Here is a 44457-nt window from a genome sequence, read left to right as displayed (position 1 = left end):
GCAAAATAGCCAACAATCCGAAAAAAATTTCAGAGGGTTGGCTATTCATCGTGCGCACCGTAAGGGTGCGCTATTTTTTTATATTTCGGGCTTACGATTCAACTATAGTAGGGATGGAACCTACAGGGCATTATTGGATTAACCTATCACAATGGCTGGATAAACAAAACATTGAGGTAGTTACTGTGAATCCCCACTTAGTAAAAAGGAATAAAGAGAATCGTGACAATACTCAATCGAAGAGTGATAAAAAAGATGCCCTCGTTATAGCGGATATGGTGAAGAACGGCTATTATTCCTTTGTACGTCCAACATCGGAATCATTTGAGAAACTTAGAGTTCTAATTTCTAACCGTGATGTAATTGTTAAACGTCTCGTGATGTCTATTAATCAAATAAATCGATGGGTGGATGTGGTTTTTCCAGAACTCAGGCAAGTGTTTAAAGATGTAACGTGCAAAGGGGCGATCGCAACCCTTCGTTTATTTCCTACACCGGATGAAATATCTTCACTAGAAATACTTGATGTCATGAGGGGTTGGAAGTCTTTAATGAAACGACAACCAGGACCCAAGAAGGCTCAATTACTAATCAATCTAGCAAAATCCTCTATTGGGACCGGACAAGCTCTTGATGCTTATAAATTCCATTTAGAACAATTATTAGAGGAATATGACCTCGCTGTAAAACAACTCGAAAGAGTTGAACAACAAGTTAAAGAAGTTCTCTACAAAATTCCATTTGTAAAAAAACTACTTATGATTAAAGGAATTAGTGAAATTTCATTAGCCGGGATACTAGGTGAATCAGGAGATCTAAGTGGTTTCGCTCACGGAAACTCTCTATTACGTCATGCGGGATTACACCTAGCTGAAGCAAGTTCAGGTAAATGGAAAGGGCAGATTGTCATTTCAAAGCGTGGAAGGTCGAGATTACGACGATTCCTTTACTTAGCAACTATGAGCCTTGTGATGAATAACCCAGAGTTTAAAGCTCTCCATTCCCATAATGTGAAGGTAAAGAAGTTAAAGAAAATGAAATCAATCATGAAACTGATGGGTAAACTAGCAAGGATTTTTGTAGGAATAGCACGACGAAACGAGTCTTACTGTCCCTATAAAATTCAAGCTTTAATCCCTTTAGCAGCATAGGAATAGAAAGTACCTTAGATAGTTTTATTTAATTTTGAATGTTGTCTTATTCGTAGGATTTCAAATATGTACGGAGTACCAGGTTTCTTAAACAAAAGGGCACTATGACCCATCAGGATAGCATAACTGGCCTCCACCCCTTGGATAGGCATGACGAAGGAATGAGAGGGCAATTGACCCGTTGAGACATGGGAGGGAAAGCCTCCAGGGGCGGCGTGGAGATGTACATTATATGGTAAAATATGGAGTGGTAGCTGACTCCTTTATTTAACTATGCCTTCACGAAGCCATAATTATCAGAACTCATTTCAATTACCCGTAAATCCAATTACAAGGTTATGAAATCCTGCGAATAAGTGAGCATTCAAGAGATATTCGTATCAAACTGAGGGAGTTGAAGAAGGAAATGATAAATTTGTTATTGAATTAATAATAATAAAAGTTTTTATGGGTGAAGGAGTCTTATCTAAATGCAGAAAGTACGGAACTTAATTGAAACAAAGAAACCAGGCGTTGATGAATCGGATATAAAGCTGGCAGAGGAAAGGTTAGGTTTGATTTTTCCCGAACAGTACAAAGAACTTTTTAAGTTAGTAAATAATGCGGAGATTGGTGAATGGATTCACTATCCTATTAAAACCCAAATAAACCCTAAAACGGATGCAGTTAAACATGGTTAGAAAAAATTATGGTAAAATTAGGGTATATAAATTGTTGATTTAGGGGGAGTAAAAGTGGTTTTAGGTTCCTTAATTTTTTCTACTATTCTTTGGATTATTGGTCTATTTATTCTGTATATTGTAATTTCAACAGCAGTTAAGGATGGGATTAATAAATCTGTAGTCGGTCAATTAATCGAAAAGAAATATGGGGTTAAAGTCAATAAAAAATCATTTCTTGATAGTGATTTGGATAATGAAAAATAGGGTGCTTTTTAAGCAATTGGGGGCTTGAGTGAAAGATGGGGTTCCGGCAATGATTGTTGCAGCTGTGCTTTTTTGTTATTGAAGTACCCTTTAGTTAAACAAGTGTAAATAATAAATTCACAAAAAACACCGTGCTAATTTCGGTGTTTTTTGTATGAGCTTTAACTTGTTTTTTCCCTAACTATTTTAAGTTTTGTACTTCAAAACAGAACCCGTTACCTTAATTAGTGGCATTTTTTATTTTGCAAACAGGAGAGTGAGTTATGTTTGGTAAATTAACAGATGTTTTTCAAAAAATGGTGGTAAATAAAAGTCTTGCGTTGGGTGCTCTAACCGGATCGGTAGGAGCTTTTTTTGTTCAATGTTGGCTGCCAAAGGATTTAAAGAAATGCATGTGTACATTGTCTTGGCATTAGTGATTGTTTTGGTACTTGATTATGCTGTAGGTGACAGATTAGTTCGAAAAAATGGAACATATGAAAGTAACATCGGGATTGATGCCGTTATTAGAGACGGCATTTATTTTTTTAGTCGTTGCGGTAGGTTGGATAATTGAGCAGTTACTCGGAACAGGAGCATTTGTGTTTGCAGTTCTAGCACTTTCATTTTTCTACCACAACTTGCTGTCATTTGTTGCAAACTTGTATGTACTTGGATGGGATAAACATTTCCCGATGTGGTAGTTTAGGATCCTTGAATCTGAGATCAATGCAAGATTGAAAAATATAACAAAGGAGAGGATAAGTAATGGCAATTAAAGATTTGCCGAAATATAAGGATATTCGTGGTACTATTCGCAGAAACGGTCGGTATCCACTAGTCGGCACTGCTGTAAAAGATACAATTGTAGTGCATCATTCGATGACCGCGATGGCCCCGAAAGGTTCTACACCTCAGGCATTTGTTGATAAATCAGGAGCCTTAAAACCATAAAAAAGCCCCTCTCCAGTGGGGAGGAAAGATTGGCAATTTAGTATCTCAATAACTACTTTTGCAGAGCCATTAAGTTTTTGTACAAGTATCCACACTTCGATATAAAACCAATCATATTTTATCTTAAAGAGTTGAAAAGAGAGGAGTAGAAGTTATTGGAGGAGAATTATAATAAAGAAAAACAAAAGCCGAATGGTGAAATTGACCCTTTTTCAAGTTTTCTGTTTGGAAACAGTAAACAGAGAGAAACTTACAAAGAAAGCGAAAATAATTCACAAGAACAAAAAGAATACTCATCTTTCCTTAGCAGATCTAATCGTATCGATGATTGGTTTTTTGGCTCTAGGGGCAAAGAACAGAACAGTGATCCAACCACTCAAAATCAGATAGAAAATCTTCTTAACAATGTGGATTTTGAATTGCTTATGGAAACCATCGATATGTTAGTCGATACATCTAATCAATTTAAACCATTAATTAAAGAAATCACCCCTTTTTTTAATCAATTTATTAAAAAATTCAAAACCAAATAAAATACTAGTGAAATAGCCCTTCCATCCTTAATTTCTTAACATTAATTGTAAGGAATCAGTCTAAAGGAGGGCTATAATATGTTTGGTTATGGTGGATACAGCGGATGTTGTGGTGGCTATGGTTACGGCGGCGGTTACGAAATTAGGCAACTCTTGTTAATCACACCTTTAGCTTAAGTACATTTCTCCCAATAGACCAAACCCCTTCTTCCAAATGATAGAACGTAATTTTCTTATATCTTTTGTGATTAGGATCTGCTTCATGCTTGGCTAACGGTGCGATACTTCAAGTAGCGCTTTTTTAATTAAGCTAAATGGGTGCAAGAGTTCAAGATTGGGTTGCCATATCTGATGCTTTTTTCTCTAATCTACATACCTATTTATTATAACCTAACAAGAATAGTAAGAGCATGGGGTCAAGAATGGTTAATATTGTAGATTTCGTGCCTATTTTATTTTTAATCAACACTTGTCCATTCACTCTTATTCTAAATGCATATGTTATTATTACCTCCGATGCTACAAGTTCAGACATATAGTCCACCTCCAATGGAACGTTTGCATGTATTGCAGACGTTCTATTTCTTTTTAAGAAAAATTTTTAGGAAAATCGTTGATTTTTTTCTACTATATGATGATTGTCCAAGCCACCCTTATCCTCCAAAAATATATATACATAGAAGAAGTATTCTCTCTTCGCATAAATCCAAAAGGTGGTGATAAATATGTATGGATATGGCGGTTATGGCTACGGCGGTGGTTATGGCGGTGGCAGCAGCTTTGTATTGATTGTTGTATTGTTCATTCTATTAATTATCGTACTTTCCGTAGTGTAATAAACCAAAAAGTATGATTTAGGTGAGTAAAGTCCTTATTAAACAATTACAGGAGGTGTTATTTATGCACGAGGAACGCCGTGAGGAACGCCGTGAGGAAAGAGTGAGAGTCGTAGTATTGTTCATTCTACTCATCATTGTAGGAGCAGCTTTTATGAGCGGCTATTAAATTAAGACATCTACCAAGTAGGAAAGGGCAGGTTAGCTTAGGCTGCTCTGTCCTTTTTAACAGAAGACTTCTGAAATGAAAGGAGGATGAATTACACATGGTTTTTTTCCCCGGTGGCTTTAGAAGAAGAAGATTTTTCCCAATTGAAGTCGAGATTGAAATTGAGAGAAGAAGACGTATTGAAATTGAAATCGAAATCGAAAGAAGAAGACGCATTGAAATCGAAAGAAGAAGACGTAGAGTCTTTTAAGCGATTGATTAAAACAGTGTTTCCATGAGCCTACGTAAAAGAAAAGTTGTCATCATAAGCAGCTGTTCTTATTGAACAAATTGAAAGTTATTAAACATAAGGCGTTTTTTACTTTAAGATTAGGCGGCTATAATTGGCGGCTTTTTTTATTAAACTACTATGAAAATTAACTTCATTATCAAATCGAAATCTCAATAAGATTACTAAATGTTATTCTAGAACGAGTACGAAGGAGTGCTTTAATTCAACAAGCTAAAAATGCTCAGAGTTCACTGAGCATTTTTTATGCCAATTACGAAGATGGTTCAAATGGATAAAAGTTAAATCGCCACTTCTTTTCTGAAATTTCCTTTAAGCCTTTACGGATCATTCGGAAAACCAGAATCCATGATGCAGCCATCAGAAAGAGTTGTCCAAATGGAAAAATACCTGGTATAGGTGTATCCCATAGTGCATGCATCAAAACGACAAGAATAAAGATTCGAAGAAATTTTGGCTTGATCAACAAGTTCAACTCGAATTTTTTGTCTCCTTGGATCATACAGAATGCGGCTCCTGACAAACCTGCCCAGGCAACATGTCCTCCGGGAGCTAACAGGCTTCGCCAAAGGATGGTAGCATAAAGCGTTTGAAAGTTTCCAGAAATAAGTCCCCTTAATGCATAACCAGCGGTTTCAAAAGCTGCAAAGCCGGCACCCACCGCAGCACCCAATAGAAGTCCATTCAGGATATACTTGTATTTAAGCTTTCGTACAAAAAAAATAACGGTAACGGCTTTGGCAAGTTCCTCCGAAATACCAATCGTGATGGGGTTGATGTTGTTTTTCAGAATATCAAAGAACACCAGTGCCACTAGCATGGAGAGGATTCCGCCGATAAAGACGACATAGACGATTCGATAGATCGCAATATTTTGGGGAGCGTTCATTTCCCAGAAGAAAATCAGGGTCGTGAGTGGAACGGTGAAGGCCCCGACGATAATCAGTCCTGGGATAAAGTTTACATTTTGGAATAAGCTTACACCTAGGTACAGTCCTAAAAAGGCAATGAGCGCAAAGAGAAAGACCCGCGCAAACAGCCAGGGTTTTGGCCAGGTTTCTTTGACTTCCTGTAATTTGGGTGTGGTCAGGGCGGTACCTACTATAAAAAGGCGCTCTGCCTCAAGTTCACTATGCTGTCTGAATACCCGCGAGAAGATATTTCGAAATTTAGGTTCAACAGACCGTTCCCCCCTCGGAATCGTGTCAACAAAAGAAGCAAACTCATAAAATAGGCTGTTTCTTTCCTCTGTTGTTATGTCAGGACTACTACCGTTATAGCCACAGTCTAAGCAGCTTTTAACCCTTTCCGGATTTAGATAACCACAATGCAGGCATTTCATTTACCTTCCACCTCATTTTGAACAAATCTCTTCTAAAAAGTACAAAATAGCATAGCCTTGGTTCCAGTTTATGTTCTCCAAATAGTGGAAGGAGAATACGGAATGGGGGAAAGCATTTGCCCGGTACTTACCCTCTCAAACACGAAGGAATTTTTGGGGTGTCGACATTTCGGGTCTTAAGGAGCTTGTAAATGGACCATTTTCCATTAACTTTTGAAATCTAACAATGCTTCTTTAGCTTTCTTTTTATGTTCCTTCGTAATATACTTATCCAACGTTTTGACCGCCGCAAAAATGGCTGTAGCATCATCGGTAAACCCTAACACAGGTATAGTATCAGGCATTACGTCAAATGGATTTATCAAGTAAGCTAATGCTGCCAAGGCCACACCTTTAACCCACAATGGAGTGTTTTGATCAATCGCGCAATAATACATCGCTACACTATCCTTAACCAAAGGCACTTTCCCAGCAATCCTTTTTGTTTTAGCCCAAAAACCCTTTTTGACGTATTTTTCATTTTTTTCTCTATTATATTGATGTTGGTCATCCTCTGGATTGAAAAAATTAGTTACCATCTTGAAATGCCTCCTTAATTTACTAGTTTGGCGGGATAAAAATATCATACCCTCTATTTACTATTTACCCACTTTTACTATATCCATTTCTAGTTTATTCATTTGATCATCAAGCCTGCAGGGGTGTACATGAAAGTATCTATTCGGATGATATTTGAAAAAGTTCACCAAAGCATTCGAAAATAGATTAAAATATATGAAAACTGTCATATTAGGAGGTACTAACTTTCATGAGAGTAGCAATTGCACAATTATCCACTAGTGTTGATAAAACCGCCAATTTAGGGAAGGCGATACAGTATATAGCGAAAGCAAAAAGTTTGGGCGCGGATTTTGTTATTATCCCGGAATTTTATATGGCGCTGGCTACCCCTAAGTCTGGCGTATTACCGGTTGATGCAGCGGAACCGTTGGATGGTCCGTTTGTTACTGCCCTGAAGGAGTCTGCCCGTGAAAACGAAATTTATGTCGTTTGCGGCCTGTATGAATCAAAATCAGATGATCAAAAACGTGCCTTTAACACAACTGTATTTATTGATCGTTCAGGACAGCTCATCCATTCTTATCGAAAAACGCATTTGTACGATGCCTTTAGTTATCATGAGTCTGAGACGATTATTCCGGGGGATAATCAATATAAGGTAGTCGAAACAGAGTTTGGAAAAATCGGTTTAATGGTTTGCTACGAATTGCGATTCCCCGAGATTGCGAGACAATTTGCCCTTCAAGGAGCAGATATCCTGTTTGTTCCTGCAGGTTGGGTAGCGGGACCAATGAAAGAGGACCATTGGCAAACGCTTATTCGTGCGCGAGCGATTGAAAATACGATGTTCGTCTTTGGTGCAAACCTCGTTGACGATATTTTCTCCGGCCGCAGTATCATAGTCGATCCAATGGGTGTCATACTAGCCAGTGCAGGCGAAGAGGAAACGTTAATTGTTTCCGATATTGACCTAGATCGAATCCGCCGGGTAAGAGAGAAACTTCCTAGTGTAAGGCACCGGAAGCCGGAGTTTTACCGCTTTTAGGGGGAAAGTGGGAACGGTTCAAGGGCACTGAAAATCTTTGGATTTTTAAATAGTGTCTGAATAGAGCATAAAAAGAGACGACTCTAAAATTCCAAAAGTGAATTTTAGAGTCGTCTATTTGTCCATAAGGGTATCTATCTGTTCAACAGACAATTTAGACACACAATCTATATTTAAGGGACTTTTTTAGTGCCCTCTGAGTTGGGTGGTCTTTTTTGGGGTTAAATTCACTAAAAAAAAACATGGGAACACGTCCCATGTTTTTTCCTATTCCGCCGGTATTTCGTTGAAGAACGCTACATTCTCAATCGGAAGACGGGTAGTTGGATGTCCTGGTTTTGTTGCTTTTCCTATTGCAATGAGCATTATTGGCATAAGGTTTTCAGTAATGCCGAAAGCCTCCACAAATTTTGCTTTATCGTATCCTCCCATTGGAACGGTGTCGTACCCTTTGGAACGGGCGATCAGCATAAGCTGCATGGAGATTAGTCCACCATCCGTATAGACGATTTGGCGCGCTGCTTCGGGCGGTAGGTTTGAGTACGTTCTGACCGTACGCTCAATGAATGAACTAGCCGTATCTGCCGGCATAAAGCCTGCTTCAACTGCCTCTCCATAAATTTTTTCCGCGTTCTTGTAGCTTTCAACATCGCCAAGGACTGCAATAACGGCAGAGGCTTCTACTACTTGTTGTTGGTTAAACGCGATGGGCAAAAGCTTATCCTTTAACTCCGGCTTATCAATGACTAAAAAACGCCATGGCTGCAGGTTAGAAGATGAAGGAGCCAGCGTTGCCAACTTCAGTATTTCAGTCATTTCTTCGCGTGAAATCCGTACTGTTGGATCATATGCACGAACAGAACGACGTTCCCGAATTACATCAATGAACGTTTGTTGTTCGACTTTTTCAATTGTTTGTAAGTTTGACATCATTATGCCCTCCTAGTCATTCTGATTCCCTGCTGCGTACAATTCAGGGAATCCTTATATAGCAAGGGTATTAACCCATTATGAACAAAAGCCTATTCTATCATTATTGTCCGCATTTTACAAAGTTAGTGACCATGGGGGCGTTTCTGCTGGCTTTTTTCGGCAAGGAAAAGTGAAGAAAAAGACGATGAGAGCCGTCCATGTGGGTTCATGACTTTCAGCTGCACAAATATGACTAAAGAAGTGACAATTGTCACTATAAAATGAGTTCTGGAAGAATTAAACTTAATTTTGCTGGGAAATTCTAGGTCGGAGGTCGTAGATCATATTACACCAACTGCCCGATGTTGTTAATAAAGTGGAAAACTTATAATAGACAGGTAGGATTATCCAGTAAAGAAAACTAAATCATGAAAAACACAGGGGAATGGAAAAAAAGAGTACCTATTATCGGAGGGGAAGAGAGTAATGAAATCGTGGATCAAATTTTCACTAAAGAATGCAGGGGTTATTTTTATTGCCATGTTAATGGTGATTGCCGGGGGGATTTATTCAGTCAAAACGATGAAGATGGAATCAATGCCTAATGTTGACATTCCGTATATTATCGTTCAGGTTCCCTATATTGGAGCTACTCCTGACCAAGGATTAGAGGATATCGGCAAGCCATTAGAAACAGCATTGTCGGGCATAAAGAAACTAGATAATTTGTATGTTGAAGCACACAGTAATGTGGTCGTGGGGATTCTTGAATTTAATATGAGTAAGAATATGGACGAAGCGGAAAAGGATGTGACAACGGCTGTCGCTTCGATGAAGCTGCCTGCAGGTGCAGAAAAGCCTGCCATTCTAAAGGACGGTCCTTCTGCCATGCCCGTATTTTCATTTGCTCTTTCGTCTGAAACAGCCAATCAATCGGACATAACCCAATTTATCAATGAGCGAATCAAGCCGGCATTAACAGGAATCGAAGGAGCCGGAAGCATTGATATTTCGGGTGAGACTGAAAAGGAAGTGGCAATCAAACTCAATCCGGAAAAAATGAAGCAGCATGGAATAACGTACGAAACAGTCAAGCAGTCGCTTTCAGCGCACAATTTTTCATTCCCGGCTGGGCAGGTAAATGTTGAAGATAAAACCTTCAATGTGCAAGCCGATTTCAAGCTGGGTTCCGTTGAGGATGTTAAAAAAGTTCAAATTTTGGCTCAGGGACCTGCCGGAATGCAGAAACTAAGCTTGTCAGATATCGCGACCGTTGATTATAGCAACAAAAAGGAAACGGTCTACACAAGATTGAATGAAAAGCCAGCGGTTCTGGTAGAAATGTTAGCCATTCCCGGCTCAAATACAGTGGAAGTAGTGGAGCAGGCAAAGGAAAAGCTGGATGCATTAGATCTTCCAGCCGGCTATAAATTAACGAAATTATTTGATACATCCAAAGAAGTGAAAACATCTGTTGATGGGATGCTGCGGGAAGTCCTGCTTGGTACATTGTTTGCCGTAATCGTCACGTTCTTATTCCTTCGTAATATAAGAGCAACGATTGTCGCCGTTCTGTCCATCCCGTTATCGATATTAGCCTCGATGATTACCTTAAAATATTTGGACTATAGCTTAAACATGATGACCCTTGCTGGAATAGCTGTCGCCGTCGGACGGGTGATTGATGATTCGATTGTCGTCATTGAAAATGTTTACCGGCGAACCTTATCAAGCCCGAAGCGTGATGAAAGATTGGTTCTGACAGCTGCCAAAGAAGTAGGAGGGGCGATTACCTCTTCCACCCTGACGACGATTGCCGTATTCGGGCCGCTTTCCTTTGTACCCGGGATTGTTGGCAAGTTCTTTGCACCGTTTGGAATCACGGTCATCGTTGCCCTTGCATTTTCCTTGATCGTTGCGTTAACAGTTGTACCCTTATTAGCCAAACTATTCTTACTAGGGATCAAACACCAAGAGGTGAAAGAAACATTTTTTGAAAAAGCTTATAGGCATGTATTGTCATGGGTGTTAACGAAACGTGCGGTCACGATTGTGTTAGCGATTATCTTGTTTGCCGGTTCATTGGCATTAGTTCCACTGATTCCACAGAACTTTTTACCACAGGAAAAAGCGGTCTCTTATCGTTTATCAGGCGATTTACCAGCTGGAACTTCATTAGAGAAAGCAAACAAGATTGCGGTTAAAGTAGAAGACATTTTGAAAAATGAACAGGATATTAAACATACGCAAACGATTGTGAATGGGGAGCATATTCGTTTTTCCATCGATTTAAAGGATGGCGTCACAAAAGAGCAAACAAATAATTTTGAAAAAAGTGTCAGAGCAAAAGTAGAAAAATTGGACGATGACATGCGGGTGGCCCTTTCTCCTGTTGGGATTGTCGGAACATCGGGATTAGCTTTAATGGTCGAGGGCGGGAATGCCAAAGATTTAGAGACTGCCGGAAAAATGATCACCGAAAAAATTAAAGATATTGATGGCTTAGAAAATGTGGAATCCAACCTGTCTGGAGTGAAGGAACAGCTCCAATTGAAAATCAATGATCAGCAAGCGGCAGAAAAAGGATTAAATCCAATCATGATTGCAGGCTTTGTGAGAGAGCTTATTGCCGGTGATCATGTCGCTGAGATGCAAGTAGAAGGAAAAACAACGAGTGTCAATTTATCATTGAATAGCAGTTCCGTCCATTCTATTGACGATATTATGAGTCAAAAAATGACCAATCCGCTGGGGCAGCAAGTAAGCCTTTCAGAAGTGGCAACCCTGACGAAAACGCCAAGCCCTTCCGCGCTGTATCGTTTAAATCAGCAGCCATATGTGCAGATTTCAGGCCGGATCACGACGGATAATTCTTCAGGTGTGCAGGCAGAGGTCGATAAGCGATTGAAAACCTTAGATTTACCAAAAGGGATAAGTTATCATTCAGAAGGTCAAGCGCAGGCAATGAACGAAGGCTTTACTAATATGATGCTGGCCATGGCCGTTGCGGTTGTGCTGGTGTTTATCGTGATGTTGATTGCATTTGGGAATATGTTAATGCCGGTGGCGATTTTATCCTCCTTACCATTCTTGTTTTCCGGGGGATTACTAGGATTATATCTGACAAATCAAGCACTTGGGATGCCTGCATTAGTTGGGTTCCTGATGTTAATCGGTATTGTCGTCACCAATGCTATTGTCTTGATGGAGCGCGTGAAGCAGAATGAGAAGAAGGGCATGGCGGTTGGCGCCGCGTTACTTGAAGCTGGAAAAACTAGACTCCGCCCAATTCTCATGACGGCTCTCGCCACAATCGGTGCCTTATTACCATTAGCCCTGTCAAGTGAGGGCGGACTAATTTCACGATCGCTGGCAATTGTTGTTATTTCAGGGCTGCTGACATCTACACTCTTAACCCTGGTGATAGTCCCGACAACTTATCATGTATTGCAATCGGTGAAAGAGCGATTAACTAAGAAGAAAACGGAAAAAATCACTGAAAAAGAATCAGCGTAAAGCTGTGGGAACGGTTCTTTTACTTCATTAAATAATTAAGGGTCAGTGCCGCTACTGTAAGCAGCGGCACTGACCCTGTTAATTAAATGGCGTAAATCCCTCGTTCTATTTTCCTTTTATTTTTATCACTTTTCCTATTATATTCTCTTTTTTAATAGGGCCAAAGTGTCGACTGTCTTTGCTATAGCGATGATTGTCGCCCATAATAAAATATTCATCGTCTCCCAGGGTAATCCCTTCTTCTAGTTTTGAATCGACAATCTCATCATCATTATATTTTTCATTTTTGGGCTCGCCGTCAGTAAGGAGCTGCCCATCTTTTAATTGAAGAAACTCACCAGGTAAACCAACTACTCTTTTTACATTCATCTTACCATCGAAATCGTAAAGAATGATGTCTCCCCGCTCCACCTTATGATTCTTATAATAGCCTTTATCGACACCAAGCCTATCTTTGTCTTGAATGGTGGGCACCATGGCGGAACCGCTTACATCCACCATTCCAATATTAACACATCTAGTAAGTAATAAGATTGTAAAACCTATAACAATAGCTCCAATTATCAATCGTTTCTTCATTCATCATCGCTCTTTCATTCTGTTTTTTTTTAGGCTGTTTTCGTAATCATTATTGTTTCTCACAAAAAGGAGGACTTTCGGTGAAAAATTACACATTGCTAGCAATTTCATACCATTTATCAACAGAAATTTAACAATTATCTGCGATGCTGAGATATTTATCTTCGATTCAAAGCATGGTCACTACTTTCAACGGTAATATAAGAAATTCTCCAAAAAACAGAAAATCCCTCTTTGGCCTTTCTTAATGTGCAAAATTTCTAATGATAAAAATAGGTATGTAACTAGTCCACATGAACAAAAGGTTACATAGACTAATGGTGACACAAGACAAATTCACATGGAGGTAATTTTAATGAATAATCGAAATATGGGGTTTGGTGGTTTTCCAGGAGCGATGATGCCGGGACAATACGGTGCAGGTTGTGGCTGTCCTCCTCAATACTGCCCACCACAAGTGTTTCCAACACAGTATGACCCGGGACTAGTTGACCCTGCGCAACAATATGTAAAAACAAACCTATTTAATAAAGTAGTCTCTCATGTCCATCCTTCTCATACGACAACAGTCAACAAGCTTCATGTTAATCATCAACATTATTTTCCCCACACAGAATCATGTGTAAATGAATGCTGTGAAACACATACAATGTGTGGATGTCCAGTCAACCCTTGTTGTCCATCAGGTCCATTTGGATACTAGCTCCTTTTTCTCCCCCTTATTAGGGGGCTTTTTTATTAACAATAACAAAACCTATTTCATATACTATAAAAGTTCCAAGATACAAGTTCTCCTTTGGTACCTTATGGGTGCCTTTTTTATTAGTTGGAGGATTGGGAACCCTTACTTAAATATTGATGATAAAAAAATGACAGGTATGAATCTAATGAAATAGATCACACCTGTCATTTTTTTAAAAAATTTATTTTAAAATAGCTCTAAATTACATATGATTTATATGGATTATTAAGATAAGTTTCTATAAACTCAGCCAATCCATCATTTTCGTGGTGTCCTGTAACAAAATCAGCTGCTGCTTTAACCTCTTCGCTAGCGTTCCCCATTGCCACGCCAGTACCGACATGACGAAGCATCTCGATATCATTGGGTCCGTCTCCAATGGCGACGACTTCGCTTGGTCTAATTCGAAATGTCTGAAGTAAGCTTTTTATACCAGACCATTTGGAAACATTAGGAGCAACCAATTCAAACCCGTCATTCCAATTGATGACTTCTGCTTCCTTTTTAAACAAAGCAGATAAATCAGGTCTTGGTGCACCTATTCGAACACTATATTTAAGAACATCTTGATAATTTGTCTGTCGTAAATCTCCAATATAACGCGGCGGAATTTGCCCAACTGTTGTCCAATACTCTATTTCTTCATTTGTTTCCTTACAATAAAGCCCATTTGCTGTATGAATCATAACATTACAAGGATTTTCAGCGGTCAGATGGTGGAATCGTTCTTCGTTCAGTTGGACGGTTTTCATTTGCAATGCTCTGCCTGTCTCTGCATCGTGTATAGAGGCACCATTCAAACAGATCATTGGAGTTCGTAATCCAATTTCTTTATGGTAGGGAGCGGTTACTTCATAGTGTCGGCCAGTAGCTAGAAAAACCTGGACTCCCTGATTAATGAGGCCATAAATGGCTTCCATATTTCGAGAGGAAATGTTGTTTGAAGTTTTTAGTAGTGTACCATCCATATCAATAAATACTGCACGTACATTCATTTATACTGCCCCCTCATTCGTTGGTAAACCAATCATATCATCTGAATATTAATGCCTCGTAAACTCAGTGTACAGATTAAATGAAGTTTATTGGGAAGCAAGGGACAGGACTATGCAAGATAAAAATGTATTCCAAAACGCTTTTTTTTTAAAACTAAAGGGCAGGTACTTGTATAAGGTTAATGGTAAAATTGAGAAGTATGGAAGACTTGATAAAGAATATAAACTAGTTGGTTACAATTAAATGTTATTAATATTAAGGAAGGAAGTGCAAAACTATGGATTTCGAAACAGTTATGCAGGAGCTTGAGGTCCTCGGTAAGGAACGAACTAAAAAAATCTACCTATCCAATGGTGCTCACGAGCCGCTTTTTGGGGTAGCTACAGGTGCTATGAAACCAATCGCAAAGAAAATAAAAATAAATCAACGTTTAGCTGATGAGCTTTATTCCACAGGTAACTACGATGCAATGTACTTTGCAGGAATTATTGCAGACCCAAAAGCTATGACTGAGTCGGATTTTGATCGTTGGATGGATGGGGCGTATTTTTATATGCTGTCCGATTATGTCGTGGCAGTAACTTTATCAGAGTCAGATATTGCCCAAGACGTTGCTGATAAATGGATTGCAAGCGGTGACGAGCTGAGAATGTCAGCGGGCTGGAGCTGCTCCTGCTGGCTTTTAGGGAATCGAAAAGACCATGAATTTTCAGAAAGCAAGATTTCTAATATGCTTGATATTGCGAAAAATACGATTCATGATTCGCCAGAACGAACGAAATCCGCTATGAATAATTTTCTATATACCGTGGCGATTTCATATGTGCCGCTACATGAAAAGGCAGTCGAGACCGCAAAGGAAGTAGGCACAGTTGAAGTCAAACGGGACAAGAAAAAAAGCAGTTTCCTAAACGCTGCTGAAAGTATTCAAAAAGAAATGGATAGAGGGAAGCTTGGTTTCAAACGCAAATATGTAAGATGTTAAAAATTAGCGTAGTATCGGGGTGTTGATCCAAGAAGGATTGACGCTCTTTTTGTTGAAGTGATGGCAGCTCATTTTTTGTTTCAGTAACGTTGCAGATGTGTCCAAAAGAAGGGATGATAAAAAAGGATATCGACTATTAAAAAAGTAAAGAAACGTTTGCAATGAACGCAAACGTTCCTTAGTGAGGTGAAGATATTTGGACCTTTTGGCTACGGTCTAGTAATAATATATGCACTCAGAATAAAAGGGAGTGGACAAGCAGTGATAAATTTTTAAAAATTTTTTGATTTTATTAGTAGAATCCGCTAAAAAAGAATCCATTGTTTTAACTGGCACTGCTTATGGGAAGAATAAGCATAATCTCTCTTGTAAACCTTCTAAGACTTCTTCTGGCACTTCCCTGACCTTGATATCCCCACCAAGGAAAAGCAGCCAATTTGTTATTTCGGTTAATTCATCTGAATTATTAACATTGATAAAAGTCTTTAGAATGGCTGTGGTTTGGTAAGGATTCGTATAGGAAATGGAAACTTTTAAAGGATGGTATTTTTTGAACTGGGCAATCGCTTTTGGACCAAGTTCAAGGACAAGGTTGATTGCTTCTTCCTGCTTACTTAGTTTTTCTAAAATCTTTTTCTTAGTTAATCTTTTTTTCGTCGGGTAGAGGATGACATCGGTGAGATCGTCGACAGGAACAATCTGCTTCTTTTCTTCCTTTAAGTCAAAGCCCTCAATCAGCCAAAAGCCTTTTTCACGGTAAAGGTGCAAGAGATAAATTGGATAATGCTTTTTCACCTTCTCTTCTTTGATGGTAATCAATAAATAGCGATCCAAAAGAAGGAGTTGGATGAGTCTTTCTAACATCGGATGGGGTAGATCTGACAGATCAAGCAGGTCGGGATTATTGGGGTTGGTCCCTTCAAAAAGCAAGATTTGATTTAAAAGAACGAGGGTCTCTTGCTGGTTTTCTGAGATGAGACCAAGTAATTTTTCAGCTAAAGACTGACGGCTCTTTAGATAGGGGAGTTGTTGATTTCTTGTGGCCATAAAGGCAATAAAAAGAGCTTTAATCTCAATATCGGTAAAGCGAACAGTGGGCAGGACGGAGTTGTTCATGACAAAATAACCCCCGTCCCTTCCAACTTCTGCGACAAGCGGCATTCCCATGGCCTCAATTTCTCTGATATCTCGAATAGCTGTCGAACGAGAGATGTTAAATTCTCGCATGATTTCAGAAATGGTAAAGTGGGCGCGGTTGTTGATATACCGCATGATGATATTAATCCGTTCTACTTTTTTCATTGGGCTCTCCTAAACAGTATCATTTTTTGACATGATTTAAGGTTATTATAAACCCATCAAGTGAAAAGATAAATCATTTGATTAATTTTAAAAAAAGGAAGGTTTTGAATATGGCAGATTATACTCTAGAAGAAAAAGACAGCTTTACCGTTTTAGGTTTTGGAACGGAGCTTACGAGCGATTACACAGACTTTGCTGGCTTAAACAAGGAAAAGTCAGACTTTTGGCAGGCCGTCAGCCAAGATGGAAGGCTTGACACTTTAAAGAAACTAGCCACAAATGACTACGTTTTTGCCGTGAACGAAGCGGTCAATAACAAGATGATGCATTATGCCGGCGTCATGACAAAAGAAACACTGCCAGAAGCAACTAGAGTCATCCAATTTCCAAAGGGGGAATACCTGGTTGTTAAAGGAGAAGCGAAGACGGCTGAAGAGTTGAGTAATACTCTAACTGGCATTGCCTTTGGTCAAGCCTTGCCAGAAGCAAAGAATGTTGCCTATGTTGGCGGGCCGAATGCAACGGTTGAGATGGGGCAGCGAGACGGCTTAGTTTTTGGTGAAATGTGGATTCCTGTTGTTAGAAAATAATTAGATAAAGGAGGGTTGGTTGGAAAATGTCCTATGTCGTTGATTTTAAAAATGTGTCTACAGTTGGTTTAGAGTCTTCGCCTGTAGCAGAAGCGCTTGCTGGTTTACGTGCGAATGAAGCCCGTTACTTTATGAACAAATACAAGCATGAATTTACGGTTGTACCAGCCAGTGAGTCCAAAGAGACCCTTGATTATGTGAACCGAATTTTGAAAGAAGAACGTGATATTGAGTTTGCGGCCAAACCGTTAGAAACGTCGTGTTTTCAAGTGGAAAATATCAAAATTGCCTACGTTTTTTATGAGGATGGTCTTTCGATCAACGTCATGTATACGGTTGATGACCCTAAGCCGAAGCGGGCCGTTGGCCTTAAGCTTTCTGAAGGCATGGAGGTACCAAAGGAGTTAGAAGGAAAGTTTAAATTTGCCAGGCAGAAGTCTAAACTAGCAGGAACCATTCGGGGCTCGTATTTTGTCATTAAAGGTGAATATTAAATTCATTTTTCTTGTTATACAAAGGCGCGTTTATCAAGCAACGCGTCTTTTTGTGTTGGGTCAGATTGTATTAAGCGCTTATCCTTGTTCTGGGAAAGCGCCCGATTGTGAAAGATCAAGAATTGCGATAGAGCTGCAGAAATAACTACTTCTTTAAGGACATATTTACTGCTTCAAGAGCATGTATATAAGTTGTATCAAACAGAGGTACATTGGAATCCTCCCGTTTTATCAATAATCCAATTTCTGTACACCCTAATATAATTCCTTCAGCTCCAGTTTCGATCAAACTTTGGATAATCTTTTTATAATAATCCCTTGAGGTTTGTTGAACTTTACCTAAACATAACTCTTCATAAATAATCTTGTTTACAATCTCTCTTTCATTAGCATTTGGTACGATAACCTTTATACCATTAGATTCTAAACGTGATTTGTAAAAGTCTTGCTCCATAGTATACCTTGTGCCAAGTAATCCTACTGAATTAATTCCTTGTTCTTTAATTTTATTTGCTGTTGCATCGGCAATATGTATAATAGGTATGTTGATTTTTTCCTGTATATCATCTATAACCCTGTGCATGGTATTGGTACAAATAACAATAAAATCTGCGCCCCCTTTTTCCAAAGATTGTGCAACGTCACCCAATGTTTCACCAGCCTTTTTCCAGTCACCCTCTGACTGAAAACGCTCAATTTCTTCAAAGTCAACGCTGTATAAAAGGCATCTTCCAGAATGTAACCCTCCTAATCTTCTTTTCACTTCTTCGTTAATAATCCGATAATACTCAACTGATGATTCCCAACTCATTCCACCAATAAGTCCAATAACCTTCATGTTAAAACCTCCAAACCATAGTTATTTTTGTTTTCTCCTTTTAGCATCTAATTCAAACCTTATTATATAAAACGTCCCTATGAAACAAAATATATCTTCTATTAAACTTCCATTACCAACCGGATAATCCCTTCTCTTATTCCAGAAAATGTGCTACCAGAAATATCTGGCTGCCCCTAACAGGATATTTTCTTAAAATGTAGAATCATATATATAAGTAATTTATTTGTCGTAATCTTCACGGAACTCTATCTATTTAAGGAGGAGAGGACTTTGAAACGAATTGATTTGCTTTTATACGCCCTAGATTCAACATTCGATAAAGAGAGTTGGTATGCACCGTTTAAAAATGCTATCGAAGGACTTACAGCCGGGCAGGCTAGCTGGAAGCCATCTGGAGAGGCAACTAAAACCATTTGGGAGAACGTTAATCATCTCATTTATTACAAAGAGAGACTTGCTGCCAACTTAGAAGGCCGTGAATGGACACATAATCTTGACGGGGATGAAACCTTCCATTTCACCGATCAATCTAATGACGATAAAGAATGGAAAATAGTCGTTGAACGTGCCGAAAACGCTCAACGCAATTTAAGACAAGTATTGAGTACCATTTCCGATGAAAAGCTTGGTGAAAATTCGCTTGAGAGGAAACTACTGGACATCATGCTTCATGATGCTTATCATACAGGGCAAATTATTCAATTAAGAAAAATGCAGGGGTCTTGGCCTTCAATTCGTTGAGCAAACGAAGAAATATTTTGTTTTGGTAAATTAAATTAATAAAAGGAGCTTCATAGCTATTCCATTGCGCATACCCTGAATAAGGATTAACATTCTAAAGTACAAGTTTTACAAAAAAGGATCCTAGAACACTGTCGAGGTGATTGTTAGTGAATGCGAATCTGTCGTTGAAACAACCGCAATCAAAATCAACCGTTTGGGCTGGGGGCGCTGTTTTTGTATGGTCCATGGCCTATATGCTGCCACACCTATATTGGGCTTTAGGCGGAAGAGTGGGGCTGTCCCTACTAAAACCCGGCGTGGCTGCATCTTCCCAGTTTGAACTAATTAACTGGATCTCGTTACCAATCTTTATTGTTGCGGGACTCGTAGGTCTTGGTTTCATTTATTTAGGAAAAAGTAAAATTCTGAGCTTATTGTTGCTTTCCATATCTGTGTTAGGGTGTTCGATAGCCACTGCTCATGGCATTTATGGCATTATCTATCGTGGCTTGCAAATCGCAGGTGCGATTGGCTTGGAGAATAGGACATTTGATATCCACGATGATATGTACGTGGTGTGGGATATGGTCATTTTCGAGCCGTGGTTTTTGATTGAAGGCATCTTACTTGCCATTGCAGGATGGTGTTTTTTGAAGGAAGCACGGAGCAGGAAAGTTTGGCTTACGGTGTGTATAATTGGCACGATTGTTGGGTTGGTCACAGGGATGCTGGGTGTGCGATTTGCATAGTTAAGGTGTTACAGCTATCGAGTGATGAGCTGCTGGGATTGTTATTACCGAGGGATCAATATGTTGGTTATCATGTTCTTAATTGTCTGAATCAGTTATTGAACGGGTCTAGTGGTAAATAAGTACAATCCAGCTTCAGCAGCCTTTGTTCTTCAACATTCGGGCGCGTTTATTTAGGAACGCGTCTTTTTTGTATTGGGCAAAATTATGGAGGAATGCACTTAAAGTAGCGGAGCTGGATTGTTTAACGGGGAGGAAATGTATACCTCTTAGCGGAATATATAGGGTAGAATATTTTTGGAAGTGACTTATCAGGTCCGTGTCACTGATATTAATGAAGGGCAAAAATGTAAATGGCAGGTTTATTGAAGAAGTATCTAGAATATATCTAAACTAAAATAATTATATTTTGAGATATACGTTTGAACCAAACCAGACATTTAGCTCAAGAAATAACGAGGGAAAATAGATGAAATTACAACTTAGAGCTGATTTAATGCTGCTAATGATTACATTTTTTTGGGGTGGATCGATTTTACTTACAAAAATCGGTCTCGACTATCTGCAAGAATATAATTTAATCTCATTACGTTTCACTCTTGCATTTCTTTTATCAGGGATTGTATTTTACAAGCAGATAATTAAGACTGATTTTAAAACAGTAAAATATGCTTTTATATTATCGTTTATTTTGTTTATTGTTTATGTGTTTGCGACTTTCGGTACGAAGTATACATCCATCTCAAATGCTGGTTTTTTATTTAGTCTCACAGTCATATTTATACCACTATTATCTTCTGTATTCTTAAAACAAACGCCTGAAAAAAAAGTTGTTTTCGGAATTGTATTATCAATAGCAGGAGTAGGTCTATTAACCTTACATAACCAATTTAAGATAGGTTTTGGTGACCTTTTTTGTATTTTATGTGCTTTATTCTATGCAGTTCATATCATGATTACAGGAGCAGTGGCTAGGCATGTAAATGCCATTTCCCTTGGAGTTTTACAACTTGGTTTTGTTGGACTGTTTAGTATTATTTTCTCTATTTTTATGGAAAAACCAAAACTTCCCGACAATTATGAGTCATGGTTTGCAATCTTGGCATTAAGTATATTTTGTACAGGAATTGCTTTCATTGTTCAAATCATTGCCCAGCAACATACCAGTCCAACCCATGCAGGTCTTATTTTTACATTAGAACCCGTTTTTTCCTCTATGTTCGCTTTCATTTTCACGGGTGAAACTCTCACATCTAGAGGCTATTTAGGGGCATTACTCTTATTAATAAGTGTTCTAATTGCTGAACTAGATTTTAAAAGTTTATTAAAACTAAATTATAAGAAGTATATGGAATAGATATTTTTACAAGGAGTTCAATAAAAGATACCTCTTTTAACTCATATTTGAAAAAAAGAGAGGAAAGATCCTCTCTACGTGATTTATCGTGAAATAGAAACTCTTCTTTATAGTTTTATTGCTGGTTACTTTTATTATGACAAACACTTTTTATTTTGTTGTCTGTCCAATTCTTTTCTTAAAGCGTCCTGCAAGAGGTACGACAATGATACCTGCTAATACGACCTGCATAATGTTTCCGGGGATGGAGCCGAATGGCTGTATCCAGTTACCGTAAAGGATTACTTCGGTAAAATAGTAGCCAAAGACTTTTATGATCAGTGCAGCTGCAACTGCCAGTGTGTTAACAAGGACTCTGTTGCCGGGTACCTTTTCGGAAATAAGTCCGGCTAAGAAGCCCATTGCACCTACGATGATAAATGTAAACGGTGCCCATAGTGCCCAGCCAGAGATAAGATCGAAGAAACCCATTCCGAAAGCACCTGCTATGGCTCCTGATTTTTTGCCGTAAACCAAGGCTGCGATAAAAAGAGGCACGTTACCCAGATGGATTAAACCTCCGTTACCCATTATTGGGAGCCTTATGTTGATGAACATAGTGGCTACAAGGGTTAATGCGATGAAAAGTGCATTGATGACTATGGCTCTTGTTTTAGTTGTTCCTATTGGTGAGTATACTGAATTCATATGATAACCTCTTCTTTTTTTTAAATAATATCATACAATCAGATACTTAATAAATACGTTCATTTACATTTTTATTCCCTGCTGTTGAAACAAAACCAGCCTTAGTTAAAAAAGAACCATATTACCAGTTTCCTTTGCGTGTATTTCTGCCTTTTTTAATAGGAATACCGAAGCTGTACACAAAAGGGCGAGAACACAAAAAAGTATGAAGGATTGTTCCCCCAATTGAGTCAATCCTTTGCCGTAAAGTACAAGATCCCGGAAAATTTCAAGTACATAGGTTAACGGGAAGAGGAAGGCAATGATTTTCCCCCATAAAGGAAATGCTAGGACGGGAATCCTTACACCTGAGAAAAACTGCATTGGTTCCTCGAAGATCGTGAACAATATTCCTGCATCCCGAGAAAATAAAAAGACTATATTCAGGAAGCCTCCCCAGACAATTGCCGATATACTTAGCAGTATGAAGGCTAGTGGTACATTCCACCAGTGGATGTCACCTGCATGGCCGGTTGTCAAAAGGACAAGAAGGGTGAATGCAGTGAACAGCCATACCGCTTCTAGCATATTACCTGCCGCTCTGGCGAACATGACAGTCAAGCGGGGAACGGGAGTCAAGAATATAAGCTCAAGGGTTCCTGCCTGCCGTTCATATGACATATTCCATGCCGATTGAACAAGACTCCAAAAGTAGATATAACACATATAGCCTGTTAGCAGATACATCGTAATTTGGTTAACATCCATGTATTTCGAGAGCTGACTTGAGCTGGACAAATTAAATGGTTTAAAAGAATAATAGGCTGTCACAAATAAAAGTGCCGGCCATATGAGCAATGAAAAATAAATAAGCTTATTGTGAAAGTTGTGCTGATGGCTTTTAACTACTTCTGCCTGTAAAATGGAAAGGATTCTCATGCGGATTTCTCCTTTGCTAAAGTAAGAATAGCATCTTCCAGGCGAGGACGCTTTAGCTCAAGCTTTTGGATGGACACGGATTCTTTCACACATACATCAATAATATGAGCAGTAGGATCAAAAGGAGCCTTAATTTGCATAACCGTAGAATCGGCATATTCAGTGAACTCTATGGTGCAGCCAATGAGGCACTGCTTCATTCTGTATTGGACAGGAGCGGACAGGACGCTTGTTTCAATCGTAACATGATAATCTTTTACCACCGAAGCCGTAATATTTTCCGGGGTATCATGTAGAATTAATGCGCCTTTTTCGATAATATACACCCTATCGCAAAGCTCCTCTACTTCTTCAAGATAGTGGCTTGTCAAAAGAATTCCTTTGCGATCGGACTTGGCTAGTTTCTTAACCATTCCTCTTAGTTGTTTGGCAACCGGGGCGTCAAGACCAAGTGTTGGCTCATCTAAAAATAAATACTTGGGATCATTAATTAGTCCGCGTGCAATTTGAAGCCTTTGCTTCATCCCTTTTGAATACAATTCAACAGGTGTATCGGAAGCATTCGTTAACCCCACTACATCAAGCAAATTCTTGATCCTTTTTTCTAGCACATTGCCTGATAATCCATAGAGCTTGCCGAAGTAGCGGAGGTTTTCAGCTCCTGTCAAACGCCAATACAGCATTCTTTCGCCTCCGGCAATCATGTTTACCATTGCTTTCACCTGGATGGCATCCTGAACCGCGTCTAGGCCGTCAACTGTAATCGTGCCCTCTGATGGATTTAACAAAGTACTAAGCATTTTAATCGTAGTCGTTTTGCCAGCGCCATTTAAGCCGAGCAAGCCAACAATTTCGCCCTCATTAATGGTTAAATTGAGGCCGTTTACTGCCCGCACTATATGCTTTTCTGACCGAAAAAAGCTTTTCTTCTTTTTTACTGTATAAACCTTTCCAATTCCTTTTGCTTCTATCACTATTTACACTCCCTATCCAAAATGCTTTTCTAATACGTATTTCTCCATTCTTTTAATAAGGAAGGTACCGATAGGAAAATAGATCAATCCAAGGATGATCATTTTCCATAGGAGCTGGAATGTCTCCACTAACGGTTTCCCTTCGATCCATACCATCCTTAATGCATCTACTCCATAGGTTAACGGCATGATATTCCCAATCCACCTAAATCCATCCGGCAAAAAACTGGCAGGGAAGGTGATGCTGCAAACCAATCCCATCATCACAAACAAAGTGTTTTGTGTGATATATGTATCTCTGAAATACAGCATAAAGGAACCGAGTACCAATGCCTGGGAGAAAGTAGACGCAACCAGGATGACAAGAACGATCATGACACCCGGCCAATTTATATGATGCAAATGAAGACCAAAGAAATACCCTGCACTTGTGATCACCGCAAATTCGACACAGACCCTCATCAACCCCTGTGCAACATACCCTAGAAAATACCCCTTTCGTGATGAGGGGGTAAGAAGGAGGGATTCAAGTGTACCTTCCCTCAGCTCGGTGATCAGAGCACGGCTTGCAATCATAAGGAGGGAGACGGAAAAGGAATAAAGGAGACCTCCCAATATGACATAAGAAAGATAATCATCTGTACCGGCATAGGCTGAAAAACTGCTGGATAAATCCTTCTTAAAAACAAAAAAGTAACTTAGATATGCAAAGATAATAATATAGAATCCGCTTAAGATATGACCTAAAAAGAATGACCATGGAAATGCCCGCTTCATGACCAGATAATTTCGCTGGAATGTAGCAGAAAATGGCAGCCACATTATGTTTCCTCCTTATAGCCAACATAAGGCTGATCAAAAAACTGGTTTAGATCGACCTTTAATTGGTCCAATATTTTTTCGTTTGTTTGATAAAAAACAAAATAGCCATGCCTCTCGCCCGAGATTAGCCCTGACTTCTCGAGGATTTTTAAATGCTTCGATATCGTGGCTTTTGCCAAACCGGTCGAATCGGTTAACTGCTGTGTGCAATAGGGATGATGATGCATCAATTTGAGAAGCTTCATCCTTGTTCTGTCCCCAAGTGCCGATAGTATCGAAAGCAAATCCTCAGGAACGGCGTTTTCCATCCTTTCATCCGGAAGGGGTACCTGCATATAAACAATAATATGAGGAGCTTCCAATCCCACGAGCAGATGGGGAGCAATGAAACTGGATGGATAAACTGTTAATGTATTGATTTCCTCATACGAAAAAATCCACGTCTCTGCTTTGTAAAACCTAACCGACTTCAAATCAAGCTTGAAACGGGGATGAATCTTGTTCATCGCATGACAGGGATTGACTTCAAATGCACTCTTTAAATCATGAACCGATTTAATTAGCCATGGTTCAACCCTGAACAATTCCCTAGCAAAATGATTTTGGTGATACTCATATAAAAGGTCGCACAGCATATCTCGGAAATAGATCGGTTTTTCATGGACTTCCAATTCAACCGAGGTAGAAGCGGCAGCCGAAATACGGGCACGCTTTCCAAGAAGAATGGAGAGAAAATCGTCTGTAGATAGTTGTTTTAAACGCTCGATTGATTCTTCTACATGCTTTTCCTGAAGTTGTAAATAATCATCTAAATCAAGAAAGTTTAACCATTCATTGCTGATCTGACCAAAGTAACTGACCGAATCCCAAATTTTAGGAGACATAGTTCCCTTCATTTTTTCTGCCCATTCTTGCCTCGTCAGGTGATGAGCGGGATTAGACAAAACATGCAAACTCGTGATTAGTTCACGAAAAGGAGAGTAAATGATCCGTACATGTTTTTTTAACCAGTGATTTAAATCTTTCATTGTCGACTTCCTTCTATTTGATTCGTTATATAGCGAATCAAATTGATAATTTTGCAAAATTATTCAATATTTTAAATAGCGGCCATCCATTTGTCAATTAATTATTAGAATTGTTGTATAAATTAGTCCCAAGGCCAATTGTTCTTGCCCTTTTAACTTTAGGAGGTCCTTATATACAATGAATGGATATATTAGGTAAACTAGTATTTTCCATTTACTTAGTTAATTTTTACTGGACTTCTATAAAAACCATGTTAATATATGGAATAGCAACCTAACTTTTAGCAATGGAGTGATTAAGCTGGTTCCTATTTCATCACTGAGCAAAGTTGAAAAGATTATTTATGCTTTTACACTTTTGTCTTTGTTTTTTTTTCTTGGCGTTCTATGGGCTGGAAAATCGGATTCATTATTAGGTACAATCAGTTTATCTATTTTGTCACTATGCGGTATCGTTCTTCTTTTAACATCCATCTACAACAACAAAACAAAAAATAGTTGAATTAGGGAATGAACGTGGTTGGTGGGAGGTTTATTTGTTTTCTGAAATCTCTCATTTTTTTAGTTGGTGTAGAAATAAAAACAAAAGAAACAGAGATTAGTGTAAGATTAGGCTGCCATATCACGTTGGCGGCTTTTTATTATCTAATTGACAGCGTTCTCAAGCTGCACATTCGGAGGAAAAGACGACTATAAGAAGAAAGGGTACTCAATAAAGCTTATTGGAACCCGTTTCTACTAAATAATCCTGTAAAAGGTATCCAATGGGCGCTATTGGAACCCGTTTCTACTATTTAATCTTCAAAAAGGTATCCAATGGGCGCTATTGGAACCCGTTCCTACTATTTAATCTTGCAAAAGGTATCCAATAGGCGCTATTGGAACCCGTTTCTACTAAATAATCTTGTAAAAGGCATCCAATGGGCGCTATTGGATAAGTCGCAATTGGCAGAAAATAGAACGTGAAAACACAAAAAACTTATAATTGGAAATTGATTTACAAATTTTGTCGTAAGCCCCTTCAACTTTGTTGTAATGGACACAAATAATGTCGTAAAGGGAAGAAACTGCGCATCAACCACTCCCTAATGTACAGATAATGTGGAATTTAGTAGAACAAGTAATAACTAAATAGAGTGGATTTAATTATATAAGAAAGATGATAGTTTGTGTTTTCAATAAGGCTTTTTAAAGCACATTGTTTATTTTGATCACAATGTTGTCTTCGTTTCAGGCAAGAGATACCTTCGGCAGCAGCGGGACAGTGAGACGCCGCAGTCGTTTTAGCCGCCGAGGATGCTCACCGCCCGCCCGGCGGAAAGCTGGTGCCCCGAACGAAAACCAACATTCACTTTTAATTACAGCCTTCCATAAAAAAACTCAGTGAATGATCTATTCACCGAGCTTTTCATCCGTAATGATTTCGAAAAAACGTTGGAATTGTTTTCAATTACATATTTTCATTTATAATCGCAAGGATCTGATGGTCTGCCCAGTTCCCATTTATCATGATATTTTTTCGAGCAATTCCCTCTTGATGAAAGCCCGATTTTTCCAGAACCCTGATAGACCCCAAGTTATCCGGCTTAACACCAGCTTCTATTCTATGCAGCTTTAGCACAGTAAAAGCATAATCAACGATTAACTCGATTGTCTCTGTCATATATCCTTTTCCATTATGCGCTTTGTCAAGAACATAGCCAACGATACAACTCTGTGCCGGACCACGCTCCACCTTAAACAATCCAATACTTCCAATTAACTCTTCACTTTCATTGAGAAAAATTCCAAATGAATAAGCCTGATCCTGTTTCATATTTTCCTGGTTCGTTTTAATCCGCTCCAGTTGTCCATCCAATGTATAATAGGCATCCTTGCGATCGATGGAATACTCCTCAAAAAACGAGCGATTACTGACTTCTAAATGTAAGCTTTTTTCTGCATCTCCACTTTCAAGTGGTTTAAGAAAAACCCTGCTGCCCTCTAGCTTCATTTGCACAATCTCCTTCTTCCATCTAACTTTTTTAAAAATAACCAATATTCCCTCTATCCTAATTTTACTCTATCATAATTCAGATAAGATTATTTCACGCTGCGATTAGGCAGCATGAAAGCGCTCCGCTCTTTGTTTGTCCGATACTTGCTCGAAGCGCAGCTCTGTTATAACTAAATGTTGATTCATTGTGTTTGAAAAATAAACGGTAAAATTCCGCTTAAATTGGGAAATACACATATTTTCCTGAAAATAAAGGAAGTTTTTCCGATTATATTATCCAAACCTTTGGATTTTGTCTTATTTAGAGCAGTTAATCGGAATTTCTCCGTTTATACCTGCTTCTTAAGCTTCCTCGGCCTTCTTATTTTGAAGCTGCTTATTGCTCCGTAAAACGGTGATAAAACCATCCAAGATATCATGACTTACCGAAAAACCTTTACGCTTATAGAATTCCAATGCATTTTCATTACCGTTTGAGACATAGATAAAATAATCTTCGATATCCTCAAATTTGTTTAACCACTCCATTGACATTTTGAAAAGTGTTGATCCAATACCGTATTGTCTGTACTCTTCTTTAATATAAAATTGAGATAAGCAACCTACGTTATTTCCCTTGACAGATGAGAGGTCAAAAAAAGTGGCAAAATCATTTGAATACGCTTCCTTTGGAGAGATATTTGTATACACATAGGCCACTATTTCATCATTTTTATCAGGGTCTTTTACTACCACAATATAATTATGTAATGCACTTTTAATTGAAGGTACCATTCGTGTTTCAAAATTCATGCTTTCAAACAACCCTGGTTTAATTTGAGCCTTTGACTTTTGAAAGTCCATGAGTTCATTGCACAAATCTCGACAGTATTCTATTTTTTCTTCTGGAATCACTTCGTATTGAAGGTTCATATTTCCACTCCCTTTATAGTGCTATTCTGAAATTCCTAGACCAGTTACCTAGCCCATAAGAATCATCTAATTATGTGCCTTTTCAAGAAATAGCTTGATACCAAAACCTATCAGTATTGTTCCTGTGATTCCTTCAATAATATTTTGTGTTTTAGGTTTTTTCATAAAAACACTAATTTGGTTAATTAAATAGACATAAATTAAAGACCATACGGCAGTCAATACAGTATAAGTGGTCCCCATTATAAGAAAAGGTAAAAATGTCTTACTTTCAGAGGCAATGAATTGAGGGAAAAAGGTTAAGAAAAGAACTGCAACTTTGGGATTAAGGAGATTTGTAAGGAACCCTTGTTTAAAACAAGATGTGCTTACAAACTTGCTTTTAGTGTTCATCTCAACGCTTGCTGCTTCTTCCTTTTTCTTCAAAGACCATAATGTCTTAACACCCATATAAATTAAGTAAACAGCACCCACATATTTGAAGACAGAAAATACTAACGCTGATTTCACAATGATGGCTGAAAGTCCTAATATGGCAGCAGATGTATGGATAAGAAGGGCACAGCAAATACCAAAAACTGTTTTAAGACCGCCGACTTTCCCAACGGTGACGGTATTTTTTGTAGCAATTGCAGTATCGGGACCGGGTAAAATGATAAAAAAAATACACATAAGGACAAACAGATAAAGGTTTTCCAATGTACTATCCCCTTTCCAATAATAAAATTGTAAGAATTCTTACACAGTATTATATATGAATCGTGTATATAACTGAACATAAACCTTTGATTAATTCAATTCCTTGTTGAACTGAGTATGTTGGAACCCTTCTTAGTGCCTTCAGTTTATGGTCATTGATAATTGGAATGGGATATATTATTTGGGGAGAATATGACGAATTTAATTCGAAAAAGAAAAATTTAGATGAATAAAATCTATTGAAGTAACGAGTGAGATTCTATAATAACGAAGGACCGCCTTTTCCTTTTTGAAGTAACTGGTTAGTGGAACAAATGGATAGACGAATAAAATTAACAATGTTACTAGATATCATTAAAAAAAAATAGAACAGAATTTATGTCGTACTTCGAATCAATTGTGTATTCGCTGCGGCGGTCTTTTTCTTGTTGCACTAACAGGCAGATTACTTTAAGAATGATTTATAATTGAATAAAGAACTTAACTCAGAAGTGCTGCTGTTTCTTAATTAAGGAGGTAAATATGAAGTTTTTTATAAAGTTAAATACTATTAGTGCCTTATACGCTGTAGCGTTGTTTATAGCAATCGAACTAATAGTAAATGTATCTCATATTAGTACGTTAACTGGCTGGGAATGGGATAATGTTTACTGTGCAATTGCTGTTATTAATGTTATTGGACTTCTACTTTCGACAATTTTATTCATTTGCTTAACAAAAAAATGGACTATAGGTAGAAAATACAGCTATTTGTCACTCCTTTTGTGGGCACCATATTTTATTGTTTTTTTCTCTTTTTTCCCTGTTGTTTTTCCTATTAATGCAGGAGTAACACTTTTTCCGAGATTTAGCCTTCTGATTTATGGGTCTGTCATTCTGTATCCTGTTTACATATTATTTATTAATCTATATGCTTCACCTCTACGTACAGATTATGAGGAATAAGGCGTTAATAATGAAGGTCACTTTTTGCACCTAATTCATCTCGCTTATTGAACTAACCTGCTTCTTACTTCAATAAGGAGTAAAGTCTTTTTTTTAAAGGCTGTGTTAAAGAATATTGTTGCTTTTGATTACAATGTTGATTGGAGTGGAAGGCGCGAGACTCCTGCGGGAGCAGCGGGACAGGTGAGACCCCGCAGGCGCATTAGCGCCGAGGAGGCTCACCGCCCGCCCCGCGGAAAGCGAAGCGCCTGGAACGGAAATCAACATTCCCTTTTAACACAGCCTTTTTAAAAGTAACGAAGAAAGTTAACCGGATAAAGATAAATAAATTGAAAAAAATAACTGATAATATTAATAAGATAACAGCTTACACTAATATTTTAAAAAATGGTATTCTTAATAGGTGATTAAAATCATTAATTTAGGAGAAGAGTGAAAGTAGTGAAAATAGGTTTTTTTGATTCTGGAATTGGTGGAATGACTGTACTTCAACAAGCATTGAGGTTTTTACCAAATGAAGATTACATATTTTATGCAGATACCTCACACGTTCCATATGGTGAAAAACCAAAAGAAGAGGTAAGGGAATATATTTTTAATGCCGTTGACTTTATGGCTAATCAAGGAATTAAAGCATTAGTCATTGCTTGTAATACTGCAACCAGTATTGCAGTGGATGACCTTCGTAAAAAGTTTGATTTCCCTATTTTGGGTATTGAACCAGCAGTAAAACCTGCTGTTCAAAGTTGTGAGGGAAAACGAAAAAAAGTATTAGTGTTGGCTACAAATTTGACTCTCAGAGAGGAAAAGTTCCAAAACCTTGTGAAAAGTATAGACCATCACGATATTGTAGAAAGTTTACCACTTCCTGGTCTTGTCGAATTCGCTGAGAATTTTGAATTTAGAGAAGAGAAAGTTGTACCCTATTTAAAAGAAAAACTCTCTTCGTTTAACTTAAAGGAGTACGGAACGATTGTTCTTGGATGCACCCATTTCCCCTATTTTGAAAATAGCATAAAGAAAATATTTCCTGAAGAAGTGGACATTATTTCAGGAAGTATTGGAACTTCAAAAAACTTAAAACGTATCCTTGAAGCGAAGAATCAAATTAACGAAGGAACAGGGGATATTGTATTTTTTAAATCTGGTTATAAAGTTGAAGATAAAGAAACATTATCTAATTATAAAAAGCTGTTGGTAATGTTAGATAGGAAAAGCCCTTTAACAACGGGTGCTTAAATTAAACGGAAAAGGCTGTTCTGACAGCCTTTTCCGTTTAATTTTTTTTGTTCTCTTCCTATTTTAATTATAGCATACAAAAAATGGATAATACAGACTGTTTTTTCCCATTTACTACTGGTAAAATCAATAGAACATTAATGGTGGGGAGAGATGTAGAATGAGTTCTTTGGCTCTCGGTTTTCAGGAAATAGAAAAAACACAGCTTTTGCTCGTTGGCGGAAAAGGGTTGAATTTAGGGGAATTATCAAAAATTCAAGGGATACAAGTACCAGAAGGCTTTTGTATTACAACAGTGGGATATCAAAAAGCCATTGAACAAAATGAAACGTTTCATGCTTTGTTGGATCAACTAACAATGCTAAAAGTGGAAGATCGAGATCAAATTGGTGAAATCAGCAGGAAGATTCGACAAATCCTTATAGAAGTAGAAATTCCTTCCGATGTTGCGTGCGCAATTGCTGACTATCTCTCCCAGTTTGGCGAGGAACATGCCTATGCAGTGCGTTCTAGTGCGACTGCTGAAGATTTACCACATGCCTCTTTTGCTGGTCAACAAGACTCCTATTTAAATATCATCGGCAAAGAAGCCATCTTGCAGCATATCAGCAAATGTTGGGCTTCCCTATTTACGGACCGTGCGATAATCTACCGTATGCAAAATGGATTTGACCACAGCCAAGTGTCTTTATCCGTTATCGTTCAAAGGATGGTTTTCCCCCAGGCTTCAGGGATCTTATTTACCGCTGATCCGATTACCTCTAACCGAAAGTTACTATCAATCGATGCCAGTTTTGGGCTTGGTGAAGCACTGGTCTCTGGCTTGGTATCTGCCGATTGTTATAAAGTACAGGAAGATAAAATCGTCGATAAGATGATAGCAACAAAAAAATTGGCTATCTATGGACGAAAAGAAGGCGGAACAGAGACCGTGCCGATCGATCCTGATCAGCAAAAGACTCAAACACTTACTGAACAACAAATTTTACAACTGGCGCGCATCGGAAGACAGATCGAAGCTCATTTTGGCTGCCCACAAGATATCGAATGGTGTTTGGTTGATGATACTTTTTATATTGTCCAGAGTCGGCCAATCACTACACTTTTCCCCATCCCTGAAGCGAATGATCAAGAAAATCACGTATACGTATCTGTTGGTCATCAACAAATGATGACCGACGCCATTAAACCATTGGGATTGTCTTTTTTCCTGTTAACGACTCCTGCGCCGATGCGTAAAGCTGGCGGCAGGTTGTTTGTAGATGTCACACATCAACTGGCTTCACCTGTCAGTAGAAACATTTTATTAAATGCAATGGGGCAACATGATCCGCTCATGAAAGATGCCCTTATGAACACACTTAAGCGAGGAGATTTTATAAAATCGTTACCAAATGATAATAAAGCACCGGGTCCCACCAGAGGCAATACAGATATGCTGGAACAAATCGAAAACAATCCATCAATCGTTTCTGATTTGATTAAGCGTAGTCAAACATCCATAGAAGAGTTAAAACAAAATATTCAAACGAAAACAGGATCAGATTTATTTGATTTTATTCTAGAAGATATGAAGGAATTAAAGAAGCTTTTATTTGACCCACAAAGTTCAGCTGTATTTATGGCTGCTATAAATGCTTCAACATGGATCAATGAAAAAATGAACGAGTGGTTAGGTGAAAAAAATGCAGCAGACACCATGACCCAATCTGTACCAAACAATATTACTTCGGAAATGGGTCTAGCACTATTGGATGTCGCAGATGTGATTCGTCCTTATCCAGAAGTTATTGATTATTTACAACATGTAAAAGATGATAACTTTTTGGATGAACTGGTTAATTTTGATGGTGGGCAGGAAGCTAGAATCGCTTTCAATGCTTTTCTCAACAAATACGGAATGCGATGTGCCGGAGAAATCGATATTACGAAAACTCGCTGGAGCGAAAAACCAACTACACTTGTCCCCTTGATTCTTAGTAACATCAAAAACTTTGAGCTGAATGCCAGCAAGCGGAAATTTGAGCAAGGGCTTTGTTTTGCTTTGAAAAAGGAACAAGAGTTATTAGACCGATTGAAACAATTACCGGATGGTGAACAAAAAGCCAAAGAAACAAAACGAATGATCGGCCTAATTCGGAATTTCATCGGTTATCGAGAATATCCAAAATACGGCATGATTCATCGCTACTTCGTTTATAAGCAGGCTTTACTGAAAGAAGCCGAACAACTCATACAAGCGGGCGTTATTCATGAAAAAGAAGATATATACTATCTCACTTTTGAAGAACTTCACGAAGTCGTGCGTACAAATAAACTGGATTACCAGCTCATCAGCAATCGAGCATACGAGTACAAATTATATGAAAAATTAACTCCCCCACGTGTGATCACGTCTGATGGTGAAACACTCTCCGGTGAGTACAAACGAGAAAATCTCCCAGCCAATGCTCTTGTGGGTCTGCCTGTTTCTTCCGGAGTTATAGAGGGACGCGCTCGTGTCATTTTAAACATGGAAGATGCTGATTTAGAAGATGGAGATATATTAGTCACGACCTTTACTGACCCTAGCTGGACACCGTTGTTTGTATCGATAAAAGGCCTAGTCACCGAAGTTGGTGGACTGATGACCCATGGAGCCGTTATCGCACGTGAATATGGCTTACCAGCAGTTGTCGGAGTGGAAAATGCTACCAAACTCATAAAAGATGGGCAACGGATTCGCGTGCATGGGACTGAAGGGTATATCGAAATCTTATAATTAGTGAATATAAGCTACCGAAGCTGGGGAAATGTTCCAAGTTAGGTAGCTTATAATGGCTATAAGCGACCGAAGCCGGGAAAATCGACCAATTTGGGTAATTATATGGGACAATGTTCCTGACTCCATATCCCGCCGCAGGAATTTTCTATTTTCGCTTGAATATTATAATAAAGAGCGTTTGGGGGTATATTATGAATGAGAATAAGTTAAAGCACCTTGAATTTATTCAGGGGGTCATTAATCGGATGGGGCAAAATTCCTTTTTATTGAAGGGGTGGACCGTTACACTTGTTGCTGGGCTTTTTGTTTTTGCGAATACCCAAGATATGGACTGGAGAATGATTTCGATTGCCTTCATACCTAGTATTTTCTTTTGGCTTTTGGATGGTTATTTTCTTTGGCAGGAAAAGTTGTTCAGAAACCTTTATGATCATATTCGAAAAATAGGCGAGGGAGAGCCAATCGATTTTTCAATGGATGTGAAACCATTTGTGTTCGAAACAAGCTCATGGATCCGTATTTGTCTTTCTAATACATTAAGCCTATTTTATTTCCCAATAATTGTTATTATCATAATCACCATGACGCTTGTTTGTAAATATTGATTCCTGTGGTTAAATATAACAAAAAAGGCTGATATAATGATATAAAAAATATTGCGAACGAACATTTATGGAGGGAGAAATGACCAGAATCAAACCACGATTATTTATTGGCTCTGCCAGAGAATCCGCTGACTATGTTGATGCTATTCATGAAGCACTTACTCATGTTGCTGAGGTTACTCCTTGGACCGCAGGTGCATTTCGCCCGCTCGAATATAATATGGAAAGCCTTGAACGACAATTAGATGAAAATGATTTTGCTGTATTTGTATTTTCACCGGATGATGTTGTAAATATACGAGGTACCATTACATTTACGACAAGGGACAATACTTTGTTTGAAATGGGGTTATTCTGGGGTAGGTTAAGAAGAGGAAGAGTCTTTTATATTATTCCTCATACAACACCGGAAAGTGAGGAAGCAAAAGGGTTTCGTTTACCTTCCGATCTGGACGGGCTTACTGTATTAAGGTACGAAATGCGTGCTGATCATAATCACGATGCTGCAGTTAATGTCGCTTGCAGGGTGATCAAACGAAAAATTCGCGAGTTGGGCGTCTTTCAAAATCCAGCGAAGCTCTTAGCGGAAGCTCAAGCAAACAGGGAAAAAGACTATGCCTTAATTCGTATCCTTCGAACCTTGTCAAAACGACTTTTAGCAGACCCAGCGAAAAAGTTTGAATATCTACAAGAAGCTGTTCGGAACGCTTATCTTGCTCCATCATCCTATTATGTTGAAGGAATAGGGGTCTGGCAAGCGGAGGGAATTGATGGGCTGAAACAAATAGCGGGAAATGATGGTATAGGGAAATTTTACCCGTTTAATGTGAATGAAAACAGGCGAAAAACAGATAGAATTATTGTCGTTGATTGTTTTTTACAGAGTAACGAGCTTGTTTTTCAAAAGAATAATACAGCCTTTGATAATACGTATGTATTATGTTACCCTATAGGTAATCAATTGGTTCTGACGGTTGAATTAACGGGAAGAAGGCTATTAAGCCAAGCAGAGATTGACGATATTTTTCTCGATAATTACAATCTTTTAAGCACGATTAACACTATCTTTGGAGGTGCATCTTCATGAGCAGAGCAGCGGTATCAAAAGTAGACCAAAAATCGTATAAACTTGGAGAAACTGTTACAGGTGTAAGAGCGGTTATCACCTCCATTCACGGAAAAGAAGAATCAGGAAAAGTTATCTATAAACGAAAAGCAGACTATCGAGATGACCCCTATCAGAAGCGGGCATAGGGGACAGGAAGCCCGTTCTCTTGTCCTTGACAGATAATAGGGGTTATTGTAAAATCAAAACATAATTTAATAGGACCTCACTTTTGCTAGTGAGGTAGAGGCGCGGTGTTTATTAGTCTTTAGTGGAGCTTGAGAAGCTATGATTCTAAGGAGAAGGAAATGTCGCCGAAGCTTGTAATATTCTCAGTATTACTTGCTGGGTCTGCAGTGAAGAACTGCAGGACTGTCTCAATAAACGTCCCGGTTTATTGAGTTGAGCTATCTCATTTGGGGAAAGAAGAGGACTGTAGGGTAATTGTATATAACGAGACCTGAGTTTACCTCAGGTCTCTTTTTGTTTTGCAAATTGCCTGAAAAAAATAAAAAATGCCATTTTTTTTTGAAAAAGAGGAGGAGAACGTAATGACGAGAAAAAAATTATCTTTTTTAATAGTAATCTCTTTAATTATGATGCTGCTATTGTCGGCATGTGGTACAAGCAGCAGTTCAGGGAAGAAGGATGGAGCGGGAGAAGCAACGTTTAAGGTTGGCCTTGAAGCTGGGTATGCACCATTTAACTGGACGCAATCAGATGATGCTAATGGCGGAGTTAAAATTGATGGCAATGCAGAATACGCTGGCGGATATGATGTAGAAATCGCCAAAAAAATTGCGGATGGCTTAGGGAAAAAGCTAGTGATTGTGAAAACAGAATGGGACGGCCTTGTTCCTGCGTTAGCTTCTGGAAAAATTGATGCCATCATTGCAGGGATGTCACCAACAGCTGAGCGCAAAGCGACGATTGACTTCACAGACAATTATTATAAATCGAATTTAGTAATGGTTGTGAAGAAAGGCGGAAAATTCGATGGGGCAACGTCCATTCAAGATTTTAAAGGAGCAAAGATATCAGCTCAATTGAATACCTTCCACTACTCGGTCATTGACCAGATTAAAGGGGTAAAAAAGCAGCCGGCGATGGATAACTTCCCGGCAATGAGGGTGGCCCTTGAGTCAGGTGTAATTGATGGATATGTTTCCGAACGCCCAGAAGGTATAAGCGCCCAGTCTGCAAACGAACACTATAAAATGATCGAATTTAATGACGGCTTTAAGACATCGGATGATGATACGTCGATCGCTGTCGGCGTTGCTAAAGACAGTAAATTAACGGATAAAATCAATAAAATCTTATCAGGCATTTCAGAAGATGAACAGACAAGCATTATGGATGCTGCTATTAAAAATCAACCGGCAGCCCAATAATTTTTCAGGGGGGAACCGGGTGCATTTGGATGCATTCGGTTTTATCCGTTCTATGCTTTTAAAAAAAGGAGAACAATTATGACGTTTGATTGGGTAATAAAAATTGTTTCAAACAATTGGCCAATGTTTCTTCGCGGTGCGGGTGTGACGTTGTTAATTGCGATTACAGGGACGATTTTGGGCTTTATTATCGGCCTGTTGATAGGGGTTATTCGAACCATTCCTACTCCTGAACGAGGAGTAAAAAGAATTTTCCTCAAAATAATTAATGCGATTCTTTCAATCTATATTGAGGTGTTCCGTGGAACACCGATGATTGTACAAGCGATGGTTATTTTTTATGGTTCAGCTTTAGCATTCGGTATGGATATGAACCGAATTTACGCGGCGATCTTAATCGTATCGATCAATACTGGAGCCTATATGTCGGAAATCATTCGCGGCGGGATTGTTTCGATTGATAAGGGACAATATGAAGCAGCACAGGCAATTGGAATGACTCATTTTCAAATCATGAAGAATGTAGTTTTGCCGCAGGCGATTCGCAATATTTTGCCGGCAACAGGTAATGAGTTTGTGATTAATATTAAGGACACATCCGTTCTTAACGTCATTTCAGTATCAGAATTATTTTTCCAGACAAAGTCAATCGCCGGAAATAACTTTAGGTATTTTGAGTCATTTTTCGTTGCTTGCGTGCTTTATTTTATTATGACCTTCACTGTGACTAGAATTCTTCGTTACATCGAAAGGAAATTAGACGGCCCGGACAATTATATAATGTATGCCAACCAAATGCAGGTAGAGACACCTGAAGATCTGCTGCGCAAAACAAAAAATCACCTGTAGAGGAAGGAGGAGAGAATTAGATGGAAAAGGTTGTTGAGATTCAGCACTTAAGTAAATCCTTTGGGAGCCATGAAGTATTAAAGGATATTAATTTCACAGTCAATAAAGGGGAAGTTGTTTGTATTATTGGCTCATCGGGCTCAGGGAAATCAACGCTTCTTCGCTGTGTTAATCTTTTGGAAAAACCAAGTGGCGGACAAATCATCTATCAAGGTGAGAACATTTTAGATAATAAGCATGATATTACCGCATACAGGACAAAATTAGGAATGGTTTTCCAGCAATTCAATTTATTTAATAATCATAATGTGTTAAACAACTGTACGGTTGGTCAAATGAAAGTGTTAAAACGTTCCCGTGAAGAGGCCGAGAAAGTGGCGCTAAAATATTTGCAAGTTGTCGGTATGGATCAATATGTGAATGCAAAGCCGAAACAATTATCCGGCGGTCAAAAACAACGTGTCGCCATTGCGAGAGCCCTTTCAATGGAGCCGGATGTGATGTTATTTGACGAACCAACATCAGCGCTCGATCCGGAAATGGTCGGAGAGGTTCTCAAGGTGATGAAGGAGCTCGCTGGCAGTGGTCTCACGATGTTAATCGTCACCCATGAAATGGGATTCGCAAAAGAAGTATCAGACCGTGTTGTCTTTATGGACAAAGGCGTGATTGCCGAAGAGGGAAGTCCTGAACAAATCTTCAATCAGCCAACACAAGATCGTACGAAAGAATTTTTAAAACGCACCTTAACCCAAACAGTTTAGTGGTAGCACCACCGCTTGTGGCGCTGCGGCTTGAAATCCTCTATAGATTAAATAACAAATTACCACCCTTTGGTTCACAGAGGGTGGTTTTTCATTTCTTCAATCTTACATAGTCCTCAAATTGTCGGAATGGTATTATCTGAAAACTAGGAAATCCCTCCTAAAGATAAATATCAATCGATAAATTCTCCTAATTTTCTTTATATTTCTTTAATTTCCCTTAACTTCCAATTTACAAAAGCGGAGTAAGATTGGTTTTGTAAACAAACCCAATCAAAAAGGAGATGTTAAAATGAAACACAAAAAGTTACTGGCAGCATCGCTTGTTACCTTGCTTCTTGGTTCCACGTCAACCTATGCGGCTTATACGAAATTGGTCGGTCCAAAAGAAGATGGAACAGCTGTAACCCCTCACGGCTGGACGGTTACGCCTCCGGGTTCACAAGTGACGCTTGGTAATTTTCCAATGGGTGGTGCCTTAAGTCCGGATCATCGCTATCTTATTGTTTCCAATGATGGTCAAGGTGACCAATCTATTCAAGTGGTTGATGTTAGCACCCAGCAAGTCGTTCAGACCATTCCCTACAAATCTCCCGAAGCCCTTTATTTAGGGGTTACTTTTAGTCCGGACGGTAAAACGGTCTATGCATCAGCAGGCGGCAATAACAAAATCCGCGTCTATGGATTTGAAAATGGAGCATTAACGGAGCGTTCTCCGATTATGCTGACAGATAAAAACAAAACAAACTTCTATCCGGCCGGATTATCTGTTTCAAAGGATGGAAAGTATCTATTAGTTGCCAATAATTTAAACCATTCCGTATCAAAAGTAGATCTCACCACCAATCAAATTTTAAAAACCACCTCTGTTGGTAAAAATCCTTACACAGCGGAATTAAGCCATGATGGGAAATCCCTTTATGTCAGCAACTGGGGTGAAAGCAGCATCAGTGTCGTGGACCCAGAAACGTTAACCATTAAAAGCACGATTCCTGTCGGACTGCATCCGAATGCGATTATTGAAAACACGGCGGACGGTAAACTCTATGTAGCGAATTCCGACAGTGATTCCATTTCCGTCATTGACCCTAATCAACAAAAAGAAATCAAAACAATTTCCCTAAGCCCGTATAAAAATGCTCCCACAGGAAGCCAGCCCAATGCGCTTGCCTTAAGTAAGGATGGAAAAACTCTTTACGTTTCGAACGGAGGAAATAACGATATAGCCGTTGTTGACCTAAAAGCAGGAGATGTGACAGGGTTAATTCCTACTGGCTGGTATCCAAGCGGTGTCTACCTAAATGATGAAAAGCTCATGGTACTGAATGCAAAAGGCCTTGGAGCTGGTTCGAACCGGGAAGGCCAGTATATCGGGAGCATGATCAAAGGAACGATGTCGTTTATCGATACTCCGAATGAAAAGCAGTTAAAAAAATATACGAAGCAAGTAGAAAAGAATAATGAGATTTATAAGCCAACTGGATTCAGTGCCAGTGACAAATTCCCAATCCCGCGCTTCGAAGGTCAGGAGTCACCGATCAAGCATGTCATTTATGTGATCAAGGAAAACCGGACGTATGACCAAGTATTTGGCGATGTGGAAAAAGGAAATGGCGATCCTAGCTTAACCATCTTTGGCAAAGAGATTACACCTAATATCCATCAACTTGCTGATCAATTCGTCTTACTGGACAACTTTTATGCGAATGCAGAAATCAGCGCCCAGGGTCATAACTGGTCTACAGCCGCACAGTCCAATGATTATGTAGAGAAAAACTGGCTGGCTAACTATTCTGGACGGAACCGCGGCTATGACTTTGAAGGGGATAACGAGGCTGCCTATCCAAAAGCAGGCTTCCTCTGGACGAATGCCGCTCGCTCAGGTGTATCATTCAGAAACTATGGAGAATTCGTCAATTATGACAAAAAAACAGGAAAATATGTTGCGAATGAACCAAGCATCGGCAATAATTTTGACCCGGATTTTCCTTCCTATGATCTTAAAATTTCCGATCTTACCCGATATGAGGCATGGGCAGAAGAATTTCAGCAATATGTGAAAAACGGGAATCTGCCACAGCTGCAAGTTGTTCGTCTGCCTAACGATCATACACTTGGAACGAAGGTGGGAGAACTAACGCCGCAAGCGATGGTAGCACAAAACGATTATGCACTTGGAAAGCTTGTCGATATGGTCAGCCATTCCCCTTATTGGAAAGAAACAGCTATTTTTGTTACAGAGGATGATGCCCAGAATGGGTGGGATTCGGTGGATGCACACCGCACAACGTCACTCGTTATCAGCCCTTACACGCAAATAGGGAAAGTGGACAGTACCCTTTACGATACAACTTCCATGCTGCGTACGATGGAAATGATCTTAGGCATGAAGCCGATGACCCAATTTGATGCCTCGGCTGTTCCAATGGTCAATTCGTTCACACATAAACCAGCCTTTACCCCTTTTAAGGTGATTGAACCAACCTATCCGCTTGATCGGAAAAATGGGGTTAACGCACCAATGGCAAAGGAATCTGCAGAACTTGACTTTTCAGGGGTTGATCATGCAGATCCTGAAAAATTAAACAAAATTCTCTGGAAAGCAACTAAAGGAGATAAACCATATCCTGGAGACAAGAAGTCTAATTAAATCATGATGAAAAGGGTGACACAAAGGAAAAATAGTGGCCCCACAAACACCTATCCATGTATATAAACAATAGTTTATACATGATGTTGCGAGTGCGGACCCAACCCTTTGGGTCACCCTTTTTTATAAAATATTGACATTGCGAATTGTCCAGTTCCACGCTTTTTTTTACTTATGGAATTATTGATTCATTTATTACTTGTAAAAGGTGGTTTATTTTTCATGAATCGATTTATTGAAGCAGCAATGAAACGATCGGTTTTAATCTTAACATGTGTCGCCTTGATTATCACTTGGGGGGCTATGTCTGCTTTTCAGATGCAGCGTGATTACCTGCCGCCCATTAACAACACGGCTCTTATGGTTACGATTCAAGCGGACCATTATCAAGCAGATCAGGTTAAACAAACGATTGCGGCAAAGGTTGAGGAAGCTGTCCAATCGGTTGATAAGCTTAGCTACATAGAAACCAACTCGTTTGATGGAGGTTTCATGGCAAGCCTTTACTTCCCGAACCATACGGATATGGAAAAAGTAGAAAACGACGTAAAGAAGGCTATTGATAAAATGAAATTGCCTGACCATGTGAATACACCTTTGGTTTCAAGGGTCAGCACGAACTCTTTTCCGGTGCTGCGCTTAAGTTTGACGAGCGAAAAAATCGATGAAAATCAATTGCGTACATCGATTGAAGCGAAAGTGACAAATGAAATCAAACGTGTTCCTGGAGTCATGGATGTACGTGTAACCGGTGCAGGAAAAGCCGGATACATGTTGACGCCGAAAGCCGACGCAATCGAAAAATATCGTTTAACAGTAAAAGATATCGAAAATGCCCTTTCTTCGATTGATCCGTTATGGCCGCAAGGGACGATAAAAGAAAAAGGCGGACCGGAAGGACAAATATCGATGCCGATCCGGGTTACAGGTTGGGAAATGAATCGCACCGATTTAGAAAATATTAAAATTCCAACACCTGACGGAGAAACAGTCGTTTTACATGAAATCGCTGCGGTTAAGAGCAGTTTAGTAGACTTACAAACGATTTCAAGAACGTCGGGACAACCAAGTGTTCTTCTTGATGTATTAAAAACACCTTCAGCAAACGTTACGGATGTCACAGAACGGATCAACGAACGAATCCAAGCCATACCTGAAGTCAAGTCAGGTGCCGTTCATCTCTCTGTTCTTTTGGACCAAGGAAAAGAAATAAACACTGCTTTAAAAGGGTTAATCAAAGAAGGATTATTAGGAATTGTCTTCTCCGTCATCTGTGTATTTGTATTTTTTAGAAATATCCGTTCAACACTGATTATTGCCCTGTCATTGCCGATCTGCCTCCTTGCCGCAACAGCTATCCTGAAAGCGATGGATGTCAGCTTGAATATCTTAACCATTTCTGGATTAATCGTCGCGATGGGGCGAGTGGTCGATGATTCGATTGTCGTAATTGATAATATGTACAGAAAACAAATAGAACGATCGGGCGGCCTGGTAACAGCTCGGCAATTGGCGAGCGGGGTCGTGGAAATGATTCCTGCGATTGTTTCGTCTACTGCGACTACTGTTGCCGTATTTCTGCCTATTTCCCTCATCGGCGGGATGATTAGTTCTGCTTTTTCTGGATTTGCCTGGTCCGTTGTCATTGCTCTTATCACATCACTGGCAGTTTCGATTTTGGTCGTACCTGCATTAGCCTATTTATGTTGGAAAAAACAGCCGATTACGAAGTCAGTTGACTTGGAGATGAGAGCGCGAAACGTACTTCAATGGGTATTTTTAAAGAAAAAAGTGATTGTGGTCCTTACTGTGGCTTTATTTGCTATTACAGTGACAGGCGCTGCTTTCCTGCCAGTGAACTTTTTTCCAAGAGAAAATGCCAATGGTGTGACCATTCAGGTGGAGCTTCCAGAGAATGCCCAGCTTGGTGACGTTGACGCTGAGGTAAAAAATATTGAAACCATCTTAAAAGACAGAGCTGAGGTCGAAACCTTCACTTCTACTCTTGGTTCAACGTTTACGCCGATGTTTGATGATGTATTTGATGAAGGCGGCGGCTGGATTCAAAAGCAAAATATCGCCAATATTTCTGTTGGAATCAAGAATCAAACAGACACAGACCTATTCGTGAAACAATTACGCAGCCAGCTTGGAGCATTATCAACATCTGCTGTCTTCACCGTTGCCAATCAAAATATTGCCGGTGATGATTCACGATTAAAGGTGATTTTAACGGGGGCAGACCAAAGTGAACTAGATTCAGCTGCGATCCTGGTAAGAAGTAAATTGCAGATGATACCTGGATTGAGTGTGGAAGGAACAGCAAATGATGCCGATGAGTCGATGAAACATTTCCTTGCACTTAATCAGAAGAAAATTCAACGATTAGGTCTTAATGTCGATGAAATAACGAATCGAATTAATAGCTATTTACCCCAAAATGTAAGAATAGACGTTGTCAATGGAGATGCACCTATTCCTATTGAGCTTCATATGGACACCGCTCAAGGTCAACTTGTATTTGCCGGTGATCCA

At 39.1% G+C, this 44457-nt stretch carries 44 protein-coding genes, 1 pseudogene and 1 riboswitch (1 of these 46 cut by a window edge); of the genes and pseudogenes, 30 read left to right on the top strand and 15 right to left on the bottom strand.

The window, feature by feature from the left end; translation table 11 throughout:
* From ACIQCO_RS06845 to ACIQCO_RS06800, 10 genes and pseudogenes are all read left to right on the top strand, one after another.
* On the top strand, nucleotides 1-1151 hold a 1151-nt coding region (locus ACIQCO_RS06845; RefSeq protein WP_400426968.1), incomplete at its 5' end, for an IS110 family RNA-guided transposase.
* A gap of 470 nt (nucleotides 1152-1621) precedes the next feature.
* Nucleotides 1622-1801: pseudogene (locus ACIQCO_RS06840) on the top strand (SMI1/KNR4 family protein); the annotation flags it as partial.
* Between the two features lie 84 nt (nucleotides 1802-1885).
* The gene (locus ACIQCO_RS06835) at nucleotides 1886-2077 is read left to right on the top strand and encodes a hypothetical protein (RefSeq protein ID WP_400426966.1); all 192 of its coding nucleotides are present in this window, start codon (nucleotides 1886-1888) and stop codon (nucleotides 2075-2077) included.
* A 263-nt stretch (nucleotides 2078-2340) separates the two neighbouring features.
* Nucleotides 2341-2493: a hypothetical protein gene (locus ACIQCO_RS06830; protein ID WP_400426964.1), complete on the top strand. Its 153-nt coding sequence runs from the start codon at nucleotides 2341-2343 to the stop codon at nucleotides 2491-2493.
* 60 nt (nucleotides 2494-2553) lie between these two features.
* Nucleotides 2554-2760, top strand: a complete 207-nt coding sequence (locus ACIQCO_RS06825; protein WP_400426962.1) for a hypothetical protein — start codon at nucleotides 2554-2556, stop codon at nucleotides 2758-2760.
* 64 nt (nucleotides 2761-2824) lie between these two features.
* Nucleotides 2825-3010, top strand: a complete 186-nt coding sequence (locus ACIQCO_RS06820; RefSeq protein ID WP_400426961.1) for a hypothetical protein — start codon at nucleotides 2825-2827, stop codon at nucleotides 3008-3010.
* A gap of 155 nt (nucleotides 3011-3165) precedes the next feature.
* The gene (locus ACIQCO_RS06815; protein WP_400426960.1) at nucleotides 3166-3543 is read left to right on the top strand and encodes a hypothetical protein; all 378 of its coding nucleotides are present in this window, start codon (nucleotides 3166-3168) and stop codon (nucleotides 3541-3543) included.
* 725 nt (nucleotides 3544-4268) lie between these two features.
* Nucleotides 4269-4379: a sporulation protein YjcZ gene (gene yjcZ, locus ACIQCO_RS06810; protein WP_400426959.1), complete on the top strand. Its 111-nt coding sequence runs from the start codon at nucleotides 4269-4271 to the stop codon at nucleotides 4377-4379.
* Nucleotides 4380-4443: 64 nt separating this feature from the next.
* Entirely contained in the window at nucleotides 4444-4548 is a 105-nt protein-coding gene (locus ACIQCO_RS06805) for a YjcZ family sporulation protein (RefSeq protein WP_400426958.1), read from the top strand.
* Between the two features lie 86 nt (nucleotides 4549-4634).
* Entirely contained in the window at nucleotides 4635-4826 is a 192-nt protein-coding gene (locus ACIQCO_RS06800) for a hypothetical protein (RefSeq protein ID WP_400426957.1), read from the top strand.
* Between the two features lie 264 nt (nucleotides 4827-5090).
* On the opposite strand, the gene ACIQCO_RS06795 is transcribed toward ACIQCO_RS06800, so the two are convergent.
* Together ACIQCO_RS06795 and ACIQCO_RS06790 are read right to left on the bottom strand one after the other, a co-directional pair.
* On the bottom strand, nucleotides 5091-6179 hold the full coding sequence (locus ACIQCO_RS06795; RefSeq protein ID WP_400426956.1) for a PrsW family glutamic-type intramembrane protease: 1089 nt from the start codon (nucleotides 6177-6179) through the stop codon (nucleotides 5091-5093).
* 206 nt (nucleotides 6180-6385) lie between these two features.
* Nucleotides 6386-6757 (bottom strand): YkvA family protein, encoded by a 372-nt coding sequence (locus ACIQCO_RS06790; RefSeq protein ID WP_400426954.1) that lies wholly within the window; start codon nucleotides 6755-6757, stop codon nucleotides 6386-6388.
* Nucleotides 6758-6987: 230 nt separating this feature from the next.
* On the opposite strand from ACIQCO_RS06790, the gene ACIQCO_RS06785 reads away from it, so the two are divergent.
* Nucleotides 6988-7785, top strand: coding sequence for a carbon-nitrogen hydrolase family protein (locus ACIQCO_RS06785; RefSeq protein WP_400426953.1), 798 nt, complete (start codon nucleotides 6988-6990; stop codon nucleotides 7783-7785).
* Between the two features lie 267 nt (nucleotides 7786-8052).
* Here the strand turns inward: ACIQCO_RS06785 and ACIQCO_RS06780 are convergent, their stop codons facing one another.
* Nucleotides 8053-8715 carry a nitroreductase family protein gene (locus tag ACIQCO_RS06780; protein ID WP_400426952.1) on the bottom strand — a complete coding sequence of 221 codons (663 nt, stop codon included), beginning with the start codon at nucleotides 8713-8715 and terminating at the stop codon, nucleotides 8053-8055.
* Nucleotides 8716-9183: 468 nt separating this feature from the next.
* Here ACIQCO_RS06780 and ACIQCO_RS06775 point away from each other — a divergent pair, with 468 nt between their 5' ends.
* Entirely contained in the window at nucleotides 9184-12213 is a 3030-nt protein-coding gene (locus ACIQCO_RS06775; protein ID WP_400426950.1) for an efflux RND transporter permease subunit, read from the top strand.
* Between the two features lie 105 nt (nucleotides 12214-12318).
* Here the strand turns inward: ACIQCO_RS06775 and lepB are convergent, their stop codons facing one another.
* Complete coding sequence (gene lepB / locus ACIQCO_RS06770) at nucleotides 12319-12792, bottom strand: signal peptidase I (protein WP_400426949.1); 474 nt, start codon at nucleotides 12790-12792, stop codon at nucleotides 12319-12321.
* Between the two features lie 355 nt (nucleotides 12793-13147).
* Here lepB and ACIQCO_RS06765 point away from each other — a divergent pair, with 355 nt between their 5' ends.
* Entirely contained in the window at nucleotides 13148-13495 is a 348-nt protein-coding gene (locus ACIQCO_RS06765; protein WP_400426948.1) for a CotD family spore coat protein, read from the top strand.
* 236 nt (nucleotides 13496-13731) lie between these two features.
* Here ACIQCO_RS06765 and ACIQCO_RS06760 read toward each other — a convergent pair whose 3' ends face one another.
* Nucleotides 13732-14529 carry an HAD family hydrolase gene (locus tag ACIQCO_RS06760; protein WP_400426946.1) on the bottom strand — a complete coding sequence of 266 codons (798 nt, stop codon included), beginning with the start codon at nucleotides 14527-14529 and terminating at the stop codon, nucleotides 13732-13734.
* Between the two features lie 278 nt (nucleotides 14530-14807).
* On the opposite strand from ACIQCO_RS06760, the gene ACIQCO_RS06755 reads away from it, so the two are divergent.
* Complete coding sequence (locus ACIQCO_RS06755; RefSeq protein WP_400426945.1) at nucleotides 14808-15515, top strand: DNA alkylation repair protein; 708 nt, start codon at nucleotides 14808-14810, stop codon at nucleotides 15513-15515.
* A 339-nt stretch (nucleotides 15516-15854) separates the two neighbouring features.
* On the opposite strand, the gene ACIQCO_RS06750 is transcribed toward ACIQCO_RS06755, so the two are convergent.
* Nucleotides 15855-16817, bottom strand: coding sequence for a helix-turn-helix transcriptional regulator (locus ACIQCO_RS06750; RefSeq protein WP_400426944.1), 963 nt, complete (start codon nucleotides 16815-16817; stop codon nucleotides 15855-15857).
* 110 nt (nucleotides 16818-16927) lie between these two features.
* Here ACIQCO_RS06750 and ACIQCO_RS06745 point away from each other — a divergent pair, with 110 nt between their 5' ends.
* Together ACIQCO_RS06745 and ACIQCO_RS06740 are read left to right on the top strand one after the other, a co-directional pair.
* Nucleotides 16928-17407 carry a GyrI-like domain-containing protein gene (locus tag ACIQCO_RS06745; protein WP_400426942.1) on the top strand — a complete coding sequence of 160 codons (480 nt, stop codon included), beginning with the start codon at nucleotides 16928-16930 and terminating at the stop codon, nucleotides 17405-17407.
* 26 nt (nucleotides 17408-17433) lie between these two features.
* Nucleotides 17434-17901, top strand: a complete 468-nt coding sequence (locus ACIQCO_RS06740; RefSeq protein WP_400426940.1) for a phage tail protein — start codon at nucleotides 17434-17436, stop codon at nucleotides 17899-17901.
* Nucleotides 17902-18046: 145 nt separating this feature from the next.
* On the opposite strand, the gene ACIQCO_RS06735 is transcribed toward ACIQCO_RS06740, so the two are convergent.
* Complete coding sequence (locus ACIQCO_RS06735; protein ID WP_400426939.1) at nucleotides 18047-18739, bottom strand: aspartate/glutamate racemase family protein; 693 nt, start codon at nucleotides 18737-18739, stop codon at nucleotides 18047-18049.
* A gap of 273 nt (nucleotides 18740-19012) precedes the next feature.
* Between ACIQCO_RS06735 and ACIQCO_RS06730 the strand changes: the two genes are divergently transcribed.
* The 3 genes from ACIQCO_RS06730 (at nucleotide 19013) to ACIQCO_RS06720 (ending at nucleotide 21571) form a co-directional block, all read left to right on the top strand.
* Nucleotides 19013-19483: a DinB family protein gene (locus tag ACIQCO_RS06730; RefSeq protein WP_400426938.1), complete on the top strand. Its 471-nt coding sequence runs from the start codon at nucleotides 19013-19015 to the stop codon at nucleotides 19481-19483.
* Between the two features lie 149 nt (nucleotides 19484-19632).
* Nucleotides 19633-20214 carry a DUF3995 domain-containing protein gene (locus ACIQCO_RS06725; RefSeq protein ID WP_400426937.1) on the top strand — a complete coding sequence of 194 codons (582 nt, stop codon included), beginning with the start codon at nucleotides 19633-19635 and terminating at the stop codon, nucleotides 20212-20214.
* 469 nt (nucleotides 20215-20683) lie between these two features.
* A complete protein-coding gene (locus tag ACIQCO_RS06720) occupies nucleotides 20684-21571 on the top strand; it encodes a DMT family transporter (protein ID WP_400426936.1) in 888 nt (295 codons plus the stop codon).
* 150 nt (nucleotides 21572-21721) lie between these two features.
* Here ACIQCO_RS06720 and ACIQCO_RS06715 read toward each other — a convergent pair whose 3' ends face one another.
* From ACIQCO_RS06715 to ACIQCO_RS06680, 8 genes are all read right to left on the bottom strand, one after another.
* A complete protein-coding gene (locus ACIQCO_RS06715) occupies nucleotides 21722-22258 on the bottom strand; it encodes an ECF transporter S component (RefSeq protein WP_400426934.1) in 537 nt (178 codons plus the stop codon).
* 105 nt (nucleotides 22259-22363) lie between these two features.
* On the bottom strand, nucleotides 22364-23176 hold the full coding sequence (locus tag ACIQCO_RS06710; RefSeq protein WP_400426932.1) for an ABC transporter permease: 813 nt from the start codon (nucleotides 23174-23176) through the stop codon (nucleotides 22364-22366).
* Nucleotides 23173-24150 carry an ABC transporter ATP-binding protein gene (locus ACIQCO_RS06705; RefSeq protein ID WP_400426930.1) on the bottom strand — a complete coding sequence of 326 codons (978 nt, stop codon included), beginning with the start codon at nucleotides 24148-24150 and terminating at the stop codon, nucleotides 23173-23175. The genes ACIQCO_RS06710 and ACIQCO_RS06705 overlap by 4 nt, the downstream gene beginning before the upstream one ends.
* Before the next feature lie 12 nt (nucleotides 24151-24162).
* Complete coding sequence (locus ACIQCO_RS06700; RefSeq protein ID WP_400426929.1) at nucleotides 24163-24972, bottom strand: ABC transporter permease; 810 nt, start codon at nucleotides 24970-24972, stop codon at nucleotides 24163-24165.
* Nucleotides 24972-26000 carry an ArsR/SmtB family transcription factor gene (locus ACIQCO_RS06695; protein ID WP_400426928.1) on the bottom strand — a complete coding sequence of 343 codons (1029 nt, stop codon included), beginning with the start codon at nucleotides 25998-26000 and terminating at the stop codon, nucleotides 24972-24974. Before ACIQCO_RS06695 ends, ACIQCO_RS06700 begins: the two co-directional genes overlap by 1 nt.
* Before the next feature lie 1450 nt (nucleotides 26001-27450).
* Nucleotides 27451-27993 carry a GNAT family N-acetyltransferase gene (locus tag ACIQCO_RS06690; protein ID WP_400426927.1) on the bottom strand — a complete coding sequence of 181 codons (543 nt, stop codon included), beginning with the start codon at nucleotides 27991-27993 and terminating at the stop codon, nucleotides 27451-27453.
* 345 nt (nucleotides 27994-28338) lie between these two features.
* Complete coding sequence (locus tag ACIQCO_RS06685) at nucleotides 28339-28890, bottom strand: GNAT family N-acetyltransferase (protein WP_400426926.1); 552 nt, start codon at nucleotides 28888-28890, stop codon at nucleotides 28339-28341.
* Between the two features lie 84 nt (nucleotides 28891-28974).
* Complete coding sequence (locus tag ACIQCO_RS06680) at nucleotides 28975-29607, bottom strand: LysE family translocator (RefSeq protein ID WP_400426925.1); 633 nt, start codon at nucleotides 29605-29607, stop codon at nucleotides 28975-28977.
* A 522-nt stretch (nucleotides 29608-30129) separates the two neighbouring features.
* Between ACIQCO_RS06680 and ACIQCO_RS06675 the strand changes: the two genes are divergently transcribed.
* The 11 genes from ACIQCO_RS06675 to ACIQCO_RS06625 all read left to right on the top strand — a co-directional run.
* Nucleotides 30130-30552 carry a hypothetical protein gene (locus ACIQCO_RS06675; RefSeq protein ID WP_400426923.1) on the top strand — a complete coding sequence of 141 codons (423 nt, stop codon included), beginning with the start codon at nucleotides 30130-30132 and terminating at the stop codon, nucleotides 30550-30552.
* Between the two features lie 441 nt (nucleotides 30553-30993).
* Nucleotides 30994-31791, top strand: a complete 798-nt coding sequence (gene murI, locus ACIQCO_RS06670; RefSeq protein ID WP_400426981.1) for a glutamate racemase — start codon at nucleotides 30994-30996, stop codon at nucleotides 31789-31791.
* Between the two features lie 160 nt (nucleotides 31792-31951).
* Nucleotides 31952-34552, top strand: a complete 2601-nt coding sequence (gene ppsA / locus ACIQCO_RS06665; protein WP_400426922.1) for a phosphoenolpyruvate synthase — start codon at nucleotides 31952-31954, stop codon at nucleotides 34550-34552.
* Nucleotides 34553-34746: 194 nt separating this feature from the next.
* Nucleotides 34747-35160 carry a hypothetical protein gene (locus ACIQCO_RS06660; protein ID WP_400426921.1) on the top strand — a complete coding sequence of 138 codons (414 nt, stop codon included), beginning with the start codon at nucleotides 34747-34749 and terminating at the stop codon, nucleotides 35158-35160.
* A 79-nt stretch (nucleotides 35161-35239) separates the two neighbouring features.
* Nucleotides 35240-36247 (top strand): TIR domain-containing protein, encoded by a 1008-nt coding sequence (locus ACIQCO_RS06655; RefSeq protein WP_400426919.1) that lies wholly within the window; start codon nucleotides 35240-35242, stop codon nucleotides 36245-36247.
* Complete coding sequence (locus ACIQCO_RS06650; protein ID WP_400426918.1) at nucleotides 36244-36414, top strand: hypothetical protein; 171 nt, start codon at nucleotides 36244-36246, stop codon at nucleotides 36412-36414. Before ACIQCO_RS06655 ends, ACIQCO_RS06650 begins: the two co-directional genes overlap by 4 nt.
* Nucleotides 36415-36501: 87 nt before the next feature.
* A riboswitch (Lysine riboswitch) is annotated at nucleotides 36502-36683 on the top strand.
* 133 nt (nucleotides 36684-36816) lie between these two features.
* Nucleotides 36817-37659 carry a transporter substrate-binding domain-containing protein gene (locus ACIQCO_RS06645; protein WP_400426917.1) on the top strand — a complete coding sequence of 281 codons (843 nt, stop codon included), beginning with the start codon at nucleotides 36817-36819 and terminating at the stop codon, nucleotides 37657-37659.
* 78 nt (nucleotides 37660-37737) lie between these two features.
* On the top strand, nucleotides 37738-38508 hold the full coding sequence (locus ACIQCO_RS06640) for an amino acid ABC transporter permease (RefSeq protein WP_400426915.1): 771 nt from the start codon (nucleotides 37738-37740) through the stop codon (nucleotides 38506-38508).
* 20 nt (nucleotides 38509-38528) lie between these two features.
* The gene (locus ACIQCO_RS06635; RefSeq protein ID WP_400426913.1) at nucleotides 38529-39272 is read left to right on the top strand and encodes an amino acid ABC transporter ATP-binding protein; all 744 of its coding nucleotides are present in this window, start codon (nucleotides 38529-38531) and stop codon (nucleotides 39270-39272) included.
* Nucleotides 39273-39564: 292 nt separating this feature from the next.
* Entirely contained in the window at nucleotides 39565-41922 is a 2358-nt protein-coding gene (locus ACIQCO_RS06630) for a glutaminyl-peptide cyclotransferase (RefSeq protein WP_400426912.1), read from the top strand.
* A 222-nt stretch (nucleotides 41923-42144) separates the two neighbouring features.
* Nucleotides 42145-44457, top strand: partial view of an efflux RND transporter permease subunit gene (locus tag ACIQCO_RS06625; protein ID WP_400426911.1) — the 5' portion only. It continues 810 nt past the right edge of the window; 2313 of the gene's 3123 nt are visible here — the first part of the coding sequence; its start codon is at nucleotides 42145-42147; the stop codon falls past the right edge of the window.

This window comes from Neobacillus sp. NPDC093127 (genome assembly GCF_044754175.1).
GTDB lineage: Bacteria > Bacillota > Bacilli > Bacillales > Cytobacillaceae > Neobacillus.
The sequence above is the reverse complement of the archived record's forward strand: the minus strand, read 5'-3'. Positions and strand labels throughout refer to the sequence as shown.

Excerpts from the sequence above, each read along its gene's own strand:
- ACIQCO_RS06755 (WP_400426945.1), top strand. The coding sequence starts at position 14,808 with ATGGATTTCGAAACAGTTATGCAGGAGCTTGAGGTCCTCGGTAAGGAA.
- ACIQCO_RS06635 (WP_400426913.1), top strand. The coding sequence starts at position 38,529 with ATGGAAAAGGTTGTTGAGATTCAGCACTTAAGTAAATCCTTTGGGAGC.
- ACIQCO_RS06830 (WP_400426964.1), top strand. The coding sequence starts at position 2,341 with ATGTTTGGTAAATTAACAGATGTTTTTCAAAAAATGGTGGTAAATAAA.
- ACIQCO_RS06795 (WP_400426956.1), bottom strand. The coding sequence starts at position 6,179 with ATGAAATGCCTGCATTGTGGTTATCTAAATCCGGAAAGGGTTAAAAGC.
- ACIQCO_RS06720 (WP_400426936.1), top strand. The coding sequence starts at position 20,684 with ATGAAATTACAACTTAGAGCTGATTTAATGCTGCTAATGATTACATTT.
- ACIQCO_RS06645 (WP_400426917.1), top strand. The coding sequence starts at position 36,817 with ATGACGAGAAAAAAATTATCTTTTTTAATAGTAATCTCTTTAATTATG.
- yjcZ (WP_400426959.1), top strand. The coding sequence starts at position 4,269 with ATGTATGGATATGGCGGTTATGGCTACGGCGGTGGTTATGGCGGTGGC.
- ACIQCO_RS06825 (WP_400426962.1), top strand. The coding sequence starts at position 2,554 with ATGAAAGTAACATCGGGATTGATGCCGTTATTAGAGACGGCATTTATT.
- ACIQCO_RS06760 (WP_400426946.1), bottom strand. The coding sequence starts at position 14,529 with ATGAATGTACGTGCAGTATTTATTGATATGGATGGTACACTACTAAAA.
- ACIQCO_RS06700 (WP_400426929.1), bottom strand. The coding sequence starts at position 24,972 with ATGTGGCTGCCATTTTCTGCTACATTCCAGCGAAATTATCTGGTCATG.
- ACIQCO_RS06690 (WP_400426927.1), bottom strand. The coding sequence starts at position 27,993 with ATGAAGCTAGAGGGCAGCAGGGTTTTTCTTAAACCACTTGAAAGTGGA.
- lepB (WP_400426949.1), bottom strand. The coding sequence starts at position 12,792 with ATGAAGAAACGATTGATAATTGGAGCTATTGTTATAGGTTTTACAATC.
- ACIQCO_RS06735 (WP_400426939.1), bottom strand. The coding sequence starts at position 18,739 with ATGAAGGTTATTGGACTTATTGGTGGAATGAGTTGGGAATCATCAGTT.
- ACIQCO_RS06765 (WP_400426948.1), top strand. The coding sequence starts at position 13,148 with ATGAATAATCGAAATATGGGGTTTGGTGGTTTTCCAGGAGCGATGATG.
- ACIQCO_RS06640 (WP_400426915.1), top strand. The coding sequence starts at position 37,738 with ATGACGTTTGATTGGGTAATAAAAATTGTTTCAAACAATTGGCCAATG.
- ACIQCO_RS06800 (WP_400426957.1), top strand. The coding sequence starts at position 4,635 with ATGAATTACACATGGTTTTTTTCCCCGGTGGCTTTAGAAGAAGAAGAT.
- ACIQCO_RS06710 (WP_400426932.1), bottom strand. The coding sequence starts at position 23,176 with ATGAGAATCCTTTCCATTTTACAGGCAGAAGTAGTTAAAAGCCATCAG.
- ACIQCO_RS06775 (WP_400426950.1), top strand. The coding sequence starts at position 9,184 with ATGAAATCGTGGATCAAATTTTCACTAAAGAATGCAGGGGTTATTTTT.
- ACIQCO_RS06820 (WP_400426961.1), top strand. The coding sequence starts at position 2,825 with ATGGCAATTAAAGATTTGCCGAAATATAAGGATATTCGTGGTACTATT.
- ACIQCO_RS06695 (WP_400426928.1), bottom strand. The coding sequence starts at position 26,000 with ATGAAAGATTTAAATCACTGGTTAAAAAAACATGTACGGATCATTTAC.
- ACIQCO_RS06675 (WP_400426923.1), top strand. The coding sequence starts at position 30,130 with ATGAAGTTTTTTATAAAGTTAAATACTATTAGTGCCTTATACGCTGTA.
- ACIQCO_RS06660 (WP_400426921.1), top strand. The coding sequence starts at position 34,747 with ATGAATGAGAATAAGTTAAAGCACCTTGAATTTATTCAGGGGGTCATT.
- ACIQCO_RS06790 (WP_400426954.1), bottom strand. The coding sequence starts at position 6,757 with ATGGTAACTAATTTTTTCAATCCAGAGGATGACCAACATCAATATAAT.
- ACIQCO_RS06650 (WP_400426918.1), top strand. The coding sequence starts at position 36,244 with ATGAGCAGAGCAGCGGTATCAAAAGTAGACCAAAAATCGTATAAACTT.
- ACIQCO_RS06750 (WP_400426944.1), bottom strand. The coding sequence starts at position 16,817 with ATGAAAAAAGTAGAACGGATTAATATCATCATGCGGTATATCAACAAC.
- ppsA (WP_400426922.1), top strand. The coding sequence starts at position 31,952 with ATGAGTTCTTTGGCTCTCGGTTTTCAGGAAATAGAAAAAACACAGCTT.
- ACIQCO_RS06780 (WP_400426952.1), bottom strand. The coding sequence starts at position 8,715 with ATGTCAAACTTACAAACAATTGAAAAAGTCGAACAACAAACGTTCATT.
- ACIQCO_RS06655 (WP_400426919.1), top strand. The coding sequence starts at position 35,240 with ATGACCAGAATCAAACCACGATTATTTATTGGCTCTGCCAGAGAATCC.
- ACIQCO_RS06785 (WP_400426953.1), top strand. The coding sequence starts at position 6,988 with ATGAGAGTAGCAATTGCACAATTATCCACTAGTGTTGATAAAACCGCC.
- ACIQCO_RS06630 (WP_400426912.1), top strand. The coding sequence starts at position 39,565 with ATGAAACACAAAAAGTTACTGGCAGCATCGCTTGTTACCTTGCTTCTT.
- ACIQCO_RS06740 (WP_400426940.1), top strand. The coding sequence starts at position 17,434 with ATGTCCTATGTCGTTGATTTTAAAAATGTGTCTACAGTTGGTTTAGAG.
- ACIQCO_RS06805 (WP_400426958.1), top strand. The coding sequence starts at position 4,444 with ATGCACGAGGAACGCCGTGAGGAACGCCGTGAGGAAAGAGTGAGAGTC.
- ACIQCO_RS06745 (WP_400426942.1), top strand. The coding sequence starts at position 16,928 with ATGGCAGATTATACTCTAGAAGAAAAAGACAGCTTTACCGTTTTAGGT.
- ACIQCO_RS06715 (WP_400426934.1), bottom strand. The coding sequence starts at position 22,258 with ATGAATTCAGTATACTCACCAATAGGAACAACTAAAACAAGAGCCATA.